The organism is Streptomyces sp. LaBMicrA B280, assembly GCF_049222185.1.
Lineage (GTDB): Bacteria > Actinomycetota > Actinomycetes > Streptomycetales > Streptomycetaceae > Streptomyces > Streptomyces murinus.
Genome location: NZ_JBMJCT010000002.1, coordinates 1 through 57,671 on the forward strand (window position 1 = coordinate 1; position 57,671 = coordinate 57,671).

Annotated in this window: 46 protein-coding genes and 3 pseudogenes (1 of these 49 running past the window's edge); 27 read left to right on the top strand and 22 right to left on the bottom strand. The window is 74.2% G+C overall.

The window, feature by feature from the left end; genetic code table 11:
- The 8 genes and pseudogenes from ACLF5H_RS01315 to ACLF5H_RS01350 all read right to left on the bottom strand — a co-directional run.
- Positions 1-215 (bottom strand): acetyl-coenzyme A synthetase N-terminal domain-containing protein (locus ACLF5H_RS01315; protein ID WP_421674223.1); only part of this gene is annotated, 215 nt, incomplete at its 3' end.
- Between the two features lie 43 nt (positions 216-258).
- Positions 259-885 (bottom strand): acetate uptake transporter, encoded by a 627-nt coding sequence (locus tag ACLF5H_RS01320; RefSeq protein ID WP_421674224.1) that lies wholly within the window; start codon positions 883-885, stop codon positions 259-261.
- Between the two features lie 173 nt (positions 886-1,058).
- Complete coding sequence (locus ACLF5H_RS01325) at positions 1,059-2,621, bottom strand: cation acetate symporter (protein ID WP_421674225.1); 1,563 nt, start codon at positions 2,619-2,621, stop codon at positions 1,059-1,061.
- Positions 2,622-2,673: 52 nt separating this feature from the next.
- Entirely contained in the window at positions 2,674-3,048 is a 375-nt protein-coding gene (locus ACLF5H_RS01330; protein ID WP_421674226.1) for a hypothetical protein, read from the bottom strand.
- On the bottom strand, positions 3,041-3,868 hold the full coding sequence (locus ACLF5H_RS01335; protein WP_421674227.1) for a LytR/AlgR family response regulator transcription factor: 828 nt from the start codon (positions 3,866-3,868) through the stop codon (positions 3,041-3,043). The genes ACLF5H_RS01330 and ACLF5H_RS01335 overlap by 8 nt, the downstream gene beginning before the upstream one ends.
- A 39-nt stretch (positions 3,869-3,907) precedes the next feature.
- Positions 3,908-5,110, bottom strand: a complete 1,203-nt coding sequence (locus tag ACLF5H_RS01340; protein ID WP_421674228.1) for a sensor histidine kinase — start codon at positions 5,108-5,110, stop codon at positions 3,908-3,910.
- Positions 5,111-5,165: 55 nt separating this feature from the next.
- Positions 5,166-5,940: pseudogene (locus ACLF5H_RS01345) on the bottom strand (ABC transporter ATP-binding protein).
- Positions 5,937-7,022 carry an ABC transporter permease gene (locus ACLF5H_RS01350; RefSeq protein ID WP_421674229.1) on the bottom strand — a complete coding sequence of 362 codons (1,086 nt, stop codon included), beginning with the start codon at positions 7,020-7,022 and terminating at the stop codon, positions 5,937-5,939. Before ACLF5H_RS01350 ends, ACLF5H_RS01345 begins: the two are co-directional and overlap by 4 nt.
- Before the next feature lie 172 nt (positions 7,023-7,194).
- On the opposite strand from ACLF5H_RS01350, the pseudogene ACLF5H_RS01355 reads away from it, so the two are divergent.
- The 5 genes and pseudogenes from ACLF5H_RS01355 (at position 7,195) to ACLF5H_RS01375 (ending at position 14,831) form a co-directional block, all read left to right on the top strand.
- A pseudogene (locus tag ACLF5H_RS01355) lies at positions 7,195-8,590 on the top strand (sensor histidine kinase).
- Positions 8,587-9,237, top strand: a complete 651-nt coding sequence (locus ACLF5H_RS01360; RefSeq protein WP_421674230.1) for a response regulator — start codon at positions 8,587-8,589, stop codon at positions 9,235-9,237. Before ACLF5H_RS01355 ends, ACLF5H_RS01360 begins: the two are co-directional and overlap by 4 nt.
- Positions 9,238-9,427: 190 nt before the next feature.
- Positions 9,428-11,626 carry a DEAD/DEAH box helicase gene (locus tag ACLF5H_RS01365; protein ID WP_421674231.1) on the top strand — a complete coding sequence of 733 codons (2,199 nt, stop codon included), beginning with the start codon at positions 9,428-9,430 and terminating at the stop codon, positions 11,624-11,626.
- Positions 11,627-11,824: 198 nt separating this feature from the next.
- A complete protein-coding gene (locus ACLF5H_RS01370) occupies positions 11,825-13,348 on the top strand; it encodes an SDR family oxidoreductase (RefSeq protein WP_421674232.1) in 1,524 nt (507 codons plus the stop codon).
- A 106-nt stretch (positions 13,349-13,454) separates the two neighbouring features.
- The gene (locus ACLF5H_RS01375; protein ID WP_421674233.1) at positions 13,455-14,831 is read left to right on the top strand and encodes a cryptochrome/photolyase family protein; all 1,377 of its coding nucleotides are present in this window, start codon (positions 13,455-13,457) and stop codon (positions 14,829-14,831) included.
- Positions 14,832-14,856: 25 nt separating this feature from the next.
- Here ACLF5H_RS01375 and ACLF5H_RS01380 read toward each other — a convergent pair whose 3' ends face one another.
- Entirely contained in the window at positions 14,857-16,278 is a 1,422-nt protein-coding gene (locus ACLF5H_RS01380; RefSeq protein WP_421674234.1) for an amino acid permease, read from the bottom strand.
- A 286-nt stretch (positions 16,279-16,564) separates the two neighbouring features.
- Here ACLF5H_RS01380 and ACLF5H_RS01385 point away from each other — a divergent pair, with 286 nt between their 5' ends.
- The 9 genes from ACLF5H_RS01385 to ACLF5H_RS01425 all read left to right on the top strand — a co-directional run bounded on the left by ACLF5H_RS01385 (position 16,565) and on the right by ACLF5H_RS01425 (position 24,901).
- The gene (locus ACLF5H_RS01385) at positions 16,565-18,016 is read left to right on the top strand and encodes a purine-cytosine permease family protein (RefSeq protein ID WP_421674235.1); all 1,452 of its coding nucleotides are present in this window, start codon (positions 16,565-16,567) and stop codon (positions 18,014-18,016) included.
- A 112-nt stretch (positions 18,017-18,128) separates the two neighbouring features.
- Entirely contained in the window at positions 18,129-18,251 is a 123-nt protein-coding gene (locus ACLF5H_RS01390; protein WP_365203796.1) for a putative leader peptide, read from the top strand.
- Positions 18,252-18,348: 97 nt separating this feature from the next.
- Entirely contained in the window at positions 18,349-19,239 is an 891-nt protein-coding gene (locus ACLF5H_RS01395) for a glutathione S-transferase C-terminal domain-containing protein (RefSeq protein WP_421674236.1), read from the top strand.
- Between the two features lie 162 nt (positions 19,240-19,401).
- Complete coding sequence (locus tag ACLF5H_RS01400) at positions 19,402-19,551, top strand: hypothetical protein (protein WP_421674237.1); 150 nt, start codon at positions 19,402-19,404, stop codon at positions 19,549-19,551.
- Positions 19,552-19,776: 225 nt separating this feature from the next.
- Positions 19,777-20,757 (top strand): amino acid ABC transporter permease, encoded by a 981-nt coding sequence (locus ACLF5H_RS01405; RefSeq protein WP_421674238.1) that lies wholly within the window; start codon positions 19,777-19,779, stop codon positions 20,755-20,757.
- A gap of 89 nt (positions 20,758-20,846) precedes the next feature.
- Positions 20,847-21,866, top strand: a complete 1,020-nt coding sequence (locus tag ACLF5H_RS01410; RefSeq protein WP_421674239.1) for an ABC transporter substrate-binding protein — start codon at positions 20,847-20,849, stop codon at positions 21,864-21,866.
- A 127-nt stretch (positions 21,867-21,993) separates the two neighbouring features.
- Entirely contained in the window at positions 21,994-22,116 is a 123-nt protein-coding gene (locus ACLF5H_RS01415) for a putative leader peptide (protein ID WP_421674240.1), read from the top strand.
- A 141-nt stretch (positions 22,117-22,257) separates the two neighbouring features.
- Positions 22,258-23,505, top strand: a complete 1,248-nt coding sequence (locus ACLF5H_RS01420; protein WP_421674421.1) for an LLM class flavin-dependent oxidoreductase — start codon at positions 22,258-22,260, stop codon at positions 23,503-23,505.
- A 19-nt stretch (positions 23,506-23,524) separates the two neighbouring features.
- Positions 23,525-24,901, top strand: coding sequence for an NtaA/DmoA family FMN-dependent monooxygenase (locus ACLF5H_RS01425; protein ID WP_421674241.1), 1,377 nt, complete (start codon positions 23,525-23,527; stop codon positions 24,899-24,901).
- A 108-nt stretch (positions 24,902-25,009) separates the two neighbouring features.
- Here the strand turns inward: ACLF5H_RS01425 and ACLF5H_RS01430 are convergent, their stop codons facing one another.
- Positions 25,010-26,092: a M12 family metallopeptidase gene (locus ACLF5H_RS01430; RefSeq protein ID WP_421674242.1), complete on the bottom strand. Its 1,083-nt coding sequence runs from the start codon at positions 26,090-26,092 to the stop codon at positions 25,010-25,012.
- A 95-nt stretch (positions 26,093-26,187) separates the two neighbouring features.
- On the opposite strand from ACLF5H_RS01430, the gene ACLF5H_RS01435 reads away from it, so the two are divergent.
- The gene (locus ACLF5H_RS01435) at positions 26,188-27,900 is read left to right on the top strand and encodes a LuxR C-terminal-related transcriptional regulator (protein WP_421674243.1); all 1,713 of its coding nucleotides are present in this window, start codon (positions 26,188-26,190) and stop codon (positions 27,898-27,900) included.
- A gap of 26 nt (positions 27,901-27,926) precedes the next feature.
- Here ACLF5H_RS01435 and ACLF5H_RS01440 read toward each other — a convergent pair whose 3' ends face one another.
- Positions 27,927-30,539, bottom strand: a complete 2,613-nt coding sequence (locus ACLF5H_RS01440) for a CHAT domain-containing protein (protein ID WP_421674244.1) — start codon at positions 30,537-30,539, stop codon at positions 27,927-27,929.
- A 74-nt stretch (positions 30,540-30,613) separates the two neighbouring features.
- On the opposite strand from ACLF5H_RS01440, the gene ACLF5H_RS01445 reads away from it, so the two are divergent.
- From ACLF5H_RS01445 to ACLF5H_RS01455, 3 genes are read left to right on the top strand one after another with little or no spacing between them, the layout of a single operon-like run.
- Positions 30,614-32,038, top strand: a complete 1,425-nt coding sequence (locus tag ACLF5H_RS01445) for a S8 family peptidase (protein ID WP_421674245.1) — start codon at positions 30,614-30,616, stop codon at positions 32,036-32,038.
- The gene (locus tag ACLF5H_RS01450; protein WP_421674246.1) at positions 32,035-32,673 is read left to right on the top strand and encodes an RNA polymerase sigma factor; all 639 of its coding nucleotides are present in this window, start codon (positions 32,035-32,037) and stop codon (positions 32,671-32,673) included. Before ACLF5H_RS01445 ends, ACLF5H_RS01450 begins: the two co-directional genes overlap by 4 nt.
- Positions 32,670-33,194 carry a hypothetical protein gene (locus ACLF5H_RS01455; RefSeq protein WP_421674247.1) on the top strand — a complete coding sequence of 175 codons (525 nt, stop codon included), beginning with the start codon at positions 32,670-32,672 and terminating at the stop codon, positions 33,192-33,194. The genes ACLF5H_RS01450 and ACLF5H_RS01455 overlap by 4 nt, the downstream gene beginning before the upstream one ends.
- A gap of 12 nt (positions 33,195-33,206) precedes the next feature.
- Here the strand turns inward: ACLF5H_RS01455 and ACLF5H_RS01460 are convergent, their stop codons facing one another.
- The 4 genes from ACLF5H_RS01460 to ACLF5H_RS01475 form a co-directional block, all read right to left on the bottom strand.
- The gene (locus ACLF5H_RS01460; protein WP_421674248.1) at positions 33,207-34,433 is read right to left on the bottom strand and encodes a cytochrome P450; all 1,227 of its coding nucleotides are present in this window, start codon (positions 34,431-34,433) and stop codon (positions 33,207-33,209) included.
- A gap of 108 nt (positions 34,434-34,541) precedes the next feature.
- The gene (locus tag ACLF5H_RS01465) at positions 34,542-35,321 is read right to left on the bottom strand and encodes an N-formylglutamate amidohydrolase (RefSeq protein WP_421674249.1); all 780 of its coding nucleotides are present in this window, start codon (positions 35,319-35,321) and stop codon (positions 34,542-34,544) included.
- A 49-nt stretch (positions 35,322-35,370) separates the two neighbouring features.
- On the bottom strand, positions 35,371-36,510 hold the full coding sequence (metX, locus tag ACLF5H_RS01470) for a homoserine O-acetyltransferase MetX (protein WP_421674250.1): 1,140 nt from the start codon (positions 36,508-36,510) through the stop codon (positions 35,371-35,373).
- Positions 36,511-37,821, bottom strand: a complete 1,311-nt coding sequence (locus ACLF5H_RS01475) for a bifunctional o-acetylhomoserine/o-acetylserine sulfhydrylase (RefSeq protein WP_421674251.1) — start codon at positions 37,819-37,821, stop codon at positions 36,511-36,513. It abuts the gene before it with no gap.
- A gap of 322 nt (positions 37,822-38,143) precedes the next feature.
- Here ACLF5H_RS01475 and ACLF5H_RS01480 point away from each other — a divergent pair, with 322 nt between their 5' ends.
- Entirely contained in the window at positions 38,144-38,602 is a 459-nt protein-coding gene (locus ACLF5H_RS01480; RefSeq protein WP_421674252.1) for a hypothetical protein, read from the top strand.
- Here ACLF5H_RS01480 and ACLF5H_RS01485 read toward each other — a convergent pair.
- The 5 genes from ACLF5H_RS01485 to ACLF5H_RS01505 all read right to left on the bottom strand — a co-directional run bounded on the left by ACLF5H_RS01485 (position 38,571) and on the right by ACLF5H_RS01505 (position 45,448).
- Entirely contained in the window at positions 38,571-40,814 is a 2,244-nt protein-coding gene (locus ACLF5H_RS01485) for an NADP-dependent isocitrate dehydrogenase (RefSeq protein ID WP_421674253.1), read from the bottom strand. The genes ACLF5H_RS01480 and ACLF5H_RS01485 overlap by 32 nt on opposite strands.
- A 119-nt stretch (positions 40,815-40,933) precedes the next feature.
- Positions 40,934-41,335: a DUF4186 domain-containing protein gene (locus tag ACLF5H_RS01490; protein WP_421674254.1), complete on the bottom strand. Its 402-nt coding sequence runs from the start codon at positions 41,333-41,335 to the stop codon at positions 40,934-40,936.
- Positions 41,336-41,516: 181 nt separating this feature from the next.
- Positions 41,517-42,602, bottom strand: a complete 1,086-nt coding sequence (locus ACLF5H_RS01495; protein WP_421674255.1) for a mechanosensitive ion channel family protein — start codon at positions 42,600-42,602, stop codon at positions 41,517-41,519.
- Between the two features lie 188 nt (positions 42,603-42,790).
- Entirely contained in the window at positions 42,791-44,302 is a 1,512-nt protein-coding gene (locus ACLF5H_RS01500) for an amino acid permease (protein ID WP_421674256.1), read from the bottom strand.
- A gap of 69 nt (positions 44,303-44,371) precedes the next feature.
- The gene (locus ACLF5H_RS01505) at positions 44,372-45,448 is read right to left on the bottom strand and encodes a hypothetical protein (protein ID WP_421674257.1); all 1,077 of its coding nucleotides are present in this window, start codon (positions 45,446-45,448) and stop codon (positions 44,372-44,374) included.
- Between the two features lie 313 nt (positions 45,449-45,761).
- On the opposite strand from ACLF5H_RS01505, the gene ACLF5H_RS01510 reads away from it, so the two are divergent.
- From ACLF5H_RS01510 to ACLF5H_RS01525, 4 genes and pseudogenes are all read left to right on the top strand, one after another.
- Positions 45,762-47,177, top strand: a complete 1,416-nt coding sequence (locus ACLF5H_RS01510) for an FGGY family carbohydrate kinase (RefSeq protein WP_421674258.1) — start codon at positions 45,762-45,764, stop codon at positions 47,175-47,177.
- Positions 47,174-48,619, top strand: coding sequence for an FAD-dependent oxidoreductase (locus tag ACLF5H_RS01515; protein ID WP_421674259.1), 1,446 nt, complete (start codon positions 47,174-47,176; stop codon positions 48,617-48,619). Before ACLF5H_RS01510 ends, ACLF5H_RS01515 begins: the two co-directional genes overlap by 4 nt.
- Positions 48,616-49,910: pseudogene (locus ACLF5H_RS01520) on the top strand (NAD(P)/FAD-dependent oxidoreductase). The gene ACLF5H_RS01515 and the pseudogene ACLF5H_RS01520 overlap by 4 nt, the downstream one beginning before the upstream one ends.
- A 39-nt stretch (positions 49,911-49,949) precedes the next feature.
- Complete coding sequence (locus ACLF5H_RS01525) at positions 49,950-51,221, top strand: hypothetical protein (protein WP_421674260.1); 1,272 nt, start codon at positions 49,950-49,952, stop codon at positions 51,219-51,221.
- Positions 51,222-51,312: 91 nt separating this feature from the next.
- Here the strand turns inward: ACLF5H_RS01525 and ACLF5H_RS01530 are convergent, their stop codons facing one another.
- Together ACLF5H_RS01530 and ACLF5H_RS01535 are read right to left on the bottom strand one after the other, a co-directional pair.
- Positions 51,313-52,071, bottom strand: a complete 759-nt coding sequence (locus tag ACLF5H_RS01530; RefSeq protein WP_421674261.1) for a crotonase/enoyl-CoA hydratase family protein — start codon at positions 52,069-52,071, stop codon at positions 51,313-51,315.
- A 43-nt stretch (positions 52,072-52,114) separates the two neighbouring features.
- A complete protein-coding gene (locus ACLF5H_RS01535) occupies positions 52,115-53,089 on the bottom strand; it encodes a lysylphosphatidylglycerol synthase transmembrane domain-containing protein (protein WP_421674262.1) in 975 nt (324 codons plus the stop codon).
- Between the two features lie 188 nt (positions 53,090-53,277).
- On the opposite strand from ACLF5H_RS01535, the gene ACLF5H_RS01540 reads away from it, so the two are divergent.
- The 4 genes from ACLF5H_RS01540 to ACLF5H_RS01555 all read left to right on the top strand — a co-directional run.
- Positions 53,278-55,218, top strand: coding sequence for an ABC transporter ATP-binding protein (locus ACLF5H_RS01540; protein WP_421674263.1), 1,941 nt, complete (start codon positions 53,278-53,280; stop codon positions 55,216-55,218).
- Between the two features lie 100 nt (positions 55,219-55,318).
- Positions 55,319-55,858: a (2Fe-2S)-binding protein gene (locus tag ACLF5H_RS01545; RefSeq protein WP_085567754.1), complete on the top strand. Its 540-nt coding sequence runs from the start codon at positions 55,319-55,321 to the stop codon at positions 55,856-55,858.
- Positions 55,855-56,850 carry an FAD binding domain-containing protein gene (locus ACLF5H_RS01550; RefSeq protein WP_421674264.1) on the top strand — a complete coding sequence of 332 codons (996 nt, stop codon included), beginning with the start codon at positions 55,855-55,857 and terminating at the stop codon, positions 56,848-56,850. The genes ACLF5H_RS01545 and ACLF5H_RS01550 overlap by 4 nt, the downstream gene beginning before the upstream one ends.
- 59 nt (positions 56,851-56,909) lie before the next feature.
- On the top strand, positions 56,910-57,671 hold the 5' end (the start) of the coding sequence (locus ACLF5H_RS01555; RefSeq protein ID WP_421674265.1) for a xanthine dehydrogenase family protein molybdopterin-binding subunit. The gene runs 1,344 nt beyond the window's last position; the window shows 762 of its 2,106 coding nt (coding positions 1-762); its start codon is at positions 56,910-56,912; the stop codon falls past the right edge of the window.

A 57,671-nucleotide genomic window follows, 5' to 3' on the forward strand; every position in this document is an offset into this window, starting at 1 on the left:
AACCACTTCGCGAACGGGGGGTTCGACCAGTCGAGGGTCTCGGTCGGTTCTGTGGCCCAGGTCAGCCGGCGGGCCTGCGCGGCCCAGAAGCCGAGCCGGTCAGCCTTGGCCTGCTCGTACGCCGCCGCCGTGACGTTGGCGTGTGCGGCCAGGTCGGCGGGGGGCGCGAACCTGCGTTCTTCCTTCAGCAGGTTGGCCAGGCTCATGTCACTCATCAGGACTCCGTCGTCGTCGATCGGGTGGGCGGCGGTGGCGGACTCAGCCCGCGAGCGGCCAGGTCGGCAGGGACCTGTCCTTCCAGGTGGCGTTGGCCACCCCGGCGAACGAGCCGTACCAGGCCAGCACCGCGGTGAGCAGGCCCGCCCAGCCGCCCGCGTGCGAGACGCCCGTGCTCTGTGCCAGCTCTCCGGCGGCGAGCAGCACGAAGGTCAGCGACAGCACCGTGAACACGGCGAGCAGGACACCGTTGATCCGGGTGGCGACGATCGTCATGTAGAGGGTGAAGACGGCCCAGGAGAGCAGGAACAGCCCGGTGGCCTGGTGGGCGTGGGCCGCCGGGAGCTTCGGGGCGACGAACTGGACGTAGGCCGCGAAGGAGAGCCAGAAGCTGCCGTAGGAGGTGAAGGCCACGGCGCCGAAGGTGTTGTTCTTGCGGAACTCCCACATACCGGCGAGCACTTGGGCGATGCCGCCGTACCAGAGGGCGAGCGGCAGCACCACGGCCTCCAGCGCGCCGTCCTTGATCAGACCGGCGTTGAAGACGGAGAGCACGAAGGTGGTGAGGGCGAAGGCCGCCAGGCCCAGGGGACCCGGGTCGGCGATCCCCGTGGCCGCGGGGCCCGCCGGGGTCCGCTCGTCGGTGCCGGGCGTCTGGGTGTCGTTCATGGTGCGGTCCTTGGGTGGAAGAGGGCTCGGACAGCGGTCCGGGAGCGAGGCGGTGCGGACGCGGACACGGCGAACCGCGGGAGCGGCGACCGGATGCGCCCGGTGCCTTTCTCTGGTCGGTTACTGTGCGGCACACCCGCGCCACCGGGGAGCCCCCGTACGGGACTTGTCGATCAGTGGTGGCCGTCGCGCGACGAACGGGCGGGGACGGCGGACGAACGGTCGCCGTCCGGTGCCGAGCGGTCGGCCGGGGCCGCCGCGAGTGCCTCCGGCAGATGCAGCCGGGCCAGCAGCACGGAGGCCGCCGCGGGCACCCGGCCGGGCGTGAGCAGGGAGCCGCCCACCATGGTCAGGAAGGCGGCCGGGACGCTCCAGGCCGCGGGCTCGGCGAGCAGGGCCCCCGTCCAGCCGGTGCCGCCCACGCCCAGCAGCGTGAGGGTCAGCGCCGCCGCGGACAGCCCGCCGCCGACCAGCATCCCGGCGACGGCCCCGGCCGCGGTCAGCCGCCGCCACCAGATGCCCAGCACCAGCAGCGGACAGAAGGTGGAGGCGGCGACGGAGAAGATCAGGCCGACCTCGTGGGCGACGGACATACCGCTCCCGGACAGCGGCAGCGCGATCGCGCAGGGCACCAGGACGGCGGGCGCGGCGGCCCGGCGGAAGCCCCGTACGTCCCCGCCGAACAGGTCCTGCGACAGTACGGCGGCCACGGACAGGGCCAGCCCCGAACAGGTCGACAGGAACGCGGCGAAGGCGCCCGCGACCACCAGCGCCGTCAGCAACTGGCCCGTGGTGCCCGGCACCAGGCGTCCGGGCAGCAGCAGTACCTCGGTGTCCGCCGCCCGGTCCGCCGCGGCCGGGCCCGGGGCGTAGAGCCGGCCGAGACCGCCGTACACCTCGGGCAGCAGATAGAAGACGCCGAGCAGACCGAGGACGCCCACCGTCGTACGGCGGGCCGCGCGGCCGTCGGGGTTGGTGTAGAAGCGGGCGGTGACGTGCGGCAGGCCCATCGTCCCGAGGAAGAGGGCCACCATCAGCGAGTAGACGCCGTAGAGCCCCCGCCCGCCGTCGGGCCAGGCCGCGGGGTGCGCCACGGGCACGGGGGCGGGGCCGCCGGCCGGGTGCCAGACGCCGCGCCAGACCAGCAGCAGCGCGAGCGCCGGGACGGCGAGCGCGGTCAGCTTCAGCCAGTACTGCACGGACTGGACGAGCGTGACGCTGCGCATCCCGCCGCTGATCACGCTCACCAGCACCACGGCGGTCACCAGCACGGTCCCCGACCAGGCGGGCGCGCCGAGGGCTGTGTGCAACGCGAGCCCCGCGCCCACCAGTTGGGGCACTTGGTAGAGCAGTCCGATGAGGACGACGAACACGGTGGCCGTGCGCCGTACCGCCATCGAGCCGAGGCGCGCCTCGGCGAAGTCGGAGACGGTGTAGGCCCCCGAGCGGCGCAGCGGGGCGGCCACCAGGACGAGCAGCACCAGATAGCCGGCCGTGTAGCCGATGCCGTACCAGAGCATGGTGCTGCCGTAGGTCGCCAGCAGTCCGGCGATGCCCAGGTAGGAGGCGGCCGAGACGTACTCGCCGCTGACGGCGGCCGCGTTGCGCAGTGGTGAGACGGTACGGGAGGCGACGTAGAAGTCCGGGGTGGAACGGGACCGCAGGCCGTAGCCGCCGATGCCCACCGTCACGGCGACGACGAGGAGGACGGCCGTCAGGTTCGCGGGCGCGTTCATCGGCGGGCGTTCATGAGGCGGGGGAGCAGGGGGCGGGTCGGCGGGCGGCTGTTCATGAGCGGCGCACGTGTTCGTCGAAGTCGCGTTCGTTGCGCTCGGCCCGGCGGACGTAGCAGATCCCGGCCGCCACCAGCAGCGCGTAGACGGGCGGCCCCAGGACCAGCCAGGGCGGTCCGGCGCCCCACGGCCGCGCCCAGTGCGGCACCGATACGTGCCCGAGCAGCGGCGGCAGGGCGGCCAGCGGCAGACAGACCGCGGCGCAGACCAGCAGGCCCAGCCGCAGCTGGGTGCGCATCAGCGCCTTCATGTACACCTCGCCGAGCGGGGTCTGCTCGTGTACGTCGCGCACCGCCGCGTCCCGCCGCCCGGGCCGGGCGGCACGGGTGCGGGGGTGGCTGACGCTCACCCGCCGGGACGGGTCACCCATGGGCGGCCCGTCCGCCGCGCGGGAGGCCGGACACGGGCAGCATCAGTTCGCGCAGCCGGCGGCTGCTGCGGCGGCTGACCGGGAGCACGGTGCCCGCCACCCGGACCGACAACCGCCCGGAGTCGGCGAGCAGTTCCTCGATATGGCCGGTGGCGACGAGATGGCGGCGGTGCACCCGTACGAATCCGGCGTCCTGCCACTGCTCCTCCAGGCTGGACAGCGGGGCCCGCAGCAGACAGCTCCCGGAGGCGAGGTGCAGGCGCACATAGTCGCCGCACGCCTCCACATGCCGTACCTCGGAGCGCCGCACGAAGCGGGTCACCCCGGAGATCTCCACGGGGATCGTCTCGTCGTCGGCGGACGGTTCGGCGGACGGTTCGGCGGCGGGCGCGGGTGGCACGGGCGGGGGCGCGGGGGCCGGATCCCCGGGCGCGAGGGGCGGGGCCTGCCGCTCGGCGATCCGCCGGACGGTCTCCGCGAGCCGTTCGGCGCGGACGGGCTTGAGGAGGTAGTCGAGGGCGCGCACCTCGAAGGCGGGCACCGCGAAGTCGTCGTACGCGGTGACGAACACGACCGGCGGCGGCTCGGCGAAGCGGGACAGCACCCGGGCCACCTCGAGTCCGTCCAGACCGGGCATCCGGATGTCGAGGAAGACCGCGTCCACGGGCTGCCGGTGGGCCAGGGCGCGGTCCAGCGCCAGCAGGGCGGCGGGGCCGTCCGCCGCGCACTCGACGGGGCCGACGCCCTGATGCAGCCCGAGCAGGTAGACCAGCTCGTCGCGGGCGTGCGGCTCGTCGTCGACCACCAGGATGCGCAGCATGCGCAAATATGAGCAGCGCTCATATAGTTGGTCAATCACTCAAGGAGTGTGGGATTGGCCACACGCGCGGGGGATCCCGGTCGGAGGTGCCGTCACCCCCGCACGGTACTTGGGCACCCGCAGCCGTACCTTGGTGCCCGCGCCGGGCGCGGTCTCGACCACCAGCCCGTACGCGTCGCCGTACACCCGCCGCAGCCTGGCGTCGACATTGCCGAGGCCCACCCCGCCCGAACCGCCGCCGCCCGGCGCGGACACGCCCCCCGCGACCAGGATGCGCCGCAGCCTCTCGGGGTCCATGCCGGCCCCGTCGTCCTCCACCGTGATGTGCGCCTCGGCGCCGACGTCCCACGCGAGTACGGTGATCCGCCCCGGCCCGGTGCTGCCCTCGAAACCGTGCCGCACCGCGTTCTCCACCAGTGGCTGCACACACAGGAACGGCACGGCCACCGGCAGCACTTCCACGGCCGCCTGGACATCGATGCACAGCCGGTCCCCGAACCGCGCCTGTTCCAGCACCAGATACTGGCCGATCGAGCGGAACTCCTCGGCCAGTGTGGTGAATTCGCCGTGCCGACGGAACGAGTAGCGGGTGAAGTCGGCGAAGTCCAGCAGCAGTTCACGGGCCCGCTGCGGATCGGTACGCACCAGGGAGGCGATCGCGGTCAGCGCGTTGCAGGAGAAGTGCGGCGATATCTGCGCGCGCAGCGCCCGCAGTTCCGCCTCCACCAGCCGGGTACGGGAGCGGTGCGACTCCGCGAGTTCCAGCTGACCCGAGGTCCAGCGCGCCACCTCGCCCGCGGCCCGGACCAGGCCCGCCGACACAGCCGGGGCGTAGACCAGCAGCGCGCCCTCGACGCGGTCCTCCACCACCAGCGGCACCGCGACCGCCTCGCGCAGCTCACAGCGCAGGTCCCCGCACCACACCCGGTCCGCCCTCAGCACGGCACTCCCGCCGCCGGCCAGCACCTCCGCCGCCAGCTCCGCCGCGCCCGCGCCATGGTGCCTGCCGGTGCCGTCCCAGGCCAGCATCCGCTCGGTGTCGGTGACGGCGAGACCCGGGGCGCCCAGCAGCTCGCGCAGATGCCGGGCGGCCGCACCGGCCGACGTCTCGGTCAGCCCGGCGCGCAACGCCGGTGCCGCGAGGGACGCGCGGTGCAGCGCCTCGAAGGCCGCCTGCCCGGCACGCCCGTCGAAGCCCGCGTGCCGACGCAGCCGACCGGGTCGCCGGAACCTGTCTGCCATGGCGGCCAAGGTAGCCGCACGGATGCCGGGCGAGATAGCCGTCTGACCCGGCACGTCACCCCGCCGGCCCCGGCACCGGCACGAGCCGCCCGTCCCGTACCTCGGTGATCCGGTCGGCGGCGGCGAGGTGGGTGCGGTCGTGGGTGACCAGGACGGTGGCGGTGTCCCGTTCCCGGGTGAGCCGGGTGAGCAGGTCGAGGACGGCGGTGCCGCGCTCGTGGTCCAGGGCGCTGGTGGGTTCGTCGACCAGCAGGACGGTGGGGTCGTTCATCAGGGCGCGGGCGATGTTGACGCGCTGGCGCTGGCCGCCGGAGAGCTGGTGGGGGCGGCGCCCGGCCCGGTCGGCGAGGCCGACCGCGTCGAGGAGCGCCCGGGCCCGGGGGGGGGAACCGGGGGGGGAGGGGGCGTCGGGAGGGGCCATGACACGGGGGTGTTCTTTGGGGGTGGGGGGAGGAAGACCGGGCCCGGGCGCGCGCCCCGGCGGGGGAGCGGCCGTCGATATGGGCCATGACCTGGAGCTGTTCGGCGGCGGTGAGGGAGGGCAGCAGATTGGGCTGCTGGAACACGATGCCGATCCGGCCCCGGCGCAGCTCCGTCAGCTCGCCCCGGCTCAGTCCGGTGGTGCGGGTGCCGTCGATGGTGACGGTGCCGGTGTCCGGTGTGATCAGGGTGGCGGCGACGGCCAGCAGGCTGGACTTGCCGGAACCGGAGGGGCCGACCACGGCGGTCAGGCTGCCCCTGGGTACCTCCAGGGTGACCCGGTCCAGGGCGGTCAGCCGGGTGTCGCCGTCGGGATAGGTGAGGGTGATGTCGCTCAGGCACAGGCTCATCGGGCGCTCCCCAGGGCGGTCAGCGGGTCGACGGAGGTGATGCGGCGGACGGACAGCGCGGCCCCGAGGGCACCGAGTACGACCGTCACCGCGGCCGGGACCAGGACGGTGCCCGGGGAGAGGACGAACGGCACGGCGCCGCCCACGACGAGGGCGCCCAGGGCGGCGGCGACGCCGGTGCCGAGCAGGGTGCCGCCGACGAGCAGCACGACGGCCTGGCCGAGCGCGTCCTTGAGGAGGTAGGCGGTGGAGGCGCCCAGGGCCTTCAGCACGGCGACGTCGGCGCCGCGCTGGATGGTCCACACGGTGAAGAAGGCGCCGATGACCAGGGCGGAGATGGCGAACAGGAAGCCGCGCATCAGCTGGAGGGAGCCGTTCTCGGAGGTGTAGGAGCCGATCGCGGACAGCGAGTCGGCGGTGGAGACGGTCCTGGTCCCCGCCCGCCGGTCGACGGCCGCGAGGTCGGCCCCGGAGGTGGTCAGGGCGAGGACGGTGGCGGCCGGACGCTCCCCGTCACCGGTGGGCGGCGCGGTGCGGCGCCAGACGTCGAGGCTGGTCCAGACGACCGGGGTGTGGCTGAAGAAGGCGTCGCCCCGCACCGCGGCGACCGTCAGCCGTCGCCCGGCGAGGGTGAGGGAGCCGCCCGCCGTCACGCCGAGGTCGTCGGCGGCGCCGGTGGAGAGCACCACCGTACGGGCGTCGAGCCGGTCGCCGTCCGGGGCGAGAGGGGAGCCGGGCCGGACGCCGAAGACGGAGACCCCCGAGCTGTGGTTCCCGGCGGTGGCCTTGGTGGTGCTGATCCCGAGCGGTTCGGCGCTCTCGACGCCGGGGGCCTTCGCCCACAGCCGCAGCTGGGCCTCTGTGACGGCGGAGTCGGCGTACGACAGAGCCTGGCCGCGGGCGGGGGCCTGGAAGGCGATCCCGGTGGCGGGCAGTCCCGTGATCGCCGAGATGTTCTGCCGGCCCAGTCCGGCCGTGAGCCCGGACAGCAGCCCGACCAGCAGGGTGATCAGTACGACGACGGTTCCCATCAGGGCGAAGCGCCCCTTGGCGAACCTCAGATCTCTCCAGGCGACGAACACGGCCTCGGCTGTCCTTCCGGCGGGGAAAAGCGGTAGGCCCCCACCGTCGCCGCCGGGCCCTCGGTTGCGCGTCCGGCGCAGGACGGCACTTCACGGGCCGGAAGACGGCGGGCGGACTCCACCTTTCGACAGAGGCCGCAAGGCCTGCGGCTTCCGTAGCCTGGGAGGCACTGTGAACACCGCTTCCCCCGCCCTGACCCCGACCACCCGGGCCCTGTCCTGGTGCCTGCACCTGCTGGTCCTCGGCCTGCTCACGCTGGCCGGCTGGCGCGCCGTCGCCGACGAACGGTCCGCCGCGTGGCCGGTCGTCGCCGTCGCCGCGGCCTGCGCCGTGGTGTACGCGGCCGGGCCAGCGGCCAGGTCACCGGATAGCGGTCCCGGTACTCCTCAGGCGAGGAGAGGTACACGAGACCGAGGCGGAGTTCGAGTCCGTCGGCGCCTCCTTCCAGGGCCGCGTCGGCCGCCTGGACGAGATCGCCGCGCTGTGGCTCGCCGCGGTGGGCGCCGTCTGGCTGGTGCTGCTGGCGCTGTCCGCCGACGCCGTGTGGATGGCGTTCCCGCTGTACTTCCTCCAGCTGCATCTGCTGCCGCGCCGGTCCGGGCTCGCCGCCGTGGCCGCGACCGCGGCGGCGGCCGTCGCCGGTTTCGCCGCCCATCAGGGCTCCTTCGGCGCGGCCATGGCGATCGGCCCCGCGCTCGGCGCGGCGGTCGCGGTCGCGGTGGTACGGGGCTATCAGGCCCTGTACCGGGAGAGCGAGCGGCGCAGGCACCTGATCGAGGAACTCACCGCCACCCGCGCCGACCTGGACCGGGTCCAGCACACGGCCGGGGTGCTGGCCGAACGCGAACGCCTGGCCCGCGAGATCCATGACACCCTCGCCCAGGGCCTCTCCAGCATCCAGTTGCTGCTGCGCGCCGCCGAACGCGCCCTGCCCGGCCGGCCCGAAGCCGCCGCCGGTCATGTGGCGGCGGCCCGCCAGGCCGCGGTGGACAACCTCGCCGAGGCCCGCCGCTTCGTCGCCGCGCTCACCCCGCCCGCCCTGGACGGCACCACGCTGGCCGACGCGCTGGCCCGGCTGTGCGCCACCACCGGCGACCACCACCGGATCGCCGTGCGCTTCCACCTCACCGGCGACCCGGTCCCGCTGGCCACGGAGCGCGAGGTCGCCCTGCTGCGCATCGCCCAGTCCGCCCTCGCCAACACGGTGCGGCACGCCCGTGCCACCGGCGCCGAGATCACCCTCGGCTACCTCGGCGACCACGTCGCCCTCGGCGTCACCGACGACGGCACCGGCTTCGACCCCGCCCCGTCTCCCGCCCCCGACCCGGCGGGCGGCGGGTTCGGACTGGCGGCGATGCGCGCCCGGATGCATGACCTCGGCGGCACGCTGACCATCAGATCCGCGCCGGGCAAGGGCACGTCCCTGACCGCCCGGCTGCCGCTCGACGGGCCCGCCGACGGTACGCCGGGCAGCGCGTCCGGGATCATGTACGACGGCACGCCCGCCCCCGTGTCCGACACCACGCCCGCTCCCGTATCCGACACCACGCCCGAGGCCCGCCCGTGACCGACGACAGCTCTCCGCACGCCCCCATCCGGCTGCTCCTGGCCGACGACCACCCCGTGGTACGGGCCGGGTTGCGGGCCGTGCTGGAGACCGAGCCGGGCCTGGTCGTCGTGGCCGAGGCCGCCACCGCGGAGGAGGCCGTGGCCCGGGCCGCCGGAGGTGATGTCGACGTGGTGCTGATGGACCTCCAGTTCGGCAAGGGGATGGGCGGCGCGGAGGCGACCGCGCGGATCACGGCCAGGGCGGGGGCGCCGCGCGTACTGGTCGTCACGACGTACGACTCCGACGCGGACACCCTGCCCGCCATCGAGGCCGGGGCCACGGGCTACCTGCTCAAGGACGCGCCGCCGGAGGATCTGGCCGCCGCCGTGCGCACCGCCGCGGCCGGGCGCACCACCCTCGCGCCCACGGTCGCCGAGCGGCTCATGAACCGGCTGCGCATGCCGGGCACCGCGCTGACCCGGCGCGAGACCGAGGTCCTCACGCTGGTCGCCGACGGCCTCTCCAACCAGGCCATCGGCCACCGCCTCCACCTCACCGAGGGAACCGTCAAGTCCCACCTCGCCCGCGTCTACACGAAACTGTCCGTCGACTCCCGCACGGCGGCGGTCGCCACGGCGACGGACCTCGGACTGATCCGCCGCTGACCGACGGGGCGCGTCCGGTGGCGGCCTTGGGGTGACGCCGGGCTCACCCGCCCGCCCCCGCCCCCGCCGACCCACCGCAACCTCCCCCGCCCCGTCGTACGCACTCCGGCCTCCCCACCCTCCGTCGTATGGGAATCTTTTATGTTCCGGGGATGTGTGCGTCCGGTTGCGAGGAGTGGGGGCGGTCAGGGTGGGGCACGAGGGGCGGGAGGTACTCGCGGGTGGCGCGCGGTTGTACGAGGCCGCGCAGACGGTGGCCGGTGATCACGCCAGGGCGGTCGAGGCGGTGCGCGCGGCGCTGAAGCCCCTCCATGACGCGCTGGTCAAGCGGGAGCTCGACGCCATCCCGGTCGCCCGGTTGCAGGACGTCACCGAGGGCCGGCTGCGGCTGGGGAACGTCGACAAGAGCGGTCTGAGCACCGTCGGCCAGGTCCTCGAAGCGGGGCCGTACCGGCTGCGGCAGATCCCCGGCGTCGGACAGCGCACCGTCGACCAGATGCTCGCCGCCGCCCGACGGCTGTCCGAGGCCGTGCACGAGACGGTGGCCGTCCATATCGACGTCGACCGGCCGGAACCGGCGACCACCGCCCTGGTCGAGGCCCTGCACGTCCTGGTGGAAGCGGGTCCGGCGGCCCGGCGCACGGTGGACGGGGCCGGGGCCCTCGCGAAGCGCCTCGGCCCGCTGCTGACCGAGGCGAAGCCCGCCGCCGGACGGTTCAGGATGCTGCTGGCCGGACGGGACAAGCGGGCCCGCGCCCTGACCGCGCTCGCCGAGATCCGCTCCCTCGTCGCCGAGGCGGAAGCCGCGGGCCTGCCCGAGTCGCTGGCCCAGACCTCGGTGGACCTGCTGCGCGGCACCTCGTCCGACATCGCGGCCTGGGTGGACTTCGAGCTGCGCTCCGCCGAGTACTACGGCCTGCTCGCCGAGATCTCCGGGCGGCAGCCGGACGCGGCCGCCGCCGAGGGCTTCCTGCCGGACGAGGTCGCCGAGCGCGTCCGCACCCAGCAGCTCGCCGAGGAGCACCGGCGCGTCTCGCTGCGCGGCTACCAGGCGTTCGGCGCGCGGTTCGTCCTCGCGCAGCGCAAGGTGATCCTCGGCGACGAGATGGGCCTCGGGAAGACCATCCAGGCGATCGCCGTACTGGCACACCTCGCGGCCGAGGGGCAGAGCCACTTCATGGTGGTCTGCCCGGCGAGCGTCCTCGTCAACTGGACCCGGGAGATCGAGGCCCGCAGCACCCTGCGCGTCATGGTGCTGCACGGACCCGACCGGCACGAGGCGTTCGCCGACTGGAAGGGGCGGGGCGGGGTCGCGGTGACCACGTTCGACGCGCTGCGCGGCTTCCCGGAGCCGGGGGGCGGCGAGGTCGGACTGCTCGTCGTGGACGAGGCGCACTGTGTGAAGAACCCGAAGGCCAAGCGGTCCCAGGCGGTGGCCGGATGGGCGGAGCACTGCGACCGCGCCCTGTTCATGACCGGAACTCCCATGGAGAACAGGGTCGTCGAGTTCCGCAACCTGGTCGGCATGCTGCACCCCGGGATAGCGGACTCCCTTGGCGAGGGGGACGCCCCGGCCGGTTCGGTGGCCTTCCGCAAGGCCGTCGCCCCGGTCTATCTGCGGCGCAACCAGGTGGACGTACTGACCGAACTGCCCAGCCTCCAGCAGTCCGACGAGTGGGAGCAGCTCAGCGCGTCGGACGAGGAGGCGTACCGGGAGGCCGTGCGCGCGGGCAACTTCATGGCGATGCGCCGGGCCGCCTACGCGCGCCCCGAGGGATCGGCCAAACTGGACCGGCTCCGCGAGATCGTCCGGGAGGCCGGGGAGAACGGACAGAAGACCGTCGTCTTCTCCAACTTCAGGGACGTACTGGACGTGGTGCGCGACGAACTCGCCCCGGACACCGTCCTGTTCGGGCCGCTCACCGGAGGCGTCCCGGCCGCGCGGCGCCAGCGGCTCGTGGACGACTTCGCCGCCGCGTCCGGCCCCGCGGTGCTCCTCGCGCAGATCCAGGCGGCCGGGGTCGGCCTCAACATGCAGGCCGCCTCCGTCGTCATCATCTGCGAACCCCAGATCAAGCCGACCGTCGAACACCAGGCGGTGGGCCGCGCCCATCGCATGGGGCAGGTCAGACCGGTACGGGTGTACCGGCTGCTCGCCACCGGGGGCGTGGACGAACGCCTGGTGAAGATGCTCGCGGCCAAGACCCGCCTGTTCGACGCCTACGCGCGCCGCAGCGCCGTGGCCGAGGCGACCCCGGACGCGGTCGACGTCTCGGACACCGAGCTGGCCCGCCGGATCGTCGAGGAGGAGCAGGCACGGCTGGGCGTGGCGGAGGAGCAGTCACGGCCGGGCGTCGCGGAGGAGAGCCCGCTGCAACCCAGCGAATGACCGAGGGGCCCCGCCCCGGACCACGCGTACGTCACCTGCCCTACGGCACCGGTCGTAGGTCACCTGCCCTACGGCACCCGCCGTACATCACCCGATCGGCCCACGCCCCAGGCGCGTCCCCCCACGCGGCCGCCACCCTGGAGTCAGCCGGGAGCGCGATCCGACGCACCGGGACACGAACATGGACGGGGCGGATCCGTGGCGGACGAGACAGTGGCCGACGGCGCGCACGAGGACGGCTCACCGGCCTGTCTGGTCACCGGCGCCAGCGGATACATCGGCGGCCGGCTCGTGCCGGAACTGCTGGACGCCGGACACCGGGTGCGCTGCCTGGTCCGCACCCCGCACAAGCTGCGCGACCACCCCTGGGCCGACCGGGTGGAGATCGTCCGGGGCGATGTCACGGACCCGGACTCGGTGGCGCGGGCGATGGACGGCATGGACGTGGCCTACTACCTGGTGCACGCCCTCGGTACCGGCCGCGACTTCGAACGCACCGACCGGCGGGCGGCCCGCGTCTTCGGCGAGCAGGCCCGCCTGGCCGGGGTGAAACGCCTGGTCTACCTCGGCGGCCTGACCCCGGCCGGGGTGCCCGAGCGCGAGCTGTCCCCGCATCTGCGCTCCCGGGCCGAGGTCGGCCGCATCCTGCTCGACTCGGGCGTGCCGACCGCCGTGCTGCGCGCCGCCGTCATCATCGGCTCCGGCTCCGCGAGCTTCGAGATGCTGCGCTACCTCACCGAACGGCTGCCCGTGATGGTCACCCCGCGCTGGGTGCACACCCGGATCCAGCCCATCGCCGTACGGGACGTGCTGCGCCTCCTGGTGGGCTGCGCGCAGCTGCCCCCGGACGTCAGCCGCGCCTTCGACGTCGGCGGCCCCGAGGTGCTCACCTACCTGGACATGATGCAGCGCTACGCCTCCGCCGCCGGGCTGCCCAAGCGGGTGATCGTGCGGGTGCCGGTGCTCACGCCGGGCCTGTCCAGTTACTGGGTCGGTCTGGTGACCCCGGTACCGGCCGGTATCGCGCGCCCGCTGACCGAGTCGCTGCGGCACGAGGTCGTCTGCCACGAGAACGACATCGAACGGTACGTGCCGAGCCCGCCCGGCCACCCCCTCGGCCTGGACCGGGCGCTCGCCCTGGCGCTCCAGCGGGTCCGCGAGGCCCAGGTCGTCACCCGCTGGTCCTCCGCCGCCGTACCGGGCGCCCCGAGCGATCCGCTGCCCACCGACCCGGACTGGGCGGGCGGCAGCCTGTACACGGATGTGCGCGAGCGCGAGGCGGACGTGCCGCCCGAGGCGCTGTGGCGGGTGGTGGAGGGCATCGGCGGGGAGAACGGCTGGTACTCCTTCCCGCTGGCCTGGGCGGTACGCGGCTGGCTCGACCGGCTCGTCGGCGGGGTGGGCCTGCGCCGGGGCCGCCGGGACGCGCGGCGGCTGCGGGTGGGCGACTCGCTGGACTTCTGGCGGGTGGAGGAGATCGAACGCGGCCGGCTGCTGCGGCTGCGCGCCGAGATGCGGCTGCCGGGCCTGGCCTGGCTGGAGATGCGGGTGGACGACGGCGACGGCGGGGTCCGGTACCGGCAGCGGGCGCTGTTCCACCCCCGCGGGCTGCTCGGCCATCTGTACTGGTGGAGCGTCTCGCCCTTCCACGCGGTCGTCTTCGGCGGCATGGCCCGCAACATCGTGCGCGCCGCCGACCGCACCCGCGACGACGCACGATGAGCACCGGCATCCGGCCCCGGACCCGCGGCACCCGAACCCACGTCCGGTCCCGCCGCGCCGCCCGGCGCCCGCACCGCCCCCGACCACCCCGAATAGGCTGATCGCCATGTCCGTCTCGGTCGTCCTGTTCACCTCCGACCTGCGCCTGCACGACCATCCGCCGCTGCGCGCGGCGCTGGCCGCCGCCGACGAGGTCGTGCCGCTGTTCGTCCGCGACCGCGCCGTCGAGGCGGCCGGGTTCGCCACCCCGAACCGCGCCGCCTTCCTCGCCGACTGCCTGGCCGACCTGGACGCGTCCCTGCGCGAGCGCGGCGGACGGCTCGTGGTGCGCTCCGGCGACCTGGTGGCGCAGGTCTGCGGCGTGGCGGCGGCGGCGGACGCCGACGAGGTGCATCTGGCCGCCGCGCACAGCGCCTTCGCCACCCGCCGGGAGGACCTGCTGCGGCGGGCGCTGGCGGCCGACGGGCGGCGGCTGTCCGTGCACGATGCGGTGACCGTGGCGGTGCCGCCGGGCGAGGTGACCCCGGCCGGCTCCGACCACTTCGCGGTCTTCACGCCGTACCACCGCCGCTGGGCCCGGGCCGGGCTGCGCGCGCCCCTGGCCGCCCCGCGCCGGGTGCCCGTGCCGGACGGGGTGAAGGGCGAACAGCCGCCCGCCCGCGAGGACGTCACCGGTGTCTCGCCCGCCCTGCCGACCGGCGGCGAGAGCGAGGGCCGCAAGCGGGTGACCGCCTACTGGCGCACGGGCCTGGACGCCTACGAGGACACCCACGACGACCTGGCCGCCGACGCCACCTCCCGGCTCTCCGCGCATCTGCACTTCGGCACCCTGTCCCCGGTGGAACTGGTCCAGCGGGCCCGCCGCCACGGCGGTCCGGGCGCCGAGGCGCTGGTACGACAGCTCGCCTGGCGCGACTTCCACCGCCAGGTACTCGCCGCCCGCCCGGCGGTCGCCCGCGCCGACTACCGGACCAAGGGCGACCGCTGGCGCACGGAGAAGACCGCGCGCGCCGACATCGAGGCCTGGCGGGAGGGCCGTACCGGCTATCCGGTGATCGACGCGGCGATGCGGCAGCTGCGCCACGAGGGCTGGATGCACAACCGGGCCCGGCTGCTGACCGCGTCCTTCCTCACCAAGACGCTCTACGTCGACTGGCGGATCGGCGCCGACCACTTCCTGCGCTGGCTGGTCGACGGCGACATCGCCAACAACCAGCTCAACTGGCAGTGGGTCGCCGGGACCGGCACGGACACCCGCCCCAACCGGGTCCTCAACCCCGTCGCCCAGGCCAGGCGTCACGACCCCGGCGGCGGCTATGTGCGCCGCTGGGTACCCGAACTCGCGGGCCTCACCGACCGGTTCGTGCACGAGCCGTGGAAGCTGCCCGGCGCGGAGCGTGCCGCGCTGGACTACCCCGACCCGGTGATCGAGCTGGCCGAGGGCCTGGACCGGTTCCGCAGGGCCCGCGACCGGGGGAAGTGACCGCCCCCCGGGTCGCGGGCGGGGCTTACGAGGTGTGCTGCCCGGCCGCCGCCGTGCGGGCCCGGCGCGCCGTCATCACCGCGTAGACGAGGACACCGGCGAAGAGGAACAGCGCGCCCTGGTACACCGCCGCGTAACCGGCGCCCGCCATCAGCCAGATCGAGAAGGCGGCGGCGACCGAGGTGACCACCGCGTCCCGGACCAGCCGCCCCCGGTCCACCTGGTCGGCGCGGCCGGAAAGGAGGTGGAAGAGCTGGGCGGCGGTGGCCAGCAGATAGGGGACGGTCGCGGTGAACGTGGTGACGAGGACCAGGACCTCGAAGACCCGGCCGGAGCCGGAGAGGTAGTTGTACGCGGTGAGCAGGGACGCCAGCACCACGGTGACGGCGACGCCGACCGTCGGCACGCCCCGGCGGCGCCGGGTGAAGGCGGCCGGGAAGAGCCCGTCGCGGGCGGCGGCGTACGGGGTCTGGGCGCTGAGCAGGGTCCAGCCGTTCAGGCAGCCGATCATCGACACCAGCGCGGCGAGCGCCACTGCCCAGCCGCCCCAGCTGCCGCCGAACATCGCGTTCACGGCGTCCGAGAAGGGCGCGGTGGAGTGGACCAGCCGGTGGTGGTCGACCGTACCGAACACGGACAGCGTGCCCAGCAGGTACACCAGCGCGGCACCCGCGGTGCCGATCACGGTGGCCCGGCCCACATTGCGCCGGGCGTTCTTGACCTCACCGGCGCTGACCGCGGCGGACTCCACCCCGAGGTAGGAGAAGAGCAGCAGCGCGGCGGAGGCGGACACCGCGCCGATCGCGCCGTGGCCGCTGGAGTTGAACGGGCCGAGCCGGGAGGGGTCGAAGAAGAACAGCCCGCCGACCGCCACGAGCAGCAGCGGCACGAACTTCAGCACCGTGGAGACCAGCTGCACGGCGCCCACGTAGCGGGTACCGGCGAAGTTGGCGAGCGCGGGCAGCCACTGGATCGCCAGCGCGGCCAGACACGCGGTCCAGCGGTGTCCGCCCACCGGGATCAGCACGTCCAGATAGCCGACGGCGGCCACGGCCAGCGCGGCGTTCGACACCCAGGTGGTGATCCAGTACGACCAGGCCGCGAGGAAGCCCGCGAAGTCGCCGAACGCGCCGCGGGCGTAGACGTAGGGGCCGCCGGTGCGCGGATCGCGCGCGGCGAGCTTGCCGAAGGTCAGCGCGAGGGCGATGGCGCCGATCGTCAGCACGCCGAAGGCGACCAGGCTGACCGTGCCGTAGGGGGCGATGGAGGCGGGCAGCAGGAAGATGCCGCCGCCGATGATGTTGCCCATGACCAGTGCGGTGGCCACGGGCAGCCCGAACCGGCGCGCGTGCCGGCTGCCGGGCGGTCCCTGGGGGTCCCCGACGGGCGCCGTGAGGCTCTCCGAGGGGGCCGGAGCCGGCGCGGGAGCGGTTCCGGTGACGTGCATGGATGGTGCGCCTCTCATCAAGCCGACGTCCCGGGATCGCCGGGACCCCGTCATGGTCGGCGATGCCCCTACCTGTCGCAAAATCGCCGTTTCTTGTCTCGTCCGGGCATTCCGTGCACGGAAAAACTGAGCCGGAGGGCCCCTCCGGCCGTGATATCTCCGGCGCCCTCTCCGGTGCCGTAGGGCCCGCGGTGATCGCCCGGGGCGTCGTCGTCCGCGCTCTCGTCACCGGGCCCGCGCCGGTGCACCATGTGATCCGAGTGACGCAACGGGCTCGGGAGGCGGCATGAGCGGGTCGGCGCAGGGCAGGACGTCCGGGATCGAGGTCCGGTCCATCGACTACGTCCCGCTGAACGAGCGGCACGGCAAACTGTGGCACCTGGGGCCCCTGTGGTTCATGTCCAACGCCCAGATCGCCACCCTGGCCGTGGGGCTGATCAGCATCACCGGCGGCGGCAACCTCGTCTGGTCGCTGCTGGCCATCGTCGCCGGCACCGTCCTCGGCACCTTCTTCATGGCCTTCCACTCCGCCCAGGGACCCCAGCTGGGCCTGCCGCAGATGATCCAGTCGCGGCCGCAGTTCGGCTATGTCGGCGCGCTCCTGGTGTGGCTCTTCGCCTATGTGCAGTACGCCGGGTTCAACGTCTTCAACAGCATCCTCGCCGCCGACGCCCTGCACACCACGCTGCACGGCGGGGTCAAGCCCTGGGTCCTCGCGGTCACCGTGGTCGCGCTCGTGATCGCCCTGGTGGGCTACGACATCATCCACAAGGCCGAACGGATCCTGACCTACGTCTTCCTGGTCGTCTTCGGGATCTTCACCGTCGGCATCCTGCTCACCCTGCACTACCCGGCCGGCTCCTTCGACCTCGGCGCCTTCAAGTGGACGCCGTTCCTCGCCCAGTTCGGCGTGGTCGCCGGATACCAGATCAGCTGGGCCATCTACGTCTCGGACTACTCCCGCTACCTGCCGCCGGACGTGACCGTCCGCAAGACCTTCTACTGGACCTACTTCGGCTCCGCGCTCGGCGGCATCTGGATGATGGTCCTCGGCACCCTGCTCGCGGCCTGGGCGGGCGCGCACTTCGAGACCATCACCTCGATCGACGCCGCCGGTGACAAGATCTTCGACGGCTTCGGCGCGATCGTGCTGCTCTTCGCCGCCCTCGGCCTGATCTCCGTCACCGCGCTCAACATGTACGGCGGTTCGCTGACCCTCATCAGCGCCATCGACTCGGTACGACGGGTACGGCCGACGCTCTCCGTGCGGCTGCTCACCCTCGCCCTGACCGCCGCGCTCTCCGTGATCGGCGCGCTCGCCGCCACCGCCCACTTCCTCGCCGACTTCAATGACTTCCTGCTGCTGGTCCTCTATCTGTTCATCCCGTGGACCGCGGTCAACCTCATGGACTACTACGTGGTGCGCCGGGGCCACTACGCGGTCGCCGAGATCTTCAACCCCCGGGGCATCTACGGCCGTTGGGGCTGGCACGGGATCATCTCCTACCTGGTCGGCTTCGGGGTCATGGTCCCGTTCTTCTCCGTCGGCACCCTGTACGTGGGCCCCGCCGCGAAGGCGCTCGGCGGCGCGGACATCTCCCTGTTCATCGGGCTGCCCGTCTCCGCCCTCCTGTACTGGTGGCTGACCCGCTCCCTCGACGTCGAGGCGGAGGCACGGCTGGCCCGGGCGGAGGCGGCGGAGCTGGAACGGGCGGCGTCCGAGCACCGGGAGCCCTGAGGAGCGGGCCCCGGGAGGGCCCCGGGCCCCCGGCGGTGGACACCCTCTTGACGCCGGGCCGAGGGGGATCGAGACTTCCTGACAGGGAATCCTAGTGAACAGGTAGGAAATCATGGCGCGCCTCGAAGCGGTCACCGGCCGAGCGGGCCGGACGCCGACGCGCACCCCGCTGCTCACCTCCCGCCGGCACATCGATCTGCTGCGCGTCTGCAGCGCCCTGGGCGACCCGCGCTGACGCGCTGAACCACGCCCTTCGCCGAACAGGCCCGCGCGGCCACCCTCCGACGGCTCCCGCCGACGCGCCCTCGCACGCCCACCACCCGGGGAGACGCATGTCCATCACTCCGCTCGCCGCCGTCCCACCCGCCCACCGCGTCACCGCGCCCGACTTCCGGGGCCGGCTCGGCCGGGACGCGCGCAGCGGCCACTACGCCGTGCCCCACCGCTACCGCCTCCATCTGTCCACCGCCTGTCCCGGCGGACTGCGCCTCGCCGTCGGGCACGCCCTGCTCGGCCTGGACGACAGCTGTCCGGTCACCTTCCTGCCCGCGCTCCCGGACGGCCATGACGGCGGCCACGCCGAGCTGCGCCCGCTGTACGAGGCCAGCGCCCACCACTACCGGGGCCCGGCGCTCGCCCCCGTGCTCAGCGACGACTGGTCCGGACGCATCGTCAGCACCCACGCCCGTGACATCCTGCGCGACCTGGACCGCTTCCCGCGCGGTCGTGAGAACCCCCTGTTCCCGCCCGGTCTGGAGTCCGTGATCGAGTCCGTCGAGCGGATGTGCGCCGAGGGCATCGAGGAGGCCGCCCAGCGCGCCGGACGCGCCGGTGCCGGTCCGGCGGAGCGGGCCGCCGCGCTCGAGGTGCTGCTGGACACCCTGGGCCGGCTGGAGCGGCGGCTGGCGGGGGAGGAGTACCTGGCCGACGGCAGGCTCACCGCGGCCGACGTCGAACTCTGGGTGGCTCTGGTGCAGTTGGACCTGGTGCACCGCTGCCATCTCGACGCGTCCGCCGTGCAGCGCATCGCCGGGCACCGGGCCCTGTGGGCCTACGCCCGCCGCCTCGCCGGTCACCCCGCCTTCGGCCGTCATCTCGACCTCGACGGCATCGCGCGCCGCCACCAGGGCCACTGCCGGGGCCTGGAGGCCGCCGGAGCCGCCGTCCAGATCCTGGACTGGGCGGCCCACGCGAGCGGCTCCCCGGACGCTTCTCGCAGGTGAACCCGGTCTTGGCGATGTCCACGTGACGGACGGGCGTTGACATTCGCGGCGCCGACTGGATTACTTGCCGCTCAGATGCGGTCAAGAGCGTCAGCGCCGGACCGGACGACGACTTCGGTGAGCGCGCGGCGCTCCGGGGCCATGACAGTGACAGGTGACGCCATGTACGCAGCTCCCCGGACGGCCCTGAGCCGCCCCCAGGGCTGCGTACCGCCGCGCACCGCCCTGGTCGCGGACCGCGCCGTCGACCTGCTGCGGGTCAGCAGCGCGCTGTGTACCGCGCCGGGCGCCACCCGCGCCTGCCGGGGCTGATCTCCACCTTCCCGCCCCGGCGGCCGTAGCCCCGGACCCCGGGCCCGCCGCCGCGGCGGCCCGCCCCGTTCTCCGTTCTCCGGACCAACTACGGTCCCGTTTCCGCGCGTTCCGACGCGTCCCGTCGCACGCCCCGCGCCGTACGGCGGGCCGCGCCCGGTCCGTCGTACCCCGCAACACGCCCCGCCCCTCCCTGTCTCGCCCCGCCCCTCGCCGGAGCCCGCCATGAGCCGACCCCCAGGCGCCGCCGTCTCGCTCGCCGAGGCGCCGCCCGCCACCGAGCCGTCAACACCCCCCGCCGCACAGCGCGTTCGGCCGCTGCGCCGACCCGGCCGCTGGATCACCACCGCCGTCGTCCTGGTGGTCGTCGCCCAGATCGCGCACGGCCTGGCCACCAACCCCTTCTACCAGTGGGACCGCTTCCGCTACTGGTTCCTGCGGCCCACGGTCCTGGACGGCCTCCTCGTCACCCTCGAAGTCGCCGCCCTGAGCGCCGTATCGGGGCTGATCGGCGGGGTCCTGCTGGCCCTCGCGCGGCAGTCCGGCAGCCCGGTGCTGCGCGCCGTCAGCTGGACCTACACCTGGCTGTTCCGCTCCGTGCCGCTGATCGTCGTACTGATCTTCCTCTACAACTTCAGCGCCCTCTACAAGACCTTGAGCCTCGGCATCCCCTTCGGGCCCGCCTTCGTCACCTTCGACGAGTCGAGGCTCGCCACCGACATGACGGTCGCCGTCATCGGACTCGGCCTCAACGAGGCGGCGTACGCGGCCGAAGTGGTGCGCGGCGGGCTGCTCTCCGTCGACCAGGGCCAGCACGAGGCGGCCGCCGCGCTCGGTCTGCCCAGGAGCTACCAGTTCACCCGGATCGTGCTGCCGCAGGCGCTGCGCTCCATCACGCCCAACTACGTCAACCAGCTCATCGGCCTGGTCAAGAGCACGTCCCTGGTGTTCTACGTGTCGCTGCTCGACCTGTTCGGCTCCGTGCAGACCATGGGCAGCACCTACCCCGGCGACATCGTGCCGCTGCTGCTGGTCGCCACCGTCTGGTACCTGATCCTGACCAGCGCCGTCTCGATCGTCCAGTTCTACGTCGAGCGGTACTTCGCCCGGGGAGCCACCCGGGCCCTGCCGCCGACCCCGCTCCAGAAGGCACGCGCCGCCCTCGCCGCGTTCCGCACCCGGCTGCGCGGGGAGGCCGCCGTATGACCGCCGCCGCCTCTCGCGCCGCGCCCCCGGCCCCTGGACCCACCCCTCTTCCCGCTCCCCGGACGCACCATCGAACGACAAGGACAGCCATGCCCAGCCACCTCACCCGACGCAGCCTGATACGCGGTCTGTCCGCGGCCACCGCGGTCGCCTCCCTCGTCGGCACCCTCGCCGCCTGCGGCGGCAGCGGCGAAGCGGCCACCACGACCGACGCCGCCGGGACGGTGACCGTGGGCAGGGTGTCCAACGGCGCCGCGAGACAGACCGAGTTGAAGGTCCCCGAGGTCGCCTCGCTGCACGCCGAACTGCCCGCCGCCGTCCGCGAGCGGGGCACCCTGAACATCGTCGTGGGCGCGCTGCCCGACGGCTTCCCGCCGCTCGCCTACATCGGCGGCGACCAGCGGACCCTCACCGGCGCCGAGCCCGACCTCGGCCGCCTGGTCGCCGCGGTCCTCGGCCTCAAACCCCGACTGTCCAACGCCACATGGGAGAACATGTTCGTCGGCATCGACAGCGGCAAGGCCGACGTCGGCTTCGCGAACATCACCGACACCGAGGAACGCAAGAAGAAGTACGACTTCGCCTCGTACCGCAAGGACAACGTGGGCTTCGAGGTGCTGAAGAAGAGCACCTGGAATTTCGGCGGGAACTACGAGAACCTCGCCGGGAAGACGGTCGCCGTCGACAACGGCACCAACCAGGAGAAGATCCTCCTGGAGTGGCAGAGCAAGCTGAAGGCCGAGGGCAAGACCCTCACCGTCAAGCACTACGCCAGCAAGAACGCGACCTATCTGGCGCTGTCCGGCGGCCGGATCGACGCCTACTTCGCGGCGAACCCCGGCGTCGCCTACCACGTCACCCAGACCGCGAAGTCGCCGAACCCGACCCGTAGCGCGGGAACCTATTCCGGGGCGGGCGCGAGCCTCCAGGGGCTGATCGCGGCCACCACGAAGAAGGACAGCGGCCTCGCCGAGCCCATCGCGGACGCCGTCAACCACCTGATCGAGAACGGGCAGTACGCGAAGTGGCTGGCCGCCTACCACCTCTCCGACGAGGCCGTGGCGAAGTCCCGGGTCAACCCGCCCGGACTGCCGCTCAGCGATTCCTGAGCAGCCGGCCCGAACGGCTCCCGCGGCCGGGAACACCGAGTGGGGCCGGGGTGTTGTGCCTCAGGACGAGATGGGTGCGGCCGCCGTAGGGGCGGCCCGCCGAGCGCGGTGGACGGAGGTGGCGGAGATGACCGAGGACCCGAGGCACCTTCCGTGCGCACGCGTCCTGCGGACCGCCCGCTCCGCCGTGCTGTACTCCCGGCCCCATATCGACCTCCAGCGCGTGGCCGGCGCGCTCTGTCGCGCCTGACGCTCCCCCTCCGCCCTCGCGGCCGCGCGGATCTCCCGTCCCGCCGCGCCCGCCCGCCGCCGTGACCCGCCCTCGGCGGGGCCCGGCGCGCCCTCGTACGGACACCCAGGAAGGCGCCAACTCGTGTCCTCTGCCCCCTCCTTGACCCACCCCGACTCCCACCCCGACTCCCACTCCGACCCTCGCATCCACCTCGCCGTCGCCCTGGACGGCACCGGCTGGCACCCCGCCTCCTGGCGGGAGCCCGTCGCCCGCCCGGACGAGCTGTTCACCGCCGGATACTGGGCCGATCTGGTCGCCGAGGCCGAGCGGGGTCTGCTCGACTTCGTGACCATCGAGGACGGCCTCGGCCCCCAGTCCGCGCACCCGCTGGAGCCCGACGACCGCACCGACCAGGTACGCGGCCGGCTCGACGCGGTGCTCGTCGCCTCCCGCATCGCCCCGCTCACCCGGCACATCGGCCTGGTCCCGACCGTGGTGGCCACCCACACCGAGCCGTTCCACATCTCCAAGGCGATCGCCACCCTCGACTACGTCAGCACCGGCCGCGCCGGGCTGCGGGTGCGGATCACCGCCCGGCCGGACGTGGCCGACCACTTCGGCCGCCGTACGGTCGAGCGGATCGAGGCGTACGACAGCCCGGACGCCCAGGGCCTGGTCACCGAGCTGTTCGAGGAGGCGGCCGACTACGTGGAGGTGGTGCGCAGGCTCTGGGACAGCTGGGAGGACGACGCCGAGATCCGCGACCGCGCGACCGGCCGGTTCGTCGACCGGGACAAGCTGCACTACATCGACTTCGAGGGCCGCTTCTTCAGCGTCAAGGGCCCCTCCATCACCCCCCGCCCGCCCCAGGGGCAGCCGCTGGTCAGCGCCCTCGCGCACGACACCGTGCCGTACCGGCTGCTGGCCCGGGGGGCCGACGTCGGCTACGTCACCCCGCGCGATACGGCGCACGCCCGCGCGATCGTGGCCGAGATCCGCGCCGAGCAGCGGAGCGCCGGGCGGGCGGGGGAGACCCTGCATGTCTTCGGGGACCTCCTGGTCTTCCTGGACGACAGCGCGGGTGAGGCCGAGGCGCGGCGGGCGCGACTGGACGCGCTCGCGGCGGAGCCGTACACCGGTGACGCGCCGATCTTCACCGGCACGGCGGCACAACTCGCCGATCTCCTTGAGGAGTTGGCGGGCGCGGGGCTGACCGGGTTCCGGCTGCGGCCCGCCGTCGCCGGGCACGACCTGCCCCGGATCAGCCGCGACCTGGTGCCCGAGCTCCAGCGCCGGGGCCGGTTCCGCACCGCCTACGAGGCGGACACCCTGCGCGGCCTGCTCGGCCTCGCCCGCCCCGCCAACCGCTACACCGCCGCCACTGCCGCCGCTGCCACCGCCGTCTGAGCCGGAGGACCGTACGACCATGAGCAAGCCGCTGAAGCAGATCCATCTGGCCGCCCACTTCCCCGGCGTCAACAACACCACCGTGTGGAGCGACCCGGCCGCCGGCAGCCATATCGAGTTCAGCTCCTTCGCGCACTTCGCGCGCACCGCCGAACGCGCCAAGTTCGACTTCCTGTTCCTCGCCGAGGGCCTGCGCCTGCGCGAACAGGGCGGGCAGATATACGACTTGGACGTGGTCGGCCGCCCCGACACCTTCACGGTGCTGGCCGCGCTCGCCGCCGTCACCGACCGGATCGGACTGACCGGCACCATCAACTCCACGTTCAACGAGCCCTATGAGGTGGCCCGCCAGTTCGCCAGCCTCGACCACCTCTCCGGCGGCCGCTCCGCGTGGAACGTGGTCACCTCCTGGGACGCCTTCACCGGCGAGAACTTCCGCCGCGGCGGCTTCCTGCCGCGGGACGAACGCTATTCACGCGCCCAGGAGTTCCTGGCCACCGCGCACGAGCTGTTCGACTCCTGGAGCGGCGACGAGATCCTCGCCGACCAGGACACCGGCGCCTTCCTGCGGCACGCGCGGGCCGGGGCCTTCGCGCACCGGGGGAAGCACTTCGACATCCACGGCCGGTTCAACGTGCCGCGCTCCCCGCAGGGCCGCCCGGTGATCTTCCAGGCGGGCGACTCCGACGAGGGCCGCGAGTTCGCCGCCGCCGGGGCGGACGCCATCTTCAGCAGGTACTCCCACCTGGAGGAGGGCCGCGCCTTCTACGCCGACGTCAAGGGCCGCCTCGCCAAGTACGGCCGCCGCCCCGACCAGTTGCTCATCCTGCCCGCCGCGACCTTCGTGCTCGGCGACACCGACGCCGAGGCCGGTGAACTCGCCCGCGAGGTGCGCCGCCGACAGGTCAGCGGGGCCACCGCGCTCAAGCACCTGGAGTTCGTCTGGAACCGCGACCTGTCGGGGTACGACCCGGAGGGCCCGCTGCCCGAGATCGATCCGCTGGTGAGCGAGGAGCACATCTCCCGGGGCCGCGCCCAGGTGCGGATGTACCGGGACCCGGTCGCCATCGCCCGCGAGTGGCGCGAGCTGGCCGAGGCCAACAAGTGGTCCATCCGCGATCTGGTGATCAACAACGGCAACCGGCAGACCTTCGTGGGCGCCCCCGCCACCGTGGCCCGGACCATCAACGAGTTCGTGCAGGCGGACGCCTCCGACGGGTTCATCCTCGTCCCGCACATCACCCCGGGCGGCCTCGACCCGTTCGCCGACAAGGTGGTCCCGCTCCTCCAGGAACAGGGCGTCTTCCGCGCCGACTACGAGGGCACCACCCTGCGCGAGCACCTGGGCCTGGCGCACCCCGACGCCGCCGCCCCGGCCGAGCGGGCCGCCTCGTAACAGCGGCAGGGCAGCGGCGCGGGCGCGCACGTCACCTCCCCCGTGGGTGACGTACGCGCCCGCTCCCCCCCTGGGTGCCGGACTATGGACCGTGCCGCCCGCGTGTGCTCACCAGCACATCACCGCCGTCTGTCCCGCCCCCCAGACGGAGTAGACGCGGACGCGGACGAAGTAGCGGCGGCCCCGGACGAGCCGTACCCGCAACCGGGCGTTGTCCGGGGTGCCGCCGTCGTCGTGGCCGGCGAGGAAACGCGGCTCCCCGTCCCGCTCCTCGAAGACCACGAGCACGGTGTCGGCGTCGCCGAAGGTCCCCACGGTGTAGTCGCGGGTCCCCGTCGGCTCGACGACGAAGTCCGCCTGCTCGCCCGGACCCAGGCCCAGCGGTGCCGAACAGAACGGCACCAGCGGGTCGGGTCCGGGCGTGGTACCCGGGTACCAGCGCAGGACGAACTCCCGGTCCCGGTCCGAGGGTTGCTCGGCCGGACGCAGTCCCCCGCGGTACTGCTCCGGCTCCAGCACGAGCCCCGGACCGAACGGCAGGGCCATCACCGAGCGCGGGTCCCACACCGCGCCCCTGGACTCCCCGGCGTCCAGCGCCCGCAGGACGTTGGTGTACGCCGTGTCCCGGCTCCAGTGGTTCGGCGGGCCCGCCAACTCCGCGTAGACGGCCTCGTCGTCCCAGTGCAGCCCGGCGCAGGGGTTCTGGTGCTCGTGCACCAGGCCCAGCGCGTGCCCGATCTCGTGCAGGACCGTGCCGCGCTCCCCCTGCGCGGTCACGTCCCAGCCGAGATTCATGGTGCGCTCGCCCCGGCCGACGGCGAGGGCCTCGCGGCCCACCGCCGACCAGGAACCCCCGCCGGCCTGGAACCCGATCCGCAGCTCGGCCTCCCCCCGGTCGCCGACCTCCGTGAAGGCGACCCCGATGCCGAGCGCCTCCCACTGCGCGAAGCACTCGCGGACCACGTCCAGCTGCTCCTTGCCGCCCGCCCACGTCACCCGGCGCAGCTCCCCGGTCCCGGGGACCGGGATGACCGAGGCGTCGTGGTCGGTGTCGAGGAAGCAGTAGTGCAGGACCGTGCCGTTGACCCACATGCGCCGCCCGGCGAGCAGCGCGGCCTGCCGCTCGGCGGTCAGCCCCGGTCCGAAGGACGGGGCCGGCTGCCGTGAGAGCGAGCACAGGCGTCGGGTCATGCGGCCAGCGTGCCCGTCGCGCGGCCACCGGCGCCTGAGTCGGGGGCTACTCAAGTCGCCCTGTATCAAACCTGAGTACGCGTGCTCTGGTTGGTGTGAGGACTTACGAACAGGACGCGAAGACCCTCGAACTGCCCTGGCCGTTCACCGGCCGGGAGGACGAACTGGAGCTGGTGCGGGGGGCGATGACCTCAGGCAGGCCTGGCGTCGTGGTGACCGGTCCGGCCGGGCGCGGCAAGACCCGGTTGATCACGGAGGCGCTCCGGGGCACGGACCACGTCCGGGTGACCGGCACGCCCGAGGCCCGCCATCTGCCTCTCGCGGCGTTCGCGCACCTGCTGCCCGGCACCGGCTCGCTGCCCGGCGCGCTGCGGGCCCTGTCCGGCGTCCGGCTCCTCGTCGTGGACGACGCCCATCTGCTGGACGAGGACTCCGCCGCGCTGGTGCACCAGCTGGCCGCGAACGGGCGCACCCGGCTGATCGTCGCCGCGTGCGACGAGCCGTCGGCGCCCGGCGCGGTGTCCCGGCTGTGGACCGGGGAGCTGCTGCCCCGGCTGGCCCTCGCCCCGCTGCCCGAGGAGGACACCGCGGCCCTCCTCGGCGCGGCCGGGTTCGAGGCGCTCACCGTGCGGCGGCTGCACCGGCTGTGCCGGGGCGATCTGCGGCTGCTGCGCTCCCTGGTGGCCGCGCTGGTGGCCGGGGAGGGCCTGCTCGCCGTGCCCGGCACCGGTGAGCGCGCCTGGCGCGGGCCGCTGCCCGTCACCCCGGCCGTCCGCGACCGGCTCGCACCCCTCCTGGAGCGCGCCGCGCCCGGCGAGCGCGAGATCCTGGAACGGCTCGCCTTCGCCGAACCCGCGCGGCTGCCCCTGCCCGACCTCGACCTCGATGTCCTCGAAGGGCTGGAGACGGCCGGTCTGATCGCCGTGGACGACGCGGGCGGGGTCGCGCTCGCCGACCCGCTGCACGGACCGGCGCTGCGGGCGGTGACCGGACGGCTGCGCGCCCGTCGGCTGAGCCGGGCCGCGGCGGGCCGAGGTGCCGCGCTCGAAGCCGAACAGCGGCTCCTGGTCGAGCGGTTGGCCCAGCTGGACGTACGCCCGGTGGGCACGCCGGTGGGGGACTGGGCGGTGGCCGAGGGGGAGCCGGTACCGGCCGGGTACGCGGCGCTGCGGGCCCGGTTCGCCCGGCTGGGCGGCGCGGTGCGGGACGCCGCCGCATGGGCGCGGGAGGGGCTGCGATGGGCGCCGGGGGACGCCGGGTGCGCGGCGGAACTCGCCCTGGCAAAGGCCGAGTCGGACGAATCGGGGCACGGCCCGGCCGAGGGCGACGCGTACGCGCGCTACGGGGCCGTACGGATCGGGGAGCCCGCTCGCGCGCTGCCCGCGGGCAGTGTGCTCGCCCGGCACGCCGAGGCGCTGGCGCGCCGGGACGGGGACGCGCTGGACCGCGCCGCGATCGCCCTGGCGGAGCGCGGGTTCCTGCTGTTCGCGGCGGAGGCCCACGCCCAGGCCGTACGCGTCCACCGCGACCCCCGGGCCGGGCGCCGCTCCCGCACCCGGGCGCTCGCCCTGGCCCGCCGCTGCCAGGGTGCCCGGACCCCGGCGCTGGCCCAGCTGGTGCTCGGCGAACTCACCGCGCGGCAACGGCAGATCGTGGCGCTGGCGGCGGCGGGCCTGAGCAACCGGGAGATCGCCGAGCGGCTGACGCTGTCCGTGCGGACGGTCGGCAACCATCTGTACAGCGCGTACACCCGGCTGGGCACGGGCGACCGGGGCGCGCTGCCCTGCCTGCTGGACCGGTCGGCCTAGCCGGACTCCCGTCCCACCGGGCCGGCTTACGCCGCTCCGAACGCCGCGAACGCCCACCCCGTCGCCTGATGCACCGTGTCGGACGGCAGGGTGGTCCGGGCGTCCCGCAGCGACTCGGCCAGCGACAGGCCCGCGGTGAGGCCCTTGTGCAGGGCGAGCATCAGGGGGATCACCGCGGCGTCGTTGACCGGGGCGCTGCTCGCGACCACCCCGGCCGTGCCCAGCGGGAGCAACGCCGTGACCAGGCCGAGGAGTTCATCGGCGCCGACCGAGGCGAGCCGGGCGGTGTCGCAGCTGGAGAGGATGATCCGGTAGGGGCTGCGGGCCAGCCGCTCGAAGTCGTGCACGATCAGCGGGCCGTCCGACATCCGCAGCGCCGAGAACAGCGGGCTGTCGGCGCGGAAGGTGCCGTGGGCGGCGAGATGGGCGAGCCCCGCGCCGTCCAACTCGGACAGCACCCGTGGCACTTGGGCGTCGTCGCCCTCCAGGACCGTCGCCGTGCCGTAGCGGTCGGCCAGTTCGGGCACCTCGGCGCCGCCGGTGGCGAGCCCGGGGCCGCGCACCAGGACGGTACGGCCGTCCCGCGGCGGTTCCGTCTCCCGGGCCCGCAGCCAACTGCCCGCCGACGGCGACACACTGAGCACCCGGTCGCGCAGCGCGGGCAGCAGCGCCCACGGCACCCGGTGCAGCGCGCCCGGCGGCACGATCACCACCGGGCCCGCGCCCAGCTGCGGCACCGCCCCGGCGAGCAGCAGTTCCTGGAGCCGGGCGCCCGCCGCCTCCACCAGCGGCAGCCGCGCCTCCGCGCCCGGGTGCGCGAGCCGCCGCAGCCCGGCCTGGACGTACTCCGCCTCGGCCACCGCGTCCGCGAGCGGGCCGCCGACGAACCGCCGTACCCTGCCCTGACCGCACAGCAGCACATGCACCCGCCCCTGTACGACGGCGAGTTCGACCAGCCGTCCGTCGCCGAGCAGGTCCAGCAGCCGGGGCACGTCGAAGCGGGCCCCCTCGTGCGGGGCGGAGCCGCGGATATGGCGGGTGCGGGAGCGGATCTCCCGCTCCAGGCGCCGCTGTTCCCGCTCCAGGGCGGGTACCGGACGGCCCTCCATGCGGGACTCCTCCGCGCGGGCCGCTATCTCCCGGTACGCGGTGAGACCGCTGAGCAGTGCCGCGTCGGCGGGCGGCCGGGTCGGCGGGGTGGACAGCACGGTCGCCCGCCACCGCTCGCTCCACTCCAACAGGCGCCGGGGGCCGCCGTGGGTGAGGCTCACCTCCTGGGCCAGCGCGGCCAGTTCGGCGCCCTGCGCGGTCACATGCGCGCGCAGCTCCGAGGCGCCCAGCGTCATCCGGTGGTCGTCCAGGAGGTCCAGGCCGTGCCGGCACGCCTCCAGGACACCCCGCCGGGACCCGGCCGCGCGCGCCCGCAGCGCCTGCGCCGCCCAGCCGGTCATCCGGGCCGTCGGCGGTCCGCCCCGGCGGCTGCGCGCGGCGACCGCCAGATGCCGTTCCGCGTCCGCCGTCCAGCCCAGCGCCAGCGCGATACGGCCCGCCAGCAGCGACGCCTCGGGCGCCGCGGGCGAACCGAAGGAGGCCAGCCGCTCCGCCACCGCCGACGCGTCCCCGACCAGCCGCCCCGAGCGGCGCCCGGCCGCCACCCGCGCCTCGATCAGCACCAGCCGGGCGTGCGTCTCCCACCACAGCCGCCGCTGCGCCGCGAACAGCCGTACGGCGACGGCCGCGCGGGCGATCGCGGTGTGCGCGTCCCCGGCCGAGCGGGCCGCCCGCGCGGCGGCCAGCAGCAGTTCCGCCTTGCGGGTCGACTGGCCGCCCAGCCGGTCCAGCAGGGCGATCGCCGCGTCCGCCTCGGCCAGCGCCTCCGGGGCGAGCCCCGCGGCCATCAGCACCTCGCAGCGCCGCACCGACAGCATGTAGGTGGGGGTGCCGAGCTTCGCGTACCGCTCCTCGGCCTCGTCGAGCAGCCGCAGCGCGAGGGGGATGTCACCGGAGCGGAACGCGGCCAGGCCCCGGCTCTCCACCGCGTCCGCCTTGTCGTGCTCCTGGCCCGTGGTGTCCCACAGCCGCTCCGCCGCCGTGAAGTCCGCGTCGGCCCGCTCCACCGCGCCGAGCGCCAGATGCACCGTGGCCCGCAGGGTCAGCGCCCGCGCGGTCCAGATGTCGTCGCGCAGCTGCCTGAGCACCGGCAGCGCCCGCCGTACGTCCTCCAGCGCCTCCGGATGATGCCCCAGCACCCACCAGACGTACGCCCGCCGGTACAGCACCCGGGCCCGGGTGTGCCCGGTGCCCCGGGCGACGCCCCGCTCGAAGGAGGCGAGCCCCTGCCGTGTGCGCCCCGCGTGCACCAGTGCGACCCCCAGCGTCGCCAGTACATCCGCCTCCCGGTCGGCGGAGTCGGCGCGCGCGGCCAGGTCCCGGGCCCGGCGCAGATGCGTGAGCGCGATCCGCAGATCGCCGAAGTCCCGCTGCCAGATGCCGAGTACCTGGTGGGCGATGCTGGCGGGCAGCGGATCCGGGGCGGATTCGAGCAGCAGTTCGGCGCGCGCCCGTGCCTCGCCGGGATCGGCGAACACCAGGGGCAGCAGTTGGAGGGCCGGCTCGCTTCCCGCTGTCACGCCTCGCATGGTAGTGGCCTGTATCAGGCGGCGGACCGGCGGCTCTCACTCTCGTACACCGTCTTTCAGGGGGAGGACACGGCATGGCACTCCAGCGGTACCGCGAACAGTTCGATCACATCCAGCGCTCGATGTCCGACGTCCCGTTGGCCATGGGCCCGGACGACGACGCCCACCCGCTGTACGAGAAGGGGGTCGTCCTCGCCCGGTCCGGGGAGGAGGCCCGCGCCGTGGAGGACACGGTGCGCGCCCACTTCACCGAGACCCGGGGGCTGCTGCCCGACCATGTGCGCCGCGACGGCCCGGACGGCGGCCGCACCGGGGTCACCCGCATCCGGGTCGGCGCCCCCGACCTCGGGGACGACGTGGTGCCGCACGCGCTGGGCGCCCTGCGCGCGGCCGAGGAGCGGCACGGGCGCAGGCTGGTCAGCCGCAACCACGTGGTGCACATCGCGGTCAACGCCTGCCCCGGGGACGAACCGGTGCCCATCGCGCGCTCCGCGGCGCCCAACCCGGCCGCCGCCGGGACCGGACACGACCCCGCCACCGCCGTCCGCGTCCTGGTGGTCGACACCGGTCTGGTGCACGACCACCACGCCTACCCGCTGCTCGCCCACACCACCGGCGACACCCAGGCGGCCGAGACCGACGGCGGCGGGTTGCTGCGCCAGTACGTCGGCCACGGCACGTTCATCGCGGGCATCCTCGCCGCCGTCGCGCCCAACACCGACATCACCGTCCGCGGCACCCTGAACGACGCGGGCGCCGTACTGGAGTCGGAGTTCGGCGCCCGGCTCTTCGATGCCGTCGACGGGGCGGGCTGGCCCGATGTGATCAGCCTCTCCGCGGGCAGCCCCGCCCGGGGCCTGCACGGACTGCTCGGCCTGGACGCGTTCATGCGCGAACTGCGTGAGCAGCGCACCCTGTTGGTCGCCGCCGCCGGGAACAACGGCAGCGATGTGCCGTTCTGGCCCGCCGCCTACTCGGCCCTGCCCGAGTACGCGGACAGCGTCGTCTCCGTCGGCGCGCTGCGCTCGGACGGCGAGGGCCCCGCCTGCTTCAGCAACCACGGCCGCTGGGTACGCGTCTTCGCCCCCGGCGAGCGCCTCACCAGCGCCCTCACCGGCTTCGGCACCCCGGTGCCGTACCTCTACCAGCACTCCACCTACGACGACTGCCGGTACGGCTTCGACTACTCCTGCACCTGCCAGTACCCGCGCCACACCGGTGCGTTGAGCGAGGCCCGGGAGAGCACCGGGGGCAAGCCGGACCAGGTGATGTTCGACGGGTTCGCGCAGTGGAGCGGCACCTCCTTCGCCACCCCGGTCGCCGCCGGGCTCGTCGCCGCCCTGATGACCTCCGAGCGCGAGCGCGATCCCCGTACGGCGGGCGCCCGGCTGCTGGCGGACGCGACCCACCGCACCGACGTGCGCGGGGCGAAGGTGCGCGCGCTGCGGCCGCCCACCTGGCGCCCGGTCCCGGTCACGGCCCCGGCGCTGCCCGCATGAGCGCCGGAACCCTCCGCTCCACGGCGTACCATGACGAGCCCTATACGAGGGGTGGAGCCGTGGAGCGAACAGAGGTCGGCGCGCTCGTCCGGTCCGCCGTCGACGGGGACGCCGCGGCCTGGAAGGCGCTGGTGGAGGGCATGAGCCCGCTGGTGTGGTCGGTGGTGCGCGCCCATCGGCTCTCCGACGCGGACGGGCACGAGGTCTACCAGACCGTGTGGTTCCGCTTCGCCCAGCATCTGGGGCGGATCAGGGAGCCCGACAAGACCGGCGCGTGGCTGGCGAGCACCGCCCGCCACGAATGCCTGAAGGTCATCAAGGGCATGACGCGGCTCACCCTCACGGATGATCCGCAGGTCCTGGACCGGGCGAGCGAGGACCGTACGCCGGAGCAGACACTGATCGACTCCGAGGAGGCGGCGGACCGGGCCGAACGGGTCCGTCGCCTGTGGCAGGAGCTGGACGAACTGGGCGAGCGCTGCCGTCAGTTGCTGCGCGTGCTGGTCTCCTCGCCGCCGCCCAGCTATGTGGAGATCTCGGCCGCGCTCGGCATCGCGGTCGGCAGCATCGGCCCCCTGCGCCAGCGCTGTCTGCGCCGGCTGCGGGCCCGGATGGACCAACGGGGTGCGGCATGAACAAGGACAACGGGTTCCCCCGCGACGGAGCGGACGGGGACGGGGACGAGTCGGCGGACGCGCTCACGGCGGACGCGCTGCCGGCGGCCACGGCGGACGCGCTGCTGGAGGAGGAGCTGCGGCAGGCCGCGGCCGTCCTCGACCCCGTGCCCGACTTCCTGCGCCAACTCGCCCTTGAGGCATACGCCTTGCACGACCTCGACGCGCGGATCGCCGAGCTGACCTTCGACTCGCTGGTGGACGCGCTGCCGGTGCGCGGGGTCACGGACGCGCCGCGCATGCTGACGTTCCGCGCGGGCGCGCTCACCGTCGATGTCGAGGTCACCGGCGACGGGCTGATCGGGCAGGTGCTGCCCCCGGGCTCGGCGCGGATCGAGGTGCTCGGCGGTCCGGGCGCCGCCCGCCCGGTCACCGTCGACAGCCTCGGCCGCTTCATGAGCGACGACCCGCCCTCCGGGCCCTTCGCCCTGCGGCTGCGCACCGGCACGGAGGTGATCGTCACGGAGTGGCTGCGGGCCTGAGCGGGCGGCGGCTCACCAGGTCACCGGCAGGGTGCGCGGCCCCCGGATCATCGTCTGCTGCCGCCACCGGACCTCCTCCGGCGGCACGGCGAGCCGCAGCCCCGGCAGCCGGTCCAGGAGCGTGTCCACCAGCAGTTCCAGCTGGAGACGGGCCAGGACCGCGCCGGTGCAGTAGTGGTGGCCGTTGCCGAAGGCGACATGCGGGTTGGGATCCCGGTCCGGGAGGATGCCGTCCGGGTCCGGGAAGACCTCGGGGTCGCGGTTGGCGGCCAGGTAGGAGACGTAGACCGCCTCGCCCGCGGCGATCCGGTGCCCGGCGATCTCCACGTCCTCCAGGGCGATCCGGGCGAGCCCGACGGTGCTGCGGTGCGGGATCCAGCGCAGCAACTCGTCGAACACCGGGCCGCGTTCGTCGGGCCGCGCGCGCATCCGTGCCATCAACTCGGGCCGGGTCAGCATCAGATAGAGCATCTGCCCGCAGTTGTGGGTGACCGCCTCGCCGCCGATCTGGAGCGGACCGGCGAGCCCCGCGGCCTCCTCCTCGCCGATCTCGCCGCGCGCCACGGCGCCCGCGAGCAGCGAGTAGACGTCCTCGCCGGCGCTGCGCGCGCGGGCCCGGACGATCTCGGTGATCCAGCCGTACAGGCCGTTCTTGGCCCGGTCGGCGGCCTCCGCGCCCCCGCGCAGGGAGATGATCTGCCGGGTCCAGTCGTGCACCTGGTCCCGGTCGGTGTCGGGGACGCCCATCACCTCGCTGACGACGTACAACGGGAACGGCTCCAGCACCCGCTCGACGAGGTCGGCGGGCGGGCCCTCGCGGACCATGCCGTCGACCAGCTCGTCCAGGATCCGCTGGGCGCGGGGCCGCAGCCGCTTCATCGCGCCGACCGTGAAGGCACCCGCGAGGGGCTTGCGCAGCCGGTTGTGGTCCGGCTGGTCGGCCCAGGCGAGCGAGCCGGGGCGGGGCGCGAAGTTCGGCGCCAGCCGGGTGACCCGGCCGCGAGCGACCGCCGCGCGGCTGAACCGCGGGTCGTTGGTGATCAGCTTCACATGTTCGTAGCGGGTGGCCAGCCAGGCCCAGCCCTCCCCGAACGGCAGCCGTATTCGGGTCAGCGGCCCCTCACGCACCAGTCCCGCGAGCACCGGATCGAACTCGGTGCCGTCCAGATCGATCGCGGGCCAGTCCCGCACGGGGGGCGGCTCCTGGCCGGTGGGCGCACTGGTCTCCATCGTCGTCATGCCCTCCACGATGGGGCGGGGCGCGGCGGGTGTCGTGCGGGACTGCTCCAGGCGGAGGGTCCCCGGCGCGCCGACCGGCGTGGCCGCGGGGATTCCGGCTGAGCCCGGCTAGAGCGCGTCGACCAGGGCGGCCAGCGCCGCCGCGAGCCGGTCGAGGCCCCCTCCGGCCGGTCCGCCGGGCTCCTCCATGTAGGTGTCCCGCCGGATCTCGATCATCAGCGCCTCGACGCGGGGGTCGGTGCCGTGGTACGCCAGTGGCACATAGGTCCCGGCGAACGGGCTGTCCACCCCCGTCCCCCCGCACCCCGCGAACGCCTCGCGGGCGGCGGCGAGCAGCTTCGGCGGGGTGTGGAAGGGGTCGGTGCCCAGGCACACCGGCGGCCGCGGGCCGTCCCCGTGCAGCTCGTAGGGGAGCGCCCGCGCCGGGTAGGAGTGCACGTCCACGATCACGGCCCGCCCGGTCGCCGCCAGCCGCCCGGCCACGGCCCGCGTCATGGCCCCGGCGTACGGCCGGAAGTACCGTTCGACCAATGGCCGCGGGTCGGTGTCCGCGGGCCGCAGTTCCGCGCGGTGCGTGGTCCGCGTGTACACCGCGCCCATCCCGACGGCCAGCATCTCCTCCCGCTCGTCCGGGAACCGCTCCGGGTCCACCACCAACCGCGACAGCCGGTTCACGAACCGCCACGGCGTCCGCCGGGCCGCCCCCGCCGCCCGCCCGGCAAGCTCCGCGGTGTGCGCGTCCGTGATGTGATCCAGCTCCCGCTCCAGAGCGGCGTCGTCCAGCAGGATCCCGTCCCGGACCTCCCCGGGGATCGTCCGGGCGGAGTGGGGCACGTGCAGGAGGACGGGGGAGCCGGGGGCGCCGGGCACGAGGTGGAAAGAGGTCATGGCTTCTCCTCGAGGCCGACGGTACGGTGCGCCTCACCATGCCACGGGCTCAGCCAAGCAACTCCCGTACGAGTGATCCCACTTGCTCCGTCTCGATCAGGAACCCGTCGTGCCCGTACGGCGATTCCACCACCCGGGTCCGGTCCGCGCCCGGGATCGCGGCGGCCAACTCGTGCTGCTGGGCGAGGGGATAGAGGCGGTCGGAGTCGACCCCGGCGACCAGGGTGGGGGCCGTGACGCGGGCGAGGGCGGAGCGCAGGCCGCCCCGGGAGCGGCCGGCGTCATGGGCGTTCATGGCCTCCGTGAGGACGACGTAGCTCGCCGCGTCGAAGCGCCGTACCAGCTTCTCGGCGTGATGGTCCAGATAGGAGTCCACCTGGTAACGGCCGCCCCGCCAGGGGTGCTCCGCGCCCTGCGGGGCCCGGCCGAAGCGGGTGGCCAGCTCGGGCTCGCTGCGGTAGGTGACATGGGCGAGGCGGCGGGCGAGCCCGAGGCCGGTGTGCGGGCCGCGGGCGGCATCGTGGTAGTCGCCGCCCCGCCAGTCGGGGTCCGTACGGATCGCCCGCAACTGGATCCCCGCCCAGGCGATCTGCTCCGCGCTCGCCGCCCCCGTCGTGGCGAGCAGCAGCAGCGACCCGGTGCGCTCCGGGTACGCCGCCGCCCACTCCACCGCCCGCATCCCGCCCATCGAACCGCCCGCCACCAGGGCCCAGCGGTCGATGCCGAGCGCGTCCGCGAGCCATGCCTCCACCGCGACCTGGTCCCGCTGGGTGAGGAACGGGAAGGCGCCGCCCCAGGCCCGGCGGCCGTCCGGACGTGCCGAGGACGGGCCCGTGCTGCCCTGGCAGCCGCCCAGCACATTGGGGGCCACCACGAACCACCGGTCGGTGTCCAGCGGTCGCCCCGGCCCGACCAGCGGCTCCCACCAGCCGGGCGTGGGGTGCCCGGGACCGGCGGGACCGGCGACATGGCTGTCGCCGGTCAGCGCGTGCAGCACCAGCACCGCGTTGGACGCGTCCGGCGCGAGCCGCCCCCAGGTCTCGAACGCGAGCCGTACGCCGGGCAGTTCACCGCCCGCCTCCAGCGGCAGCGGCCGGTCGGCCGTGAACCACCGCCGGTGGCCCGCCGGGTCCCCCTCCCGCCAGGCACCGGTTGCCGGCACCCGCTCGGTCGCCGTGACCGCGCCCATCTACGCGCCCTTCGCCGCGCGGAAGCCGGCCTCCAGATCCGCCGTGAGATCGGCCAGGCTCTCGATGCCGACCGACAGCCGCACCAGACCCGGCGCCGTACCGGTGGCCGCCGCCTCCTCCTCGGTGAGCTGACTGTGCGTGGTGGACGCCGGGTGGATGATCAGACTGCGTACGTCGCCGATGTTCGCGAGATGGCTGAACAGCTCGACCGCGTCCACGAACCGCTTGCCCGCCTCGATCCCGCCGCGCAGCTCGAAGGAGACGATGGCACCGGCCCCGCGCGGCAGGTACTTCCGCCCGGCCTCGTACCACGGGCTGGACTCCAGGCCCGCGTAGTGGACGCTTTCCACCTCGTCCCGCCGCTCCAGCCACTCGGCGAGCGCCTGCGCGTTGGCGGTGTGCCGCTCAAGGCGCAGGCTCAGCGTCTCCACGCCCTGGAGCAGCAGGAACGCGGAGTGCGGGGCGAGCGCCGGGCCGAGGTCGCGCAGCAGCTGCACCCGCAGCTTCACCGCGAACGCGCCGGGACCGAGCGCCGGCCAGTAGCGCAGCCCGTGGTAGCTCGGGTCCGGCTCGCTGAAGTCCGGGAAGCGGTCCGGGTGGGCGCCGAAGTCGAAGGTGCCGCCGTCCACCACCACACCGGCGACCGCCGTGCCGTGCCCGCCGAGGAACTTGGTCGCCGAGTGCACCACGATGTCCGCGCCGTGCTCGATCGGCCGCAGCAGGTACGGGGTGGGCACGGTGTTGTCCACGATCAGCGGCACCCCGGCCGCGTGCGCCACGTCCGCGACCGCCCGTACGTCCAGCACATTGCCGCGCGGATTGCCGAGCGACTCGGCGAACAGCGCCTTGGTGGTGGGCCGGATCGCCGCCCGCCAGGCCTCGGGGTCGTCCGGGTCGTCCACGAAGGACACCTCGATGCCGAGCCGCGCCAGCGTGTGCCGGAAGAGGTTGTACGTGCCGCCGTACAGCGCCGTGCTGGAGACGATGTGGTCACCGGCGCCCGCCAGGGTCAGGATCGCCAGGGTCTCCGCGGCCTGCCCCGAGGCCAGCGCGACCGCCCCGACCCCGCCCTCCAGCGCGGCGATCCGCTGCTCGAAGACGTCCGTGGTGGGGTTGTGGATCCGGGTGTAGATGTTGCCGGGCTCGGCCAGCGAGAACAGGTCGGCCGCGTGCTGGGTGTCCCGGAACACGAACGAGGTGGTCTGGTAGACGGGGGTGGCCCGTGCGCCGGTCGCGGGGTCGGGGGCGGCGCCCGCGTGGATCTGCTTCGTCTCGAAGGACCAGGCGGCGGTGTCGGGCTGCGTGCTCATGGTGCGTGCTCCTCGTGCGCGGGAGGCGGTGACGTGGCACGAGGCAACCACGCGCGCTGTTCGGCCGACAGGCCTACGCGCGAGGCGACATGAGGACGTCATGGACGACACGCGGCCGCAATGCTCCCGACACGGGGTGCGGTTCGCGTGATCGGCCATGCGTACGGTCGGGGCGAACGTCCATGCGGCGCGCCCGCGGTGATCGTCCCGGCCGGGTACCGGTTGTCACCGTCCCGTCACAGCCGCGGGGACCGGTGAAACCCGTGACCCCGGTCCGCCATCTCCCCCGATGTCAGCAGATCTTCACAGCAGAGGACGCTCCATGAACCACCGCCATGTCTCCGCCGCCCTCGTCGCCGCCTCGGCCGCGGCCCTCCTCGCCACCGCCTGCGGGACCGCCGGTGCCGCCCCGCAGGAGGGGACCGCCAAGGCCGCCGCCGGGGCCACCACCTGGAAGCCGTGCCACCTGCCCGCGGGCCGGCACTTCCTGAAGCTGGCCTCGGCCAAGAACGTCAAGGGCAAGGCCGTCGTGCGCGTCACCCCGCAGACGTGCAAGGTGAACACGAGGAACGACGAGGACGTCGTCTACACCCCGAGCGGCGCGGCCCGTTCGCTCGGCTTCGCGCCGGGCGCCTCCGTCGAGGTGCTGCGCGAGACCACGAGCGTGAAGGTCGCCCCGACGTGGCTGGCGAACCACAAGCTCGCCAACAGCCCGTACTTCTCCTACCACGTCAACGCCAAGGGCCAGATCACCGCCCTCTCGGAGATCTACCACCCGTAGGCGGGAACGGCGACGCGTTCCAGGTGGCCGACGGGCGCATCACCGCGTCCGCCTTCTCCTGGTCGACGCGGTAGTAGCCGCCGAGGTCGGCCGGCTCGCCCTGGACGCCGTTCAGCTCGGTCACGATCTGCTGCTCGTCGGCCGCGAGGGCCTCGGCGAGCGGCGCGAACGCCTTGGCCAGGTCGGCGTCGTCGGTCTGCTTGGCCAGCTCCTGCGCCCAGTACAGGGACAGGTAGAAGTGGCTGCCGCGGTTGTCGATGCCGCCGAGGCGACGGGTCGGGGACTTGTCCTCGTTGAGGAAGGTCGCCGTGGCGCGGTCCAGGGCGTCGGCCAGGACCTTGGCGCGGGTGTTGCCGGTGGCCGTCGCGTACTGCTCCAGGGACGGTACGAGCGCGAAGAACTCGCCGAGCGAGTCCCAGCGCAGGTAGTTCTCCTTGACCAGCTGCTGGACGTGCTTGGGCGCGGAGCCGCCGGCGCCCGTCTCGAACAGGCCGCCGCCCGCCATCAGCGGGACGACCGACAGCATCTTGGCGCTGGTGCCCAGCTCCAGGATCGGGAACAGGTCGGTCAGGTAGTCGCGCAGCACGTTGCCGGTGACCGAGATGGTGTTCTCGCCGCGGCGGATGCGCTCCACCGACAGCTTGGTGGCCTCGATCGGGGACAGGATCCGGATGTCCAGGCCCTCGGTGTCGTGCTCCGGCAGGTACTGCTTGACCTTGGCGATCAGCTGCGCGTCGTGGGCGCGGTTCTCGTCCAGCCAGAACACGGCCGGGTCGCCGGTGGCGCGGGCGCGGGTGACGGCCAGCTTGACCCAGTCGCGGATCGGGGCGTCCTTGGTCTGGCAGGCGCGGAAGATGTCGCCCTCGGCCACGGCCTGCTCCAGGACCACGTCGCCGGCCGCGTCGATCAGGCGGACCGTGCCGGCGGCCGGGATCTCGAAGGTCTTGTCGTGGGAACCGTACTCCTCGGCCTTCTGCGCCATCAGGCCGACGTTCGGCACCGAGCCCATGGTGGACGGGTCGAAGGCGCCGTTGGCGCGGCAGTCCTCGATCACGGCCTGGTAGACGCCGGAGTAGCTGTGGTCCGGCAGCACCGCGAGGGTGTCGTGCTCCTGGCCGTCCGCGCCCCACATGTGGCCGGAGGTGCGGATCATCGCGGGCATGGAGGCGTCCACGATGACGTCCGAGGGGACGTGCAGGTTGGTGATGCCCTTGTCGGAGTCGACCATGGCCAGCGCCGGGCCGTCGGCCAGCTCGGCGTCGAAGGACGCCTTGATCTCGGCACCCTCGGGCAGGTTCTCCAGGCCCTTGTAGATGCCGCCGAGGCCGTCGTTCGGGGAGAGACCGGCCGCCTTGAGCGTCTCGCCGTACTTCGCGAACGTCTTCGGGAAGAAGGTGCGCACCACGTGACCGAAGATGATCGGGTCGGAGACCTTCATCATCGTGGCCTTCAGGTGCACGGAGAACAGCACGCCCTCCTCCTTCGCGCGGGCGACCTGCGCGGCGAGGAACTCGTTGAGGGCCCCGGCGCGCAGCACGGCCGCGTCCACGACCTCACCGGCGACGACCTTGAGCGGCGCGCGCAGCTCGGTGGTGGTGCCGTCGGCGCCGACCAGCTCGAAGCGCAGGGTGGTGTCCTCGGCGATCACCGCGGACTTCTCGGTGCCCGCGAAGTCGTTCTCGCTCATGGTCGCCACATTGGTCTTGGACTCGGCGGTCCAGGCGCCCATGCGGTGCGGGTGGGTCTTGGCGTAGTTCTTCACCGAGGCCGGGGCGCGGCGGTCGGAGTTGCCCTCACGCAGGACCGGGTTGACCGCGGAGCCCTTGATCTTGTCGTAGCGGGCGCGGATGTCACGCTCCTCGTCCGACTTCGGGTCGTCCGGGTAGTCCGGCAGCGCGTAGCCCTTGCCCTGGAGCTCGGCGACGGCGGCCTTGAGCTGCGGGATGGACGCCGAGATGTTCGGCAGCTTGACGATGTTGGCCGAAGGGGTCTTGGCCAGCTCGCCCAGCTCGGTCAGCGCGTCCGCGATGCGCTGGTCCTCGTTCAGGTATTCCGGGAAAACGGCGATGATGCGCCCGGCCAGCGAGATGTCACGGGTCTGCACGGGCACACCGGCCTGCGCGGCATACGCCCGGACCACCGGCAGGAACGAATGCGTCGCCAGGGCCGGGGCCTCGTCTGTGTACGTGTAGATGATGGTCGAGTCAGTCACCGGGTGCTCCGCTCCACGTCTGCAACATTGCTCGACATCAAGATATCTCGTGCCGGGGGCGGGCTCGACAGGGGTGGCGCCTGAGGCCGCTGTTTTCCGCCGACCAGCCGCGCACCTGGTCAGTCGCCTCCGCCCGATTCCCCGGGCCCGCGGGCGAGCTCGCGCTCGATCCAGCGGCAGATCACCTCCACGACGTACAGGTGTTCGGCCCTGCTGAGCCGGCGTCCCTTGGGGATGCCGTGCCGGCGCAGCAGGCAGGTCCGGCAGCAGGTGGCGGTCGCGTGCTGCGCCACGAAGACGGGGTGACCCCGGTACGGCGTCTGTTTCCCGTCCTTGTACGGCTCGGCCGGCGCGAGCCGCTTCGCGACCAGGTCATAGGCGTGCCACCTGAGGGTGGCCGCCCCCTTCTCCGCGGCGGTGACCCGCTCCGGCCCCCGCAGCCAAAACCGCGCCCGGAACGGCTGCCGCGCGAGGGCGTCGAGCCGCTGATCGAGGAGGCGGGGGTCGGGTGAAACGGTCATGACGGTACGAGGGTACGGGGTGGGGTGATGATCGTGCCGGGCGCGTGGGGCGGCGTCCGGCTCCAGGGGTTGGGGCCCCTCCCATGAGGGGGATGCCGCTTTCCTGGCGGGATTTGATCCGCGTGCCGGGGTTTCGCTCCGGCGCGCCCCCGCAGCCGCGCCCTGACCGGCGAGCGGCCCGCTACTCGGCCGCCTCCCGCGCCATGTCCCCCGCGCCGCGCTGCTGCGGGATCGTGAAGGAGCCCTGCTGGATGGCGACCGTGCGGACCGGGGAGGGGATGTGGATGCCCTCTTCCTGGTAGCGGCGGTGCAGGCGCTTGATGAACTCGTGTTTGATCCGGTACTGGTCGCTGAACTCGCCGATACCGAGGATCACCGTGAAGCCGATGCGGGAGTCGCCGAAGGTGTGGAAGCGGATCGCGGGCTCATGGTCCGGCAGCGCGCCCGGCACCTTGCGCATGACCTCCGTGACCACCTCGGCGGTCACCCGCTCCACCCGCTCCAGGTCGGCGTCGTAACTCACCCCCACCTGCACCGGCACCGTGAGCCGCTGCTCGGGCCGGGTGTAGTTGGTCATATTGGCCTTGGCGAGCTGGCCGTTCGGGATCACCACCAGGTTGTTGGACAGCTGGCGGACCGTCGTCTGACGCCAGTTGATGTCGACGACGTACCCCTCCTCACCGCTGCTCAGCTGGATGTAGTCGCCCGGCTGGACGGTCTTGGACGCCAGGATGTGGACGCCCGCGAAGAGGTTCGCGAGGGTGTCCTGAAGCGCGAGCGCCACCGCGAGGCCGCCGACGCCCAGCGCGGTGAGCAGCGGCGCGATGGAGATCCCGAGCGTCTGGAGCACCACCAGGAAGCCGATCGCCAGGACCAGCACCCGGGTGATGTTGACGAAGATGGTCGCCGAACCCGCCACCCCCGACCGCGACTGCGTGAAGGTGTGCACCAGACCGGTGATCACCCGCGCCGCGGACAGCGTGGCCACGAGGATCAGCCACACCTCCAGCACCTGATCGGTGCGGTGCTGCACGGTCCTGCTGAGGGGCAGCACGATCGCCGCGGCCGCCACGCCCGCCGCGATCAGCGCCCACGGCACGATCGAACGCAGCGCGTCCACGATGACGTCGTCACCGCTCCAGCGGGTCCGCTTGGCGTGCTTGGCCAGCCAGCGCAGCAGCGAGCGGGAGAGGAAGGCGGCCAGCAGGCCCGCCGCGACCGCGATACCGGCGACCACCGCGTCGTCCAGGGTCAGCGCGCGGTTCACCGGTCACCCCCCAGAACCGGGGTCTGCGCGGAGGGCCGTATGTGAGGTCTCGTCACGTTGTCACCTGCTCGATGTGCGGGAAGTACGAACGTGCCGGCCCCGGAACTCCGGTGACCGGCACGAGCGTTCATCCTGCCGTATCCGGAACACGCCCTACCACCGGGTCCTTCGGCGCCCCGGGGCCCCGATCAGATGATGCCCTCGGCGAGTTCGGCCTGGTCGCGGTCGCTGCCGTACGCCGCGGTCGGGGTGCCGTACGAGCGGCGGGCGACGTACCACCAGACGCTGGCGAGGAGGAGGACGACGGCCAGTGCCACGGCCGCGTAGTTCATCGTGCCGACGGTGACCGGCGAGGACTGCGGCAGGCAGAACAGGACCGTGACGCACGCCACCCAGACCACCGCCACCCAGCCGACCGGCCTGCTCCACCGGCCCAGATGCCAGGGCCCGCGCCGGAACCGGTCGCCCGCCCGCAGCCGCAGCAGCACCGGGATGGCGTACGCGGGGGTGATGCCGATGACATTGATGGCGGTCACCGCGTTGTACGCCGTCGCCGAGTACAGCGAGGGCAGCGCGAGGACCCCGGCGACCCCGGCCGACAGCCATACGGCGGCCACCGGGGTCTGGGTGCGGCCGCTGACCGTGCGCCACAGCCGGGAGCCGGGCAGCGCGCCGTCCCGGCTGAACGCGAACACCATCCGGCTGGCCGCCGCGACCTCGGCGTTCCCGCAGAACAGCTGGGCCACGATCACCACCAGCAGCAGCGCCTTCGCGCCGCCGGTGCCGAGGCCGTCGAGCAGGATCTGCGCGGGCGGTACCCCGGTGGCCGTGGTGCGCGTGGCGTCGTAGTCCTGGATGGCGAAGGTGAGCCCGGCCAGCAGGACGAAACCCGCGAGCCAGGACACCCAGATGGCCCGGACGATGCCCTTGGCCGCGGACACCGAGGCGCGCGAGGTCTCCTCGGACAGATGGGCGGAGGCGTCGTAGCCGGAGAAGGTGTACTGGGCGAGCAGCAGGCCGATCGCCGCGACGTAGAGGGGGTTCGACCAGCCGGTCCCGTTGACGAACGTGGTGAACACGAAGGACGGCGACCGGTGGTGGTCGGGCACGATCGCGAGCGCGCCGACGATCAGCGCGACACCCGCCAGATGCCACCAGACGCTGATGGAGTTGAGCAGGCTGACGACGCGGACGCCGAACAGGTTCAGCACCGCGTGCAGCAGGAGGATGGCGCAGAAGATCAGCATCGTCCGGCCCGGCGTCGGCACGAAGCCCCACTGGAGATTGGCGAACGCGCCGGTGAACAGGGCGGCTCCGTAGTCGATCCCGGCGATCGCGCCGAGCAGCCCGAGCAGGTTCAGCCAGCCCGTGTACCAGCCCCAGCGGCGGCCGCCGAGCCGGTCGGCCATGTAGTACAGGGCGCCCGAGGTCGGATACGCGCTGGTGACCTCGGCGAGCGCGAGCCCGACGCACAGCACGAACAGTCCGACGCCCGCCCAGCCCCACAGCATCACGGCGGGCCCGCCGGTGTTCAGGCCGAACCCGTACAGGGTCATGCAGCCGGACAGGATCGAGATCACCGAGAAGCTGATCGCGAAGTTGCCGAAACCGCCCATGCGGCGGGCGAGCACGGGGCGGTAGCCCAGCTCGCGCAGGCGCCGCTCCTCGTCCTGCTGCGGCAGCTCTGGGGAAGGGGACATGGGGACCTCCGGGGGTGGGGACCTGGGGGCTCGGGAGTGCGTCGGGACGGTCGGGGTTGCTCAGGTTGCTCAGGGGTGGGTTCCGGTGCAGGGACGAGGCTCGGCGCAGACCTCGGCGCAGGCCTTGGTACGCGTGCCGGTGGCGGCGTCGCCGGCCAGGGCGCGGCAGTGGTCGCGGGCGCGGGTGAACACATCCACCGGGCGTTCGCCGTCCCGGGTGCGGTACATCCAGGGCGGCGGGCTGAAGTGCGGGCCGATCGCCTCGAACACCCGGTCCGCGCAGGCGAATCGACGGGCTCCCCACAGGGCGTGCGCCAGATGGTTGAGGTCGGGTTGCGCGCGCCGGTCGGCCGGCGCGTGCTCGAACCAGGAGTGCAGGGCGGACCGCGCCTCCTCGACGGCGGCGGCCGTGGCCCAGTGCGTGTCGGGGCGGCGCGCGCGGCGATGGCGCTCGACGCGGACGTACAGGGGGAGGAGCCGGAGCGCCGATCCGGGCGGGGCCCCCGCCGCCGCCCAACGGGCGTAACCGGCCGCGTCCGTCAGCCCCTCGGAGCCGTCGTCGGCCGGGGCTCCCCTGCGAGCGTCCAGGCCGTCTCGCGCGTAGAGGAACTGGAGCATCCGGTGATGCGCCTCGCGGTTGAACGGGTCCCGCTCGGCGGCCTGGGCCAGCAGCCCCCAGGGCCCCGGCACGAGCTGCGGCTCGGGCGGGTCCGCCCGGTGCTCCGCCCAGCGCTGCTCGGGGTCCAGCTGGGCCAGGGCGAGCAGACAGATCCAGGGCACCGGATCACGCGGCGCGAGCAGGGTGGCCGTCTCGGCGGCGTCCCACGCCTCGATCCACAACTCATGGGCCCGCAGGTGCCGTTCGCGGCGGGCCCGTAACGCCCGCTCCACGCCGATCCGGGCCCGCATCACCCCCGCGTGGGCGCTGTCCGGCTCCTCCGCGAGCCAGGCGCGCACCACGTCGCTGCCGGCGGCCGCGGCCGCGAGGATCTGGGTGCGCCGGGTCCACAACCACCACTCGGTGGTCTCCGCGAGCAGGGTGCGCATGGCCACCCAGCGCCCGGCGCGTAACTCCTGGAGCACCGCGCGCAGGGCGTGGTCGGGTCCCGCGGGATCGTAGGAGGGTCTCGCTCCCTCGCGTGCCATCAGCCGGAGCCCCGCAGCCGGTGACGCACGCACGAGGCGGCGGTATGAGGTGGCAACAGCCCTCCCCTGGGCGGTGCGTGGTGGTCGGCGGCCACTATAAGGGCGGTGGTTCGGCCTCACCATTGTTGCCAACTCAATGAGCCAGCCGGGCGAGTCGGAAGATCATCGGTCCGCCTCGGGTCGGCTTGACGCCGGATCCGCGCGGCGGCAGGCTGACGCGGTGATCTCTGGTGCCGGGCGCGGGAGGGTACGGATGGCAGGGGCGGCGCGGTGACCGACGCGAAGACGGGACCGGTGTGATGGCGGGGCCGGCGTGACGGCGGGCCCGGTACTCGCCGTCGACCAGGGCACCTCGGGCACCAAGGCCCTCGTCATCTGCCCGGAGCGCGGCGTCCTCGGCACCGGATACGCCGAGGTCCGCCCCCGGCACCGGCCCGGCGGGCTGGTCGAGGTGGACCCGGACGCGCTGTACGACTCGGTGCTCACGGCAGGCCGGTGCGCCCTCGCCGAGGCCGGTGAGCCCGTCGTCGCCCTGGGCCTCGCCAACCAGGGCGAGACCGTCCTCGCCTGGGACCCCGCCACCGGCCGCCCGCTCACCGACGCCCTGGTCTGGCAGGACCGCCGCGCCGAGCGCGTCTGCGCCGAAATGAGCGGTCACGGCGAGGAGTTGCGGCACCTCACCGGCCTCCCCCTGGACCCGTACTTCGCCGCGCCCAAGATGGCCTGGATCCGCCGCCATCTCACCCGCGAGGGCGTCGTCACCACCTCGGACGCCTATCTGGTGCACCGCCTCACCGGCGCCTTCGTCACCGACGCCGCCACCGCCGGCCGCACCCAGCTCCTCGACCTCGACCACGTCCGCTGGTCCTCCCGCGCCCTCGACCTCTACGGCCTCACCGACGAGGCCCTCCCCGACATCACCGACGTCGCCCAACCGATCGGAAACACCCGGGAGTTCGGCTACGACATCCCGCTCACCGGTCTGATCGTGGACCAGCAGGCCGCGCTGTTCGCCCAGCGCGTCACCGCCCCCGGCGCCGCCAAGTGCACCTACGGCACCGGCGCGTTCCTGCTCGCGCACACCGGCGAACGCCCCCGGCGCGGCGGCTCGGGACTGGTCGCCTGCGTGGCCTGGCGACTGGGCGGCACCACCAGCTACTGCCTGGACGGCCAGGTCTACACGGCCGCTTCCGCGGTGCGCTGGCTCGCCGACCTCGGGGTCATCGGCTCCGCCGCCGACCTCGACCCGGTCGGCGGCGCCGTCCCCGACAGCGGTGGCGTCACCTTCGTACCCGCCCTCGCCGGACTCGCCGCCCCCTGGTGGCGCGGTGAGCTGCGCGGCTCCCTCACCGGGCTGGGCCTCGACACCACCGCCGGACATCTGGTGCGCGCCCTGTGCGAGGGCATCGCCGCCCAGGTCGCCGAACTCGCCGAGGCGGCCGCCACCGACCTCGGCACCCCGCTCGGCGCGCTGCGCGTCGACGGCGGCCTCACCCGCTCCGCGCTGCTCATGCAGACCCAGGCCGATCTGCTGCAACTCCCCGTCGAGGTGTCCGCGTTGCCCGACGCCACCGCGCTCGGCGCCGGGGCCCTCGCCCGGCTCGGCGCCGACCCCGCCCTCGGCGCCGCCGAAGCCCTGCCCGAGGAGCGCCCCGCAGCCGTGTACGAGCCCCGCGTCCCGCGCCGCGCCCGGTTCCGCGCGGCCGTCGCCGCGCTGCCCGGCGCATGAGGGGCCCCGGGGAGCCGCTCCACGGCCCCCCGACCGTCACCGCCGGGGGCGCCCTGCCCGACCGGTCGTACGACATCGCGATCGTCGGCGCCGGAGTCGTCGGCTGTGCCCTCGCCCGCCGGCTCGCCCGCCACCCCCGCCTGAGCGTCGCCCTGATCGAGGCGCGGGACGATGTGGGCCAGGGCACCTCCAAGGCCAACACCGCCATCCTGCACACGGGGTTCGACGCCACACCGGGCACCCTGGAGGCCCGGCTCGTCCGTGAGGGGCACGCCCGGCTCGCGGCCTACGCCGCCGAGTCCGGCATCCCCGTCGAACCCGTCGGCGCGCTGCTCGTCGCCTGGGACGAGGAACAACTCGCCGCCCTGCCGGGACTCGCCGAGAAGGCGGTGGCCAACTCCTACCGCGAGGCAGTCCCGTTGGGCCGAGCCGAGCTGTACCAGCGCGAACCGCACCTCGGCCCCGGCGCGCTCGGCGCCCTGCACATCCCCGGCGAGAGCATCATCTGCCCCTGGACCACCACCCTGGCCTACGCCACCCAGGCCGTCCGCGCCGGAGTCGAACTGCATCTGAACGCCGGTGTGGAACAGGTCACTTGGGACGGCGGGCATCACCTGCACACCTCCCGCGGCACCCTCCGCGCCCGCCATCTCGTCAACGCGGCCGGACTGGGCGCCGACACCCTCGACCGCCGCCTCGGACGCGACGACTTCACCGTCACCCCGCGCCGCGGCCAGCTCCTGGTGTACGACAAGTTCGCCCGCCCGCTGGTCCGGCACATCCTGCTGCCCGTACCGACCGCGCTCGGCAAGGGAGTTCTGGTCGCCCCCACCGTGTACGGCAATGTGCTGCTCGGCCCCACCGCCGAGGACCTGGACGACAAGCGGGCCACCGGCACCACCGCCGAGGGCATCGCCCTGCTGCGGGAGCGGGGCCGCCGGGTCCTGCCCGCGCTGGTCGAGGAGGAAGTCACCGCCGTCTACGCGGGGTTGCGCGCGGCCACCGGGCAGGAGGACTACCGGATCGCCGCGCACCCCGAGCGGTCGTACGTCACCGTCGGCGGCATCCGCTCCACCGGCCTGACCGCCTCCCTGGCCATCGCCGAGCACGTCACCGGGCTGCTCGCCGACAGCGGCCTCGACCTCGGACCGGAGCGCGATCTGGAGCCGGTGCGCATGCCCAACCTCGGCGAGGCGTTCCCGCGCCCCCACCAGCGCCCCGAACTGATCGCCGCCGACCCCGCCTACGGCACCCTCGTCTGCCACTGCGAGCGGGTCTCCCTCGGCGAGATCCGCGACGCCCTCGCCGGTCCGATCCCGCCCCGCGGCCCGGACGGTCTGCGCCGCCGCACCCGGGCGCGGGCGGGCCGCTGCCAGGGGTTCTACTGCGCGGCGGCGGTAAGGGAGTTGCTCGAACAACAAGGCAAGGGCGGGCGCGCGTGACGGCGGTACGGCAGGTCGACGTCCTGGTGGTCGGGGCCGGGCCCGCGGGTCTCGCCGCGGCGGCCCGGCTCGCCACCGCCGGAGCCGGACGCGTGGAGGTCCTGGAGCGGGAGGCAGTGCCCGGGGGAGTGCCCCGGCACTGCGCCCACGGCGGCTTCGGCACCTGGACCCGCCCGCTGACCGGCCCCCGGTACGCCCACCTGCTCACGGAAGCGGCCGAGCGGGCGGGCGCGCTGATCAGGACGCGAACCACCTTACTGGACTGGGGAGTTGGACCAGCCTCCGGTGCGAACGTGCTGCTGACCGTCGGGCCGGAGGGACCCGAGGCCCTCGCCGCGCGGGCCGTCGTCCTCGCCACCGGGGCCCGTGAACGCCCCCGCGCGGCCCGGCTGGTGCCCGGCACCCGGCCCGCCGGCGTCTACACCACCGGCGAACTCCAGCAGGCGGTCCACCTGTTCGGGCAGCGTATCGGCACCCGGGCGGTCGTGGTCGGGGCGCGGGACGTGGCGTACGCGGCGGCCCGGACCGTCCGCACGGCCGGTGCCGAGGTCGTCGCGCTGGTCACGGAACACCCCCGGGCCCGTACGAGCCCCGCCCGCGCGCGGTCCGCCCGGCTGCTTTGGGGCGTTCCGCTGCTGACCGGCACCATGGTCACCGAACTCCTCGGCCACGGGCGGCTGTCCGGCGTCCGGGTCCGCCACCGGGACGGCCGGACGACCGTACTGCCCTGCGACACCGTCGTGTTCACCGGTGACTTCGTCCCCGACCACGAACTCGCCCGGCGCGGCGCCCTCGACCTCGACCCCGGCACGCGGGGTCCGGCCGTCGGCACCGCCCTGCACACCTCGCGCCCCGGCGTCTTCGCCGCCGGAAGCCTGCTGCACGCCGTGGAGCCCGCCGGTGCCGCGGCCCGCGAGGGGGCCCGGAGGGGGCCCGGGCGGCCGGTGCCGTCCTCGGCCATCTGGCGGGCGCCCCCTGGCCGCGCCCCGGCATCCCGGTCACCGTCGAGGCACCGCTGCGCTGGATCACCCCCAACCGCGTCACCCCCGACCGGCGCCTCCACCCGAACCGCGTGCCCCCGGCCGCCCCGCCCTCGCCCCCGCCCCACCTCCTGCGCATCGAGGCCCCCCTGCCCCGCCCCGTCCTGTACGTCCACCAGGACGGCCGCCTGCTGCACCGCGCCCGCCTCGGCCCCCGCACCGCCCCACCGCACCGCACCCTGACGCTCGGCGCGTCCTGGCACGGGCTGGTGGACCCCGAGGGCGGGGAGGTGCGGGTGAGCGCGGGCTGAGCCGGGGGCGTTGTCAGTGGCGTGTGCGACAGTGCGCTCGTGACTGAGATCAACGCTCCGGTGCCCGCCGCGCTGTCCGGCCTCGACGCCGTCGACTGGTCCGCGCTGACGCACGCCTACGGCCCCGCCGCCGACGTGCCCGGACTGCTGCGTGCCTTGTGCTCCCCGGACGAGGAGCGGCGCCACAAGGCCCTGGACGCGCTGTACGGCAACATCTTCCACCAGGGCAGCCGTTACCCGGCCACGGCCGCCGCGGTGCCGTTCCTGGTCCGCATGGCGGCGGACCCCGCCCTGCCCGGCCGTGCCGGGTGCCTGGACCTGCTGGCCGCCCTCGCCATCGGCTACGACGAGGCCCATCTGCCCGGCGGCATCGCGATCACCGGGTGGCGGGCCGCCGTCGAGGAGGTCCGCGCCCAGGACCCGGAGGCGATACGCGCCGAGTACGACGCCTGGGTCGAGGCGGCGGGCGACGACAAGGAGCGGCGGATGCGGGAGTTCCGCCGCGACATGTACGACCATGACCGGCAACTGGAGGCCCTGGCCGCGGAGCTGGCCGCCTATGACGCGGTGCGCGCCGGGACACCCGCCCTGCTGCCCCTGCTCGGCGACGCGGACGCGGCCGTACGCACGAGCGCGGCCCATGTGCTGGCCTGGTTCCCGGAGGCGGCCGGGGAGAGCCTGCCGCGGCTGCTGGCGAGGCTGGACGAGGAGCGCGAGCCGGTCGTCCTGGCCACCGCCCTGGTGGCCACCGGACTGCTCGGCGACGACGGATCCCGCCCGGAACTGGCGCTCCGGCTGCGCCCGTTCCTCACCGCCGGGGAGCCGGTGGTGCGCTGGGCGGCGGCCACCGCGCTGGCCCGGCTCGGCGGCGAGGGCATCGAGGCGGCCGGCGCCGCCGAGGTGCTGGCCGAACTCGTGTCCTGCGCCGGGGAGCCGGGGCCCGACGAGATGCGGGTGCCGTTCCACGAGGGCGACTTGCGCGGCTACTCCGCCGCCTCCCTCACCCTGCTCGCCGACCGGTACCCGCGCGAGGCCCTGGACGCGGTGACCGAAGGACTCGCCGCCACCACCGGCCCGGCGAGCTTCCCCGTCGCCACGGCCGCGCTGCGGCTGGCCTTCGGCGAGCCCGGCCCGGACGGACCCGGCGCCTTCACGGAGCTGACCGAAGCCCAGCGCCGCCTGGTCCGGGTCCTCGCCGGACTCGAGGGGGCCACCTGGCAGTGGGCGAACTTCTCGGGCATCGTCCGCTCCTGGGGCCTGCCCACCCCGCGCGCCGCACTGCGCGCCTACGCCGGACTGCCCGAGGAGTGACCGTGAGGGCGAGGCTCGTACGCGGTGCGCTCGTCCTCGGTGTGCTCGTCGTCGGCGTGCTCGTCCTGCGGTGTGCCCGTGCGCGGCGGACTCAGCCGAACGAGCCGTGCCGCCCCGCCCCCGCGGCGAACCGGGCGGCACCCTCCGCGCTCTGCGCCAAAACGCCCGCCCCATGGCGGAGTTCACCGAGCAGCGCCGCCTCCTCCGACCGGCCATCCTGGTCGAGGACCGAGGCGCGGTCGCTGCGCAGACACGCCTGCGGGAACCGCGCGATCTCCGCGGCCAGCGCCTCCGCCCCGGCGCGCGCGGTGCCAGTCGGCACCAGCCGATTGGCGAGCCCCATCGCGTACGCCTCCGGCGCCGGCACCGGACGGCCGGTCAGGATCAGGTCCATGGCCCGGCTCGTCCCGATCAGCCGGGGCAGCCGTACGGTCCCGCCGTCGATCAGCGGCACCCCCCAGCGGCGGCAGAACACGCCGAACACCGCGTCCTCCTCGGCCACCCGCAGATCGCACCACAGGGCCAGCTCCAGGCCGCCCGCCACCGCGTGCCCGGCGACGGCCGCGATCACCGGCTTGGACAGCCGCAGCCGGGTCGGACCCATCGGCCCGTCGCCGTCCTCGGCCACCCGGTTGCCCCGCTCGGTGCCGATCGCCTTCAGGTCGGCCCCCGCGCAGAAGGTGCCGCCCTCGCCCCACAACACCGCCACCCGGGCATTGTCGTCCGCCTCGAACTCGCGGAACGCGGCGACGAGTCCGGCCGCCGTCGGACCGTCCACGGCATTGCGGGCCGCGGGCCGGGACAGGACGACGGTGGTGACGTACTCCTCGCGCTCCACACGGACCGGCACGGCGGGCACTCCCTCTCCAGACGGCTGGGAGGGCCACTCTGCCTCAGATGACCTTCAGCCGCACCAGTGCCCCGAGGGTCAGCGCCCCCGGCAGCAGCGGCGCCCAGACCGTGATGATCCGGTAGGCCAGCACCACCGCCGTGGCCAGCGCCGCCGGACCGCCGACCGCGACCAGCGCCACGATCAGCGCCGCCTCCACCGAACCGAGCCCGCCCGGAGTGGGCACCAGGGCCACGGCGACGGTCGCCGCGAGATAGGCGAGCGCCATATGGGCGGGCGGCACCGGCAGCCGCAGCGCTTGGCCGACCGCGGCGAGCCCGGCCGCCTGGAGCGCCGGGAAGGCCAGCGAACCGCCCCACAGGGCCAGGGCGCGGATCGGCCGGGTGTGCACGGAGCGCGCCTCGCCCACGGCGTCCCGGACGAACGCGGCGACCCGGACGCGCAGCGGTCGTACCAGCGCCCCGGCGGCCACCGCCGCCACCAGCAGCCCGGCCGCGCACAGGAGCAGCGGCAGCGTCGAACCGTCCGGCAGCAGCGGGCCGAGCCGCAGCGCGTCCGGGAAGAGGAGCAGCAGGGCCGCCAGCAGACCGAGCCGGCCCGCGCTCTCCGCGAGCAGATACAGCGCGAGCGCGGCCGAGGAGCGGGCCAGCGGCACCCCGCACACGGTCATGAAACGCAGGTTCACCGCGCCCGCGCCGAGCCCGGTGGGCAGCAGATGGTTGGCCGAGGCCGCCGCGAACTGGGTGGCCAGCAACCGCCCCTTGGGCAGCGCCTGGACCACCGCGCCCTGCCGGGTGACGGCCGCCGCCACCCAGGTCAGACAGGTGGCGGCGGCCGCCGCGAGCAGCCAGGGCCAGGACGCGGTACGCAGCTGCCCGAAGCCCGCGGCGAGCAGCGAGCGATTGCGTACGGCGGCCACGGCGAACAGCGCGAGCGGCAGCAGGCACAGCGCCTGGCGGACGGGCACGCGACGGGGGAGTCGTACCCGAGAGAGCGGGGGAGTGGGGACGGCAGTCACATCCGCAGAGGGTCCCGGCGCTGCCCCAACGGGGGGTGGCGCGATCGGGGACGGCGGCTTACGGGCAGTGGTCGGCGGGGCCATGGGGGCCGTCCGGTTCGTCGGGGCGCCCCGGTCGCCGGACGCCGGAGCGGGTGAAAAGCCTCGGACCTTGACCTCAACGAAGCTTGAGGTTCTACGTTCTCCTCATGAGCATGGAGACCACCGCATGGACGCAGCTGCACAGCGTGATGAACGCGCAGGCCGACCGCCGTCCCCTCGCCCGCGCCACGCTGCGCCGCATCGCCGCCTTCGCCCGCCCGCACCGCTCCGGCATCATCCGCTTCGTCCTGCTCGGCGTCCTGACCGCCCTGCTCGCCGTGGCGACCCCGGTGCTCGCCGGGCACGTGGTGGACGCCATCGTCTCGGGGCACGACTCCCCGACCGTGGTCCGCCTGTCCCTGCTGATCGCGCTGGTCGCCCTCGCGGAGGCCGGGCTTGGCATCCTCGGCCGGCGGCTGTCGTCCACGCTCGGCGAGGGACTCATCCTCGACCTCAGAACGGCCGTGTTCGACCATGTGCAGCGCATGCCCGTCGCCTTCTTCACCCGGACCCGCACGGGAGCGCTGGTCAGCCGCCTCAACAACGATGTGATCGGTGCCCAGCGGGCCTTCGCCAACACCCTCTCCGGCGTGGTGACCAACCTGGTCACCCTGCTGCTCACGCTCGCCGTGATGCTCACCCTGTCCTGGCAGATCACCCTGCTCGCGCTCGTGCTGCTGCCCGTCTTCGTGCTGCCCGCGCGCCGCATGGGCAGCCGGATGGCCCGGATGCAGCGGGAGGCGGCGGCGCTGAACGCGGCCATGGGCACCCGGATGACCGAGCGGTTCTCCGCGCCCGGCGCCACCCTGGTCAAGCTGTTCGGCCGCCCCGACGAGGAGTCGGCGGAGTTCGCCGCCCGCGCCTCCCGGGTCCGGGACATCGGGGTGCGCACGGCCACCGCCCAGTCGGTGTTCATCACCTCCCTCACCCTGGTCTCCGCCCTCGCGCTCGCCCTCGTCTACGGCCTCGGCGGCTGGTTCGCGCTGCGCGGCACCCTGGAGGCCGGGGCGGTCGTCTCGCTGGCCCTGCTGCTGACCCGCCTGTACGCCCCGCTCACCTCGCTCGCCGGGGCCCGGGTGGAGGTGATGAGCGCGCTCGTCAGCTTCGAGAGGGTCTTCGAGGTGCTGGATCTGAAGCCGCTGATCGAGGAGAAGCCGGACGCGACCGAGGTGCCCGAGGGCCCGGTCGCCGTCGAGTTCGACGCCGTCCGCTTCGCCTACCCGGCCGCCGACCAGGTGTCCCTCGCCTCCCTCGAAGAGGTCGCCGCCCTCGACACCCGCGGCGGCACCGAGGTCCTGCACGGCATCTCCTTCCGTGCCGAACCCGGTCAGACCATCGCCCTGGTCGGTTCCTCCGGCGCCGGGAAGTCCACCATCGCGCAGCTGCTGCCGCGGCTGTACGACGTCGACGGGGGCGCCGTACGGGTCGGCGGGGTGGATGTGCGCGAGGTGACGGCGGCCTCGCTGCGGGCCACGCTCGGCATGGTCACCCAGGACGGCCACCTCTTCCACGACACCGTCCGCGCCAACCTGCTGCTCGCCCGCCCCGGCGCCGCCGACGAGGAACTGTGGGACGCCCTCGGCCGCGCCCGCCTCGCCGAGGTCGTACGGTCCCTGCCCGACGGCCTCGACACGGTCGTCGGCGAGCGCGGCTACCGGCTGTCCGGCGGTGAGCGCCAGCGGATGACCATCGCCCGGCTGCTGCTGGCCCGCCAGCGTGTCGTCATCCTCGACGAGGCCACCGCCCATCTGGACAACACCTCCGAGGCCGCCGTCCAGGAGGCGCTCACCGAGGCGCTGGAGGGCCGCACCGCCGTGGTCATCGCCCACCGCCTGTCCACCGTGCGCTCCGCCGACCAGATCCTCGTGATCGAGTCCGGCCGGATCGCGGAGCGGGGTACGCACGAGGAGCTGCTGGCGGCGGACGGGCGGTACGCCGAGCTGTACCGGACGCAGTTCGCGCAGGGAGCCGGGGCGGGGGAGACGGCGGTCGTGGAGTCGGCGGTCGTGGAGACGGAGGCCGTGGAGACGGAGGTGGGGGCGGTCTGAGGCCCCGCCCCCCGTGCGCGTGCGCCCCGTACGTGTGAGCCCCGCGAACCTGGATACGCGGAGCGCACGGCAGCACGGTTCGTCCGGAAGGCCACAGCCCATGACCAGTGAGAACGCGCCCGCTCCGGGATCGGAGATCACCCTGAGGGTGAACGGCAAGCCGCACACCCTGTACGTCGACCACCGCCGCGTCCTGCTGGACCTGCTGCGCGAGGACCTGGGGCTCACCGGCGCCAAGAAGGGCTGCGACCACGGCCAGTGCGGTGCCTGCACCGTGCTGGCCGGCGGGCGGCGGCTCAACAGCTGTCTGCTGCTGGCGGTGACCCTCGACGGCGCCGAGGTCACCACCGTCGAGGGCCTGGGCGGCGACGGTGAGGAACCGCATCCGCTCCAGCGGGCCTTCCTCGACCGCGACGCCTTCCAGTGCGGCTACTGCACCCCGGGCCAGCTCTGCTCCGCCGTCGGCATGCTCGCCGAGGCCGCGGCCGGCCATCCCTCCCACGTCACCGACCCCGCCGCCCCCTGCGGCCGCCCCGTCGCGCTGGACCGGCCCGAGATCCGCGAGCGGATGAGCGGCAACCTGTGCCGCTGCGGCGCCTATCCGGGCATCGTCGCCGCCGTGGAGGACGTGATCGGGTGAACGGCTTCGGATACCTCAGGCCCAGGACGCTCCAGGAGGCCGCGAAGGCGTACGCCGCCCACCCCGGCGCCCGCTATCTGGCCGGCGGCACCAACCTGGTCGACCTGATCAAACTCGGCGTCGAACAGCCCGCCTTCCTCGTCGACGTCGGCGCCCTGCCGCTGGACGGCGTCGAGGAACTGCCCGACGGCTCCCTGCGGGCCGGTGCCACCGTCCGCAACAGCGACCTCGCCGCCGACCCGCGCGTGCGCGACCGCTACCCCGCGCTCTCCCAGGCCCTGCTCGCCGGTGCCTCGGGGCAGCTGCGCAACGCCGCCACCACCGGCGGCAACCTGCTCCAGCGCACCCGCTGCCCCTACTTCCAGGCCCTGGACAAGCCCTGCAACAAACGCGATCCGGGCAGCGGCTGCGGCGCCCTGGAGGGCGTCCACCGCGACCACGCGGTGCTCGGGGGGTCCGAGCGGTGCATCGCCACCCACCCCTCCGACATGGCCGTCGCGCTCGCCGCGCTGGACGCCGAGGTCGAGCTGTACGGCACCGAAGGCACCCGCAGCGTGCCCGTGGCCGACTTCCACCGGCTGCCCGGCGAACACCCGGAGCGGGACACCGAGATCCGGCCGGGCGAGATCATCACCGGGGTGCTGCTCCCGGCCGCCACCGCCGGGCTGCCCTCCGCCTACCGCAAGGCACGGGACCGGGCGTCGTACGCCTTCGCGCTCGCCTCCGTGGCCGTCGTGCTGCGGCTCGCGGACGGCACGGTCGAGCATGTGGGCCTCGCCTTCGGCGGGCTCGCGCACAAGCCCTGGCGGGCCCGGCGCGCCGAGGAGGCCCTGCGCGGCGCGGCCCCCACCCCGGCCGCCCTCGAACGCGCCGTCGACCTCGAACTGGCCGCCGCCAGGCCCCTGGACGAGAACGCGTACAAGGTGCCGCTCGCCCGCAACCTCGCCCTCGACGTCCTCGGCCGCCTCGCCCCGGCCCCCGCCGCGGCCTGACCGCGCACCCCACCGGTGACAGGAGAAGCAGGGCACCCGACCCGGTCACAGGAGGACCCATGCCCCACACCGACACTGTCCTCGGCGCCCCCGCCGAGCGCCTGGAGGGGCGGCAGAAGGTCACCGGCGCCGCCCGCTACGCCGCCGAGCATCCGCTGCCCGGCCGCGCCCACGCCTGGCCGGTGCCCGCCGCCGTCGTACGCGGCCGGGTCTCCGAGGTGGACAGCTCGGCCGCCCGCGCCCTGCCGGGCGTCCTCGCCGTCCTCACCCCCGGCGACGCGCCCAAGGTCGCCGAGCCCGAGGACGCCACCCTCGCCGTGCTCCAGGACCCGCGCGTCCCGCACCGGGGCTGGTGCGTCGCCCTCGTCGTCGCCGAGACCCTGGAGACGGCACGGGCCGCCGCCCGGCTGGTGCGCGTCCGCTACGACAGCGAGCCGTACGACATCGAACTCGGCGCGGACCACCCGCGGGCCTACGAACCGGAAGAGGCCAACGCCGGGCTGCCCGGCCGGGTCGAGCACGGCGACCCCGAGGGCGCCTTCGCCGCCGCGGCGACCCGGGTCGACGTCGCCTACCGGGTGCCGCCGCTGCACAATCACCCGATGGAGCCGCACGCGACCACGGCCCACTGGGACGACGACCGGCTCACGGTGTACACCTCCAGCCAGGGCGGTACGACGGCACGCGCCGTGCTCGCCCAGATGTTCGAGCTGCCCGAGGACAAGGTCACCGTGGTCAGCGAGCACGTCGGCGGCGGCTTCGGCTCCAAGGGCACCCCGCGCCCCGACCTGATCCTCGCCGCCATGGCCGCCCTGCGCACC

Excerpts from the sequence above, each read along its gene's own strand:
- ACLF5H_RS01440 (WP_421674244.1), bottom strand. The coding sequence starts at position 30,539 with ATGCGAGGCGTGACAGCGGGAAGCGAGCCGGCCCTCCAACTGCTGCCC.
- ACLF5H_RS01330 (WP_421674226.1), bottom strand. The coding sequence starts at position 3,048 with ATGGGTGACCCGTCCCGGCGGGTGAGCGTCAGCCACCCCCGCACCCGT.
- ACLF5H_RS01380 (WP_421674234.1), bottom strand. The coding sequence starts at position 16,278 with ATGCACGTCACCGGAACCGCTCCCGCGCCGGCTCCGGCCCCCTCGGAG.
- ACLF5H_RS01545 (WP_085567754.1), top strand. The coding sequence starts at position 55,319 with ATGACCAGTGAGAACGCGCCCGCTCCGGGATCGGAGATCACCCTGAGG.
- ACLF5H_RS01480 (WP_421674252.1), top strand. The coding sequence starts at position 38,144 with ATGAACCACCGCCATGTCTCCGCCGCCCTCGTCGCCGCCTCGGCCGCG.
- ACLF5H_RS01320 (WP_421674224.1), bottom strand. The coding sequence starts at position 885 with ATGAACGACACCCAGACGCCCGGCACCGACGAGCGGACCCCGGCGGGC.
- ACLF5H_RS01375 (WP_421674233.1), top strand. The coding sequence starts at position 13,455 with ATGTCCGTCTCGGTCGTCCTGTTCACCTCCGACCTGCGCCTGCACGAC.
- ACLF5H_RS01515 (WP_421674259.1), top strand. The coding sequence starts at position 47,174 with ATGAGGGGCCCCGGGGAGCCGCTCCACGGCCCCCCGACCGTCACCGCC.
- ACLF5H_RS01405 (WP_421674238.1), top strand. The coding sequence starts at position 19,777 with ATGAGCCGACCCCCAGGCGCCGCCGTCTCGCTCGCCGAGGCGCCGCCC.
- ACLF5H_RS01430 (WP_421674242.1), bottom strand. The coding sequence starts at position 26,092 with ATGACCCGACGCCTGTGCTCGCTCTCACGGCAGCCGGCCCCGTCCTTC.
- ACLF5H_RS01390 (WP_365203796.1), top strand. The coding sequence starts at position 18,129 with ATGGCGCGCCTCGAAGCGGTCACCGGCCGAGCGGGCCGGACGCCGACG.
- ACLF5H_RS01475 (WP_421674251.1), bottom strand. The coding sequence starts at position 37,821 with ATGAGCACGCAGCCCGACACCGCCGCCTGGTCCTTCGAGACGAAGCAG.
- ACLF5H_RS01395 (WP_421674236.1), top strand. The coding sequence starts at position 18,349 with ATGTCCATCACTCCGCTCGCCGCCGTCCCACCCGCCCACCGCGTCACC.
- ACLF5H_RS01460 (WP_421674248.1), bottom strand. The coding sequence starts at position 34,433 with ATGACGACGATGGAGACCAGTGCGCCCACCGGCCAGGAGCCGCCCCCC.
- ACLF5H_RS01410 (WP_421674239.1), top strand. The coding sequence starts at position 20,847 with ATGCCCAGCCACCTCACCCGACGCAGCCTGATACGCGGTCTGTCCGCG.
- ACLF5H_RS01385 (WP_421674235.1), top strand. The coding sequence starts at position 16,565 with ATGAGCGGGTCGGCGCAGGGCAGGACGTCCGGGATCGAGGTCCGGTCC.
- ACLF5H_RS01540 (WP_421674263.1), top strand. The coding sequence starts at position 53,278 with ATGAGCATGGAGACCACCGCATGGACGCAGCTGCACAGCGTGATGAAC.
- ACLF5H_RS01455 (WP_421674247.1), top strand. The coding sequence starts at position 32,670 with ATGAACAAGGACAACGGGTTCCCCCGCGACGGAGCGGACGGGGACGGG.
- ACLF5H_RS01415 (WP_421674240.1), top strand. The coding sequence starts at position 21,994 with ATGACCGAGGACCCGAGGCACCTTCCGTGCGCACGCGTCCTGCGGACC.
- ACLF5H_RS01340 (WP_421674228.1), bottom strand. The coding sequence starts at position 5,110 with ATGGCAGACAGGTTCCGGCGACCCGGTCGGCTGCGTCGGCACGCGGGC.
- ACLF5H_RS01505 (WP_421674257.1), bottom strand. The coding sequence starts at position 45,448 with ATGGCACGCGAGGGAGCGAGACCCTCCTACGATCCCGCGGGACCCGAC.
- ACLF5H_RS01500 (WP_421674256.1), bottom strand. The coding sequence starts at position 44,302 with ATGTCCCCTTCCCCAGAGCTGCCGCAGCAGGACGAGGAGCGGCGCCTG.
- ACLF5H_RS01465 (WP_421674249.1), bottom strand. The coding sequence starts at position 35,321 with ATGACCTCTTTCCACCTCGTGCCCGGCGCCCCCGGCTCCCCCGTCCTC.
- metX (WP_421674250.1), bottom strand. The coding sequence starts at position 36,510 with ATGGGCGCGGTCACGGCGACCGAGCGGGTGCCGGCAACCGGTGCCTGG.
- ACLF5H_RS01450 (WP_421674246.1), top strand. The coding sequence starts at position 32,035 with ATGAGCGCCGGAACCCTCCGCTCCACGGCGTACCATGACGAGCCCTAT.
- ACLF5H_RS01445 (WP_421674245.1), top strand. The coding sequence starts at position 30,614 with ATGGCACTCCAGCGGTACCGCGAACAGTTCGATCACATCCAGCGCTCG.
- ACLF5H_RS01400 (WP_421674237.1), top strand. The coding sequence starts at position 19,402 with ATGTACGCAGCTCCCCGGACGGCCCTGAGCCGCCCCCAGGGCTGCGTA.
- ACLF5H_RS01325 (WP_421674225.1), bottom strand. The coding sequence starts at position 2,621 with ATGAACGCGCCCGCGAACCTGACGGCCGTCCTCCTCGTCGTCGCCGTG.
- ACLF5H_RS01490 (WP_421674254.1), bottom strand. The coding sequence starts at position 41,335 with ATGACCGTTTCACCCGACCCCCGCCTCCTCGATCAGCGGCTCGACGCC.
- ACLF5H_RS01335 (WP_421674227.1), bottom strand. The coding sequence starts at position 3,868 with ATGCTGCGCATCCTGGTGGTCGACGACGAGCCGCACGCCCGCGACGAG.
- ACLF5H_RS01425 (WP_421674241.1), top strand. The coding sequence starts at position 23,525 with ATGAGCAAGCCGCTGAAGCAGATCCATCTGGCCGCCCACTTCCCCGGC.